Below are 46,496 nucleotides of genomic sequence, written 5' to 3' on the forward strand. Positions count from 1 at the left end.
AACCGCAGCCCAGCGCCGCGGAGACGCGGCGGAAACCGCCGCTTTGGTAAAGGGTGGCCGCACCAGTTTCGTTGGCTATCTGTTGCGGTTGGCGGCGCGCTTTCCCTTCCTGTTCATCGCTGGCCGGCTGTACGGCGCCGAAGCGCTGGGCCGCTTTGCCTATGCCACCATGGTTGTCGAACTGGTGGCGATGCTGGCCACGCTGGGCCTGAAGCGCGGCCTTGCCGAAGACATGACGCGCCGCCCGCACGACGAAGCCGGTGCGTTGATCGATGCGCTGCTGGCCGGGCTGATCGCCTCCCTGATCGGCACGGCGCTGCTGGTGGCGCTGCCGCAGCTGGTGTTTCCGGCCACCCAGCTGCATTCGCTCGATCGCTGGTTTGCGCTGATCATCCCGTTCATCGCACTGGCCGATATCGCGCTGGCCGGCCTGGCGTTCCACCATGATATTGGCGCGCAGGTGCGGGCGCGATCGATCATCGAGCCTTGGGTGCTGTCGATCGCCGCGCTGGCGCTGGCCTTCACCGCCTGGAAAAGCGACGGCATGTTGATCGCCTATCTGTTGTCGATGGCGGCCGCCTTTTTTGCGGCCTTGCCTCCGGCATTTCGGCGCTTTGGCTGGCCTCGCGGCTGGCGTTTCGATCCGCTGCGGGTGTGGCGGCTGGTGAAAATCAACGTGCCGCTGGCCGGCGCCGATATCGCCGAGTGGGGCGCGCGCCGGCTGGACATCTTCATTCTTGGCCGTTTTGCCTCGGCCGAAGTCGTGGGGATCTATTTTGTCGCGCAGCAGATCGCCTCGCTGCCGCAGCGGCTGAAATCCAGCTTCGATCCCATCCTTGGCCCGGTGCTCACCCGCAATATCGCTGCTGGCAACATGGCAAAGGCGGCCGGCCATGTCCGGCAGATCAGTTTCTGGGTCGCGGCGGCGCAATTGGGGGTGGTGCTGGCACTGGGCATCCCCGGCCAGGCCATCATGGGCCTGTTCGGTCCGATCTTTGCCGCCGGGGTGGCAGTGCTGGCGGCGCTGCTCACGGTCGAATTGTTTGCGGCGCAGGCCGCGGTGGCCGAAGGCGGGCTGATCTATGTGGCGCGCGGCGCCAATCTGGTGTGGTCCTTGGTCGGGCTGATTGTGCAGGCGGGGCTCTCTCTGGTGCTGGTGCCGATGGACGGTCCATTTGGCGGGGGCGTTGGTGCGGCGCTGGCGCTGGCAATTGCCGCCCTGCTGCAATCGGTGGGCAAATCGCGGCTGTTGCAGGCGCGGCTGGGCCACAAGGTATCGGGCTGGCGGCCGTCGCTGCTGCTTGCTGGCATCCCGGCCTTTGGCGTGGGCCTGCTGGCGCTGCGCACACCTGAACCCATCCAGCTGTCGATCGGCTTTTTCGCGATCCTGGGCACTTATGGCTTCATCATCTGGCGTTTCGGTTTCAAGGGCGCCGATCGCCTGCTGTTCACGCGCGGCCTGAAAAAGATCGAGGACGAAGCTGCCAGCCTGCCGCTGGCGCCCTCGCTCGACAAGCTTTAGCCGGGCAATTTCACCCAGCCTGGCAGGCTGGGATCGGCATCGGCGGATGTCACCGGCCCTTCGCCGATGATCTGCACGATCACTGTGTCGTCGCTGTTTGAACCATCCCAGTGCACGCCGCCGGCGGGGTGGAACATGTAACTGCCGGCATGCAGCGCGTTGGCCTTGTCGGGCGCGAAATCCGGCCCGGTGCCAGCAAACCAGCGGCCTTGCAGCACCGTCACATGGCGATCACGGCTGTGATAATGCGGCCGATCCATCACGTGCGGCGGGAATTTCACCCGGATAACATAGGTGCCGGGCTGCGATGGATTGCCGGCAATCAGCGCGCTTTGGGCGCCGTGACCGTTTGGCACCGGCCGCCACTGGACCGCTTCGGCTGGCACGGTGCGAAACCCCGCGGCCTGGGCGGCGGCTGCACTGGCGAGCCCCGCCGCCATCAATAATACGCGCATGTATTTCCCCCTACAGGCCCGGCGGCGGGTTGCCGAAGGCGTTTCCGTCGATCGCCGCGCCGGGCGTTCCGGCAACCACGGCGGCATAAAGCGCGGCGCCCAGCGGCGTTCCCGCGATGAGCCAGTCGGCCGCCATCGCCGCCACCGGAGCCGCCATCACCGCAGTGATGCGCGCCTGGGTGCCCAGCCAGTCGTGTGCTGTTGCTGCTCGTGTCGCCATGATCGTCCGTTCCCCCCCCCAGTGAACAGGGAAAATGTTATCACGGATGCGCGCGGCGTCCATCATTTCGCCAGCTAGGCGGGCGGGCAGGGCTGGGCCAGTTTCGCCGGCCACACAGAACGGGAGATTGAGCATGATCGGCGTGATCGCAACACTGAAGATCCAGGACGGCAAGGCCGCGGATTTCGAAGCGGTGTTCCGCACCCTTTCGGCCGCGGTGCGCGCGCAGGAGCCGGGTAATATCTGTTACCAGCTCACCCGCTCCAAGGCGGACCCGCTCCTGTACAAGGTGCTGGAAGTTTATGCCGATGGCGATGCATTGAAAGCCCACGGCGCCAGCGACCATTTCAAGGCTGCCGGCCCGGGCCTTGGTGCCTGCCTGGCCGGCAAGCCCGAGATCGAATATCTGGACGGGGTGGCCTGAACCGCCCCGCCCCATTTAGAGCAACGCCTTAGAGTGCTGCCTTCAAGGCGCCCGTCAGTGCTGGGGCGAGGTCGGTCTTTTCCCAGCTGAAACCGCCATCGGCATCCGGCGCGCGGCCGAAATGGCCATAAGCGGCCGAACGCTGGTAAATCGGGCGGTTGAGGCCCAATTGCGTGCGGATGCCGCGCGGTGTGAGGGCAAAGCCCAACTCGCCGGCATCCGCCAGCACGGCTTCGACAGCAGCTTCGGCCACGGTACCGGTGCCGTGCAGATCGACGTGGATCGACAGCGGCGCGGCCACGCCGATGGCATAGCTCAGCTGGATGGTGCAGCGCTTGGCCAGGCCGGCCGCGACGATGTTCTTGGCGAGATAGCGGCACACGTAGGCGGCCGAACGATCAACCTTGGTCGGGTCCTTGCCGCTGAAGGCGCCGCCGCCGTGGGGGGCCGCGCCGCCATAGGTATCGACGATGATCTTGCGCCCCGTCACGCCGGCATCGCCATCAGGGCCGCCAATTTCGAACTTGCCGGTGGGATTGAGGTGAACCACGGTATCGGCGGTGATGAAACCGGCCGGCAGCACATCATGCAGCACGCCCATCACATAATCTTGCAGCTGCGCGAACTTGGCGTCGTCACCGCCGCTCGCGCCGTCCTTTTCCCATGGCTTGCAATAATCGGCTGCGTGCTGAGTGGAAACCACGATGGCCACGGCGGCCACCGGCAATTCGTTCTCATAACGCAGGGTCACCTGGCTTTTCGCATCAGGCTGAAGGAACGGGGCGACGCCGCTGTGGCGATCGGCGGCCATCCGGGCGAGGATATTGTGCGAATAATACAGCGTGGCCGGCATCAGATCCGGGGTTTCATCGGTGGCGTAACCAAACATGATGCCCTGGTCGCCGGCGCCTTCGTCCTTGTTGCCGCTGGCATCGACGCCTTGCGCGATGTCGGATGATTGCGGGTGCAGGTGGTTTTCAAAGGTCAGGTTCTGCCAGTGGAAGCCTGATTGTTCGTAACCGATGCGCCTTACGGTTTCGCGCACGGCGTGCTGGATTTCTTCCTGCGCGCCCGGCTCCCAATTGCCGTCAACATCGATCATGCCGCGGCCGCGCACTTCACCGGCCAGCACAACCCGGTTGGTGGTGGTGAGTGTTTCGCAGGCGACGCGGGCTTCGGCATCCTTGGTGAGGAACAGATCGACGACGGCATCGGAAATCTGGTCTGCCACCTTGTCGGGATGGCCTTCGGAAACCGATTCCGACGTGAAGATGAAGCTGGTGCGAGTCATGGCAAGGGGGCTCTCGACGTGATGGGACGCATTGTCATACCCACGGCGGCCTGCCCGTGCAAGTCGCATAACGACATCTTTATATCATTAACCGTTCGGTTTCACACCGTGATGGTGCGCATCGGCCGCGGCGGCGGCAGTGGCCGGCGGCGTTCCACCAGCAGCGCGGCCAGCGCGATCAGCGCCGCCAACACTGCCACCGGATACAGGCCCAGCCGCGCGAACAGGCTTTCGGGTTGCGGAGGCGGCAGGCTGGTGACGATGGTGCCGGTTTCGCCTTGGGCCAGCGAGGCGCGCACCCGGCCAAAGCCATCGATCACCGCGCTGATCCCGGTGGGGGTGGCGCGGGCAACGGGCAGGCGTTCCTCGATGGCGCGCAGCCGGGATTGGGCCAGGTGCTGCGGCGGCCCCCACGCGCCGAACCACGCATCGTTCGAAACGTTGGCGATCCAGCCCGGCCGGTTGCCGCGATCGGCCACTGCCTGCGGGAAGGCGATTTCGTAACAGATCATCGGCGACACACTGGAAAAGCCCGGCAGCGCCAGGGTGCGCGGCCCGGGGCCGGCAGCAAAATCGAAATCGCCGGGCACCAGCCGGGCAATGCCCAGTGGTTCCAGCCATTCGCGCCACGGCACATATTCGCCCAGCGGCACCAGATGCGCCTTGTCGAAGCGGGCAACGATGCGGCCCCCGTTTGCGCCACCACTGCCCGAAATGGCAAACAGGCTGTTGGCATAGCGCGTGCTGCCATCGGCCAAGCGGCGCACGCCGGTGCCGCCGGCCAGCAGCAGATCGCCGCTGCCGATGGACTGTGAAATGCGGGCCAGCGCTGCGGGATCGATTTCCACCAGATCGTCGATGGCGCCTTCAGGCCACAGGATCAGCGTGGGCTTGCGCGGCAACAGCGCCGCGCCGCCGCCGGCCTGTTCGGGTGTTGGCGCAGACAATCCGGGGGCGATCTGGTTGCGCATCTCGCCGGTCACGCGTTCGGCGCTGGGCGGCAGCGGCGAGACGACGCCTTCAATTTCGGCGAGGGCGCGGCGCGCCAGTTCGGCATTCTCCAGCACCGGCCGCCCGGCTTGCGCTGCTTCGTTCAGCCCGGCGCGGGTCAGCCTGATATAGGCCGCGAGATGTCGTTCGGCGGCGCCCGCGTCATAGCGCTCGCCCTGCCCGATGCCGGGCTGCACGATCACCAGCGGTGTGCCGATGAAATCGTTTTCGCTGATCATGCTGCTGCCCAACAGGGCGAGTGCGCCGGTGCTGGCCAGCACTCCGGCGCCGGCAATCCGCCACCAGCCGGCCCCGCGCGCCAGCCACAGCAGCGCCGCCGCGCACGCCAGCGCCAGCATCGAAAGCCCGGTGCCGCCCACCACCGATGCCATCTGCGCCACCGGCGTTTCCAGCCAGATCGCCCCCGCCGGATTCCACGCAAACCCGGTGAGCACGGTGCCGCGCAGCCATTCCGCCAGCGGCCACAGCGCCAGCAACCACAGCGCCCTTGCCCCCGGCTTTGTGGCCAGACGCGCCGCCAGCCCGGCCGGCAGCGCCACATACAGCGCCAGAAACAGCGACAGGCCGATCACCGCGGCCCAGCCAAGTTGTGCCGGCATCTTGGCCTGGAAGGTGAAAGCCGTGGCGATCCAGTTCAGCGACACTGCGAACATGCCGGTGCCAAACAGCCAGCCGTGCAGCGCCGCCTGCCGTGCGCGCGCGGCGCCGGTCACCAGATGCACCAGCACCATCAGGCCAACGAGGCCCAGTGGCCACAGGTTCAGCGGCGCAAAGGCCAGTGCGGTAATGGCGCCGGCGGCAAGCGCGGCGATCAGACGGAGAGGACCCTGCATGGTTGCCGCTGGTAGCCGGCCGCAAATGCCATGACCAGTGGCCTTTTGATGACGGCGCGCCAAGCACAAGGGCGCGCCTGCAATTGGGGAGTGGCAGCCATCGCCGCGCCGTGCCACACAGACCGGCGATGGCTGCCCGACCTCCCGCCGGGCCTCCGCCCCCACCGCCGCCAGAACTGGCCCCGGAACTGACCCCGGAACTGGCCCCGGAACTGGCCCCGGAACTGGCCCCGGCCCTCAACATGTATGGCGTCACCTTGGCGCTTGGCGGCCGCCCGGTGCTGGCCGGCATTGATCTGGCCGTGCCGCAGGGGCAATTCGTGGCGCTGGTCGGCGCTTCGGGGGCGGGCAAATCCAGCTTGCTGCGTTTGATCAACCGGATGCTGCAACCCGATGCCGGGCACATCGAGGTGCACGGCGCCGCCATTGCCGGGCTTGATCCGCAGCCGCTGCGGCGCGGTATCGGCTATGCGGTGCAGGGCGGCGGGCTGTTTCCGCACTGGACGGTGGCCGACAACATCGCGGCCGTGCCATGGCTGCTGGGCTGGCCCAAACCACAGCGCATGGCACGGGCTGCCGAACTGATGGCCATGCTGGAATTGCCGCTGCATCTGGCGGGGCGCTTTCCGGGCGAATTGTCGGGCGGGCAGGCCAGCCGGGTAGGGCTGGCGCGGGCGCTGGCGGCCAGCCCGCGGCTGCTGTTGCTCGATGAACCGTTTGGCGCGCTTGATCCCGATACCCGCGACGAGCTTGGGACCCGCCTGCTGGCGCTGCACCGGGCGCAGGGGCTGACCACGCTGCTGGTTACCCACGATCTGGCCGATGCGCTGCTGCGCGCCGATGTGATGGTGGTGCTGGATGCCGGCCGCATCGCGGTGTGCGGGCCGCCGGCCGTGGTGGCAGCCAATCCGCATCCCGCCGTGCAGGCGTTGGTAGCGACTCCGCTGGCGCAGGCGCGGGCGCTGGCGGGTATGGGGCCCGCCGGATGATCGCTGGCTGGGAAACCCTGCCGTCGGCACTGGCGGCGCATCTGGCGATCAGCGCCGCAGCGTTGGCGCTGGCATTGCTGGTGGCGACCCCGCTGGTGCTGCTGATGCCGGGCCGGCCGCTGCTGCGGCGCACGGTGATGGGCCTGGCCAGCGTGGTGCAGACCGTGCCGGCGCTGGCGCTGTTGGCGTTGTTCTTCCCGCTGCTGGTGCTGCTGCGCAACGTCACCGGGCTGCCGGTGCCGTCGCTGGGGCTGCTGCCGTCGCTGCTGGCGCTGGCGCTGTATGCGCTGCTGCCGCTGATGCGCGGCGGGGCGGGCGGGCTGGCCGCTGTGCCCGACAGCGTGCGCGATGCCGCCCGCGCCATCGGCATGAGCGCCAGCCAGCGCCTGTTCCATGTCGAACTGTCGTTTGCGGCGCCGGTGGGGATGGGCGGCGTGCGCACGGCGGCGGTGTGGACCATCGGCGCCGCCACGCTGGCCACCATGGTCGGGCAGGAAAGCCTGGGCGATTTGATCTTTGCCGGGCTGCAATTGCAGGATTGGCGGCAGGTGCTGCTGGGCTGTGTGGCGGCGGCGGCGCTGGCCTTGGTCGTCGATGGCGCGCTGGGGTGGTGCCAGGCCGGCATCGCGCAGCGGCGTTGGGCTCCGGCAGCCAAGGGCCTGGTGCTGCTGGCGCTGCTGGGTGTCGGCGTGGCCGGCTGGTGGCTGCACAGCCGCCCGGCCACCGCCGCGCGCCCGGTTTTGATCGGCACCAAGACGTTTTCCGAACAATATATCCTGGCCGAACTGATCGCGGCCGATCTGCGTGCCGCCGGCCAGCCCACGGGCGTGCGATCCGGCCTCGGTTCGGGCATCGCTTTCCAAAGCCTGGCGGCGGGCGGCATCGATATTGCCATCGATTACAGCGGCACCTTGTGGACCCAGGCGCTTGGGCGCACCGACGTGGTGCCGCGCGCCGAGATGTTGCGGATCATCACGCAGCAGCTCAAGTCGCGGTACGGCGTGACGGTGGCGGCGCGGCTGGGCTTTGAAAATGCCTATGCGCTGGCGATGCGGCGCGCCGACGCCCAGCGGCTGGGGGTGCGGACCATTTCCGACCTGGCGCGCGTGTCGCGCCGGCTGCGGCTGGCCACCGATTTGGAGTTCCAGTCACGCAGCGAATGGGCGGGGCTGCGGCGCAGTTACGGCCTTGAATTCGCTTCGATCCGGCCGTTCACGCCAGTTTTGATGGCGGCCGCCCTTAACGACGGCGCCGCCGACGTGATCACCGCCTACAGCAGCGATGGCGCGCTGGCGGGGGCGGATATTGTGCTGCTCACTGATGATCGCAGCGCGCTGCCGGCCTATGATGCGATGCTGCTGGTGGCACCGGGCCGTGATGATCTGGTGCGCCGGCTGGCACGCTATGAAGGCCGCATTCCGGTGGATGCGATGCGCGTTGCCAACTGGCAGGCCGATCGCCCCACGGGCAAGCGCAGCCCGGCGCAGGCCGCGCGCTGGCTGGCCAGGGAAACAGGGTTGCAACCATGATCAGGCTGCTGGCCCGCTTGGCTGTGCTGCTGGCGCTGCCGGCGGCGGCCCAGCCGGTGCCCACCGCATCCACCGCCGATGCGCCGATCTGCACCGATCGCCCCACCAAATCCAATTTCGCCTGCACCGTGCCCAAGGGCTTGGTGCAGATCGAGGCCGATGCCTTGGCCTGGATCAGCACGCGGGCCGGGGCTGCGCGTACCGATCAACTGTTGTTCAGCAATCCCACCCTCAAATTCGGCCTGACCAGCCGCAGCGACATTCAACTGAACTGGGTGCCCTACACGCGGGTGCGCAGCCGCGATGCCGCCGGAAAGGTGACGACAGCAGCGGGCGTGGGCGATCTCAGGGTGCGGTTCAAGCAGCGGTTGACCGCCAGTGACGGCGCGTTCCAGCTGGCGCTGCTGCCGTTCGTCAAACTGCCCACTGCGCGGGCCGGCGTCGGCAACGCCCGCGTCGAAGGCGGCATCGCCGTGCCGGTGAATATCAGCGTGCCGGGCGGCTGGACGGTCACGCTGGGGCCGCAGCTTGATGTGCTGGCCGATGCCGACGGGCGCGGCCATCACGCCGGGCTGACCGGGCTGGTGAATATCGCCCGCCAGTTCGGAGTCTTCACGCTGTACAACGAAATCTGGGCCAGCCGGGATTTCGATCCCGCCGGCAGCGTGCGCCAGTACAGTTATGATGTGTCGCTGGCCTGGTTGGCGAACCCGGTGCTGCAACTGGACATTGGCGCCAACATCGGTCTCACTCGCGATACGCCGGATCTGGTGGCCTATGTGGGCGTTTCCAGCCGGTTCTGAAGAAGGAAGGCCGCCAATGCTGCGCCTGTTGTTTGCCCTTGTTTTGCTGATGGCAGCGCCGGCGTTTGCCAGCGCCCCGGCCGATCTGCACGCGTTGTTTGCCGATTGGCGGCGCTTTCAGGCCGGGCCGGCCGGTTCGGGAACGGTGGCGCCGGATTACACGCCGCCTGCCGTCGCGGCGCGCGCGCAGGCTTTGCCAGGTTTGCAGGCGCGGCTGATCGCCACCGATACGGCCGGCTGGAGCGCGGCTGACAAGGTGGACTGGCAATTGGTGCAGGCTGAAATGAACGGCCTGAAATTCGATCTGGACGTGGCAAAGCCGTGGCAGCGCGATCCGGCCTGGTATGTTTCGCTTTGGACGGCACAAAGCGACACGCCCGATCACGAAGGCCCCGTTCACGCCGCGCCAATCGAACTTTGGCGCTACAGTTTTCCGCTGTCGAAGCCCGATGCGGCGCGGCTGGCAGGCGAACTGGCGCACATCCCGCCGCTGCTGGCCCAGGCGCGCGGCAATCTCACCGGCAATGCTGCCGATCTGTGGAACGCCGGCCTCATCACGTTGGGCGAACAGGAAGAGGGGCTGGCGGCGCTGGCGGCGCAGGTGAAGGGGCACAGGCTGCTCGAACGCCGTGTTGCCGAAGCGCTGGCCAGCACGCGGGATTTCATCGTCTGGGTGAAAGCGCAGGCACCGCAGAAAACCGGGCCGTCCGGCGTCGGCGTCGAGGCGTACAGCTGGTATCTCAAGCACGTCCAGCTTTCGCCTTACACGTGGGAACAAGAGGTCGCGATCCTCAGCCGCGAACTGGCCCGCGCCCATGCCGGCCTGCGGTTGGAGGAAAACAACCACAAGACACTTCCCGTTCTGACCAGCCCGGCAAATCAGGCCGAATGGGACGCCAAGAGCCTGGCCGCCATCGATCACTTCATCGGCTTCATGGACACCGCCGGGGTGGCGACCATCCAGCCCTACATGAAGCCCGAATTGGCCAAGCGCATCGGCAAGTGGGTGCCGGCGGAAAAGCAGAATTTCTTCGCCATCGCTCAAGGCCGCGCGCCCAACAGCCTGTTCGCGCATTTCTATCATTGGTGGGATCTGGCCGAAACGCAGGTGCGCCCGCACCCGTCACCGATCCGGCGCGGGCCGCTGCTGTACAATATCTGGATCAGCCGCGCCGAAGGCAACGCCACGGCGATGGAAGCAATGATGCTGGATGCCGGCTTGTTCGATATCAACCCGCGGGAACGCGAAGTGGTGTGGATCATGCAGGCCCAGCGCGCCGCGCGCGGGCTGGCGTCGCTGTATGCCCAGGCCAACATGATCGATCTGAAAGCCGCGATGGCGATGCAGGTGGCGCGCACTCCCAACGGCTGGATGAGCCCCGATCTGCCGCTGCTCGGCTTTGAACAATCGCTCTATTTGCGGCAGGCGGGGTACGGCGCCAGCTACATCACCGGCAAGGCGCAGGTGGAACAATTGTTCGCCGAACTCGCCGAAAAGGAAGGCGCGGCGTTTTCGGTGAAGGGCTTTTATGACCGCTTCGGCAGTTTTGGCATGGTCCCGGTGAGCTTGATTCGGCAGGAATGGCTGGGCGTGCCGGTGGGCAAGTAAAAGCTTGCGGCACGCCCCAATTTTACCTTCCCGCCCGCGGGATCAGCAGCAACTGTGTTTGCCGGCCATCGATCCAGCGGAACGAACTGCCGTTCCAGAACCCGTCCACCTCCAGCGGGAAGCGCACTTCGGCATTGCCCCATTCCGGCACGCGTGCCAGCGCGGCGAGTTCAATCGACCAGGCGGTATCGGCATAGATGCGATATTCGCCGCGGCCGGGCGTGGGGTTCTGATTGTCCCACGCGCCAATCCATGGCCCGGCGCCGTGGCCGTGCAGGCCGATGCTGTGGGTGTAGATGATCGGGTTGGTTCCGGCCGCGATGGCCTTTGCCCGCGCCGCCATAAGCGCTTCATTGCCGGTAATGCTGGTCTTGAAGCTGCTGGTCAGCGCATCCTGCACCTTGTTTGCTGCTGCCATGCCGGCCTTCAGGCCAGCCGGCGCGTCGCTTTCGCCGGGGCGCAGCACGTAGGCCAGTTGCTGCGTATCGGTTTTGAGGCCCAGCATGCCGGCACAGAAATCGACGTGCAACAGATCGCCGGGCAGGATCACCGGGTTGTCGGGCAACGTTTGCCGGCCAGGGGTGATGCCGGGGCTGTTGGCGCGCTGCACCGTCACTGAAGGCTGGCACCAGGCATCCTGGCGCAGATCGGCCAGCCGCTCGCGGTACCACCACACCACGTCCTGCGTGGTTGTCACGCCCGGGGTGATCACCTTTTCCGACAGGCCTTCGGGGATCAGCGCGTGGGCCACGCGCATGATGCCGTTGTAAACCGCCATGTCTTCGGGGGTGCGGGTTTCCAGCACGCCAAGTGCAAGCCGTTCCTGGCTTTCCAGCCGGCTGGCGAGCGGGCCGATGGCCTTCACCAGTTGCTGATGCTCGCCGGCGGAAAGCCCGTTGGCCAGCGCGAAATCGGGGCTGATGTTGATGCCGATGCGCTTGGGATTGCGCTCCGCGACCAGCTGCGCCACCCGCGCCCATTGATCGGGCTGGGCTTCCGGGTCCCACGCCGCCGGGAACAGATCGCCCACCGGGTACCGCGACACGGCCAGCCGCTCGACGCCCTTTTCCGGCCCGCGATCGTGGAAAATCAGCACCATGCGCCGCCGGGCCGAAGCCCAGGTGGCGGGCAGCATCGTCTTGACCACCGGGTCTTCGTTATATTCGGATGCGACGAGGATCCACATGTCCACGCCCACTTCGCGCATGATTTTTGGCACTACCTGATCCAGACGCGCCTTCACCAGCCGGTCGTGGGCTGCGGCCCGGTCACGCAAGCCGGGCACGCTGGGGCGCTGATAGTCTTGCGCGGCAGCGGAGGTTGTGACGGCCAGCAAAAGCGCGGTGAGTATCGACTTCATTCCCGTCTCCCTTGATTACCAAGGGTGTAGGACAGACGCATGGGCTTGTCAGCCCAGCAGAACAGGGGAGGGATGGCAGCAGAAGCAGCGCCAATGCCTGGGGCCAATGTTCGGGGCCAAAGTTTGGGGGACGGAATTCTGGGCCAAAGTTCGGGGCCAGAATTCGGGGCCAAAGTTCGGGGGTGGTGCTGCCGGGGAGGATTGAACTCCCGACCTCAGCCTTACCAAGGATGCGCTCTACCACTGAGCTACGGCAGCACGGCCCCGAATGGCCCGCACGGATGCGGGAAGCGGCCCTATGGCCAAGGGCTATCCCCCTGTCAAGCACTGACGCCTGCCGCGGGATCGGCTATGCAGTGAATATGACCAAAGAAACCCAAGCCCAGGCCAAGGCGCGTGCGGACCGGCTGGCCGCAGCCCTGCGTGCCAATCTGCGCAAACGAAAGGGGCTGGGTGACCGCGCTGATCCACTTGCGGATCAGCATCCGCCAGATAATGCAGGCGACCTTTCGCGCAGCCAACCCCAGGGCCCCGCAGCGAAACCCGATTAGGCTCGCCGATCAGCCCTTCTGGGCCAGCGCCTTGGCCACCGCCGCCGTCATTTCAGGCGACGTCGGCGTGGTCTTGCTGCCAAAAGCGGCGATCAGCTTGCCATCCTTGCCAACCAGATATTTGTGGAAATTCCACTGCGGGGTGTTGGCATCGCCCAGCGTGGATGCGGCCCACTTGTACACCGGGATCGCTTTTGGCCCCTTGACCACGGCCTTTTCGGTCATCGGGAACTTGATGCCGAACTTGCTTTCGCAGAACTGCTTCACTTCGGCATTGCTGCCATATTCCTGGCCGCCGAAATCGCCCGACGGCACGCCGACCACGGTGAAACCCTTGGCCTTGTAGCTTTCGTGCAGCGCCTGCAGGCCTTCGTATTGCGGAGTGTATCCGCACATCGACGCCGTGTTGACCAGCAGCACGACCTTGCCCTTGTACTGCGCCATCGGCATCGGCTTGCCGTCGATGGTCTTCAGATTGAATTGATACAGGCTCTGCGGCGCTGGCGAGGCGGCAACGAGGGCTGTCAGTGCGGCGGCGGCGAGGGTGATGTGCTTCAGCATAAATGTGCTCCTGATCGTTAGTTAACCGGCAAATACCACGGTTGGCGGCGCCTGCGAAGGCGAAGGGTGACGCAGGCGATCAGAGCGGCGCGCAGGCCTGTTCCAGCCATGCCTGTTCGCCTGCATCAACGAGCAGCGGGCCGATTTCAGTCGCGACGCGGGCGTGGTAAGCGTTCCACCAGCCGCGCTCGTCGGCGGTGAGCAGGCCCACATCCACCAGCCGGCGGTCGATCGGAGCCAGGGTCAGCTCCTTGAAGCCCATGATCGCGCGCTCGGCGCCGTCGGCATGCAGCGTTTCCACCAGCATGAGATTTTCGATGCGGATGCCGTATTCGCCCCGCTTGTAATAGCCCGGCTCGTTGGACAGGATCATCCCCGGCTGCAGCGGTTCATCGTTGCCGGGCTGGGCCGACCACGCCGCCGCAATACGCTGCGGGCCTTCGTGTACCGAAAGATAGCTGCCCACGCCGTGCCCGGTTCCGTGGTTGTAATCCAGCCCGGCCGCCCACAGATGCTGGCGGGCCAGCGCATCAAGTTGCACGCCCTTGGTGCCCGCCGGGAAGATGGCGCGGGCCAACGCAATATGGCCCTTGAGCACGCGAGTGAACCGGTCCTGCATCTCCGGAGTCGGCGTGCCCACCACCAGCGTGCGGGTTACGTCGGTGGTGCCGTCGCGGTATTGCCCGCCCGAATCGACCAGATAGATGCTGTCATTGCGGATCGGCAGGTTGGTTTCCGTGCTCACCCGGTAATGCGGCAGCGCTGCATTGGGCCCAGCGGCGGAGATGGTGTCGAACGACAAATCTTCCAGGCTGTTGGTCTCGGCGCGGAACTGGCGCAGGCGTTCCGCGGCGGACAGTTCGTCCAGCTCGCCCTTGGGGGCTTCACCGTCGAACCAGGCCAGAAACCGCGTCAGCGCCGCGCCGTCGCGCACGTGGGCGGCGATGGTGCCGGCGATTTCCACCGGGTTCTTGACGGCGCGTGGCAGCACGGTCGGATCACGCGCTTCGATGATGCGGGCGCCGCCGGCAGTGAGTGCTTCGAAAATGGCGGCGACGCAGCTTTGCGGATCGACCACTACCGTCTTGCCCGCCATGGCCTTCAGCGCCGCCTGGAACCCGTCGCGGGGCTGGCAGCGCACATCGGCGCCCAAATGCGCAAGCACCGCCGGGGTGATTTTTTCCAGCGCCGTGAACAGATCGACGCTGCCATCCTTGTGAGCAATCGCGAATGCCAGCGCCACCGGCGTGCGCGCCACATCGCGGCCGCGGATGTTGAGCAGCCAGGCAATCGAATCGAGCGCAGCGATCACCACCACATCGGCGCCTTTTTCCGCCAGCCACGCCGCCACTTCGGCGCGCTTGCCGCAATGGGCGCGGCCGGCGAAGGGCAAATCATGCACCTCCAGCGGCGCCAGCGACGGGGCGGGGCGATCGGCCCACACCGCGTCGATGGGATTGCGGGTCACCGCCACCAATTCGGCTGCGCGCGCGGTCAACTGCGCGGCGGCCTGCTTGGCCCATGCGGCAGTGTGCAGCCACGGATCATAACCGATGCGCTGCCCGGCCTGCGCGTGTTCGCCCAGCCACTGCGCCGGGCTGGTTTTGGGCACGTCTTCGTATGAAAACACATCGCCCGGAACTTGGCTGCGCACCTGCACGGTATAGCGGCCATCGGTAAACATCGCCGCGTGGGTTCCCATTACCACCGCGCTGCCTGCCGATCCGCCAAAGCCGCTGATCCACGCCAGCCGCTGGGCATATTCGCCAACATATTCGCTCATGTGCTCGTCGGTGAGCGGCACGGCAAAGCCGGCAAGTCCTTGCGCGGCCAGTTCGGCGCGCAATGCCGCAAGGCGTGAGGCGATGGTGGACATGGACGTTCTTCCCTTTATCAGTGCCACTTCAGATAGGCGCTCTGCCCCCGCGCCTCAAGCACAGGAACCTGATTGATGCGCTGTCTTGTGGCCGCACTCGCCATTCTCCTTCCCATCACCGGAGCCACCGCCCAGATGCAGCCCCCTATCGCCGCCAAGCGCCCGCACAGTTTCACCCACCACGGCATTACCGTGGAAGACCCGTACAACTGGCTGAAGGATCCCGGTTACCCCAAGGTCGATGATGCCGATGTGCTGGCCTATCTCAAGGCCGAGAATGCGTATTTCGGAACGCAGATGGCCCCCATCGCCGGCTTCAAGGACAGGCTTTACGACGAGCTGAAAGGCCGGGTGCAGCAGGATGACGCCTCGGTGCCGGTACCCGACGGCGCCTATGAATATTGGTGGCAGTTCAAGACGGGCGACCAGTATCGCACCTGGGTGCGGCGGCCCAAAGGCGGCAGCGCCGAACAGCTGGTGCTGTCCGAACCCGAACTGGCCAAGGGCCATGATTATTTCCGGCTCGGCGCGCAGAATGTCAGCCCCGATGGCCGGCTGATCGCCTACAGCGTCGACACCGATGGCAGCGAACGCTTCACCATCCGCATCCGCGATATCGCTACGGGCAAGGATATCGAGACCGTCACCAAGGTGAGTGTCGGCGGCATCGAATGGAGCGCGGATTCCACGGCCATTGTCTGGACCGAGGTCAACGACAACTGGCGGCGCATCAAGGCGCGTCTGCACGTGCTGGGCCAGTCCGGCGAAGACCGGGTGATCTATGAGGAAACCGAAGACAAGGGCTTTGGCGTATCGGTCGACAAGAGCCAGGACGGCAAGTGGCTGATCATCGGCACGTCGGACTATGTGACGAGCGAAGTGCGGCTGGTGCCCGCCGCCAACCCCACCGCACCGCTGCTGCTGGTGCGGCGCCGGCAGGCTGGGGTGACCTATGAGGTGGACGTGCGCGGGGACAAATTGTTCATCCGCACCAACGATGATCACGTCAATTTCCGCGTCGCCGCCGCCAGCATCGCCAAGCCCGCCGCGTGGACGACGGTGATCGCCGGTTCGGACCGCGACTACATCACCGGCATCGCCGCCTTCACCTCGTATCTGGCCATCCAGGGCCGCCGCGAGGGGCTGGACCGGATCGTGTTGCGCAAGGACGACGGCAGCGAGACGGCACTGCCCTTCACCGAAGCTGCCTACACCGCCAGCATCGGCAGCAATGCCGAGCCGGATGCGCCGCTGCTGCGGGTGGGCTATGCTTCCATGGTCACTCCGGCCACCGTTTATGATTACGACGTCAAGGCTGGCAAACTTGTCACCCGCAAGGTGCAGCAGGTGCCATCGGGCTATGATGCCAGCCAGTATGAAAGCCAGCGCATTTTTGTGACGGCGCGTGACGGCGTCAAGGTGCCGGTGGCCATCGTTTATAAAAAGGGCTTCAAGCCCGACGGCGCCGGCAAGCTGCATCTTTATGCCTACGGCGCTTACGGCATCCCGACCATGCCGGGTTTTTCGGCCAACCGGCTGAGCCTGCTCGACCGCGGCATGGCCTTTGCCATCGCCCAGATTCGCGGCGGCGATGATCTGGGCTATCAATGGTATCTGGATGGCAAGCTGGCCAAGCGCACCAACACGTTCAACGATTTCGTCGATGCCGCCAAGGGCTTGGTCAAAGCTGGCTGGGCGGCGCCGGGAATGATCTCGGCCAGCGGCGGTTCGGCCGGCGGCGAATTGATGGGTGCGATCGTCAACCAGGCACCCGAACAGTTCCGCGCCGTGGTGGCGCACGTGCCGTTCGTCGATGTGCTGAACACGATGCTCGATGAAAGCTTGCCGCTCACGCCGGGCGAGTGGCCGGAATGGGGCAACCCGGTCACGTCCAAGGCCGATTTTGAATTGTTGCGGTCGTATTCGCCCTACGATCAAGTCAAGGCCCAGGCCTATCCGCCGCTGATGGTCACTGCCGGATTGAACGATCCGCGCGTCACCTATTGGGAACCGGCAAAGTGGGTGGCCAAGCTGCGCGACGTGAAGACCGACAGCAACATCCTGGTGTTCAAGACCAACATGGGCGCCGGCCACGGCGGCAAATCCGGGCGCTTTGCGGCGCTGGAAGAACTGGCGGAGGAATATGCCTTCATCCTCAACCAGTTCGGGATCGGTGATGCCCCCGCCCGCTGACCGGCGCAGCTTCACGATGGCGGTGACCGCGCAGGCCGCCGACATCGATGAACTGGGGCACGTCAACAACGCGGTTTACCTGCGCTGGATTCAGGATGCGGCGACCGCGCACTGGAGCGCGGTTGCTCCGCCCGAACACCGCGATGCCTACGTGTGGGTCGTGACCCGGCACGAGATCGATTATTTGCGCCAAACACTGAAGGGCGAAACGCTCGGCCTCACCACCTGGGTGGGGGAACCCAAGGGCGCGCGCTTTGATCGCACCGTCGAAATCGCCGGCCCCGGAGGCGGCATCAGGGTGAAGGCCGTCACCACGTGGGCGCTGATCGACAAGGCGACGGGACGGCTGGCCCGGGTCCGCCCCGATATCGCTGCGCCGTTCCTCACACCCGCAGCAGATTGAACAAATGCACCGCAGCAAGCAACGCTCCGGCCACGCCGGCAAAGGCGATGCCGTTCCACGGCAGATGCGCGTGCCACGATAGCGGCGCCCTCGTGCGCGCCAAGCCGCCCAGCGCGCCAGCGAGAGTGAGTGTCAACCCTGCCGCAGCCAAGATGAGTGTTGTCTGCACATCCATGCGCCGCGCTTTGGCAGGCCGTTCACGCCCGCGCAATCTCCCGCCTTGCAGGGTGCAGCACACGGGGTTACCCATCAGCTCATCGTTCCTTTGGGGAGAAACATCATGATCCGTTCATTCGCGCTTGCCGCAATCGTGGCCGCCACTGCCATCGCTGTGCCCGCCGTCGCCGCTGGCCCGATTGATAGCGCCATTGCCGGCGCGTGGCGCAGCGATGCCAACAAGGCTCGTGACCAGTATCGCCACCCGGCGCAAACCCTGAAGTTCCTGGGCGTGAAACCCGGCCAGACCGTGGTGGAAATCTCCCCGGCGGGCGGCTGGTACACCGAAATCCTGGCCCCGGCGATGCGCGGCAACGGCAAATATGTCGCCGGCCTCGCCAACCCGTTGGCATCGGTGAACGCCGCCAAAAGCGTCGAGGCGTTCAAGACCAAATATGCCGACAAGGCGATTTACGGCGACATCGGCATCGGCACGTTTGGCAAGGGCGTCGCCGATATCGTCGAACCGGGCAGCGCCGATGTCGTGCTCACCTTTCGCAACGTCCACAACTGGCACATGAACAGTTGGGATCAGGACGCGTTCAACGCCTTTTTCAAGGCATTGAAGCCGGGCGGCACGCTGGGCGTGGTCGAACACCGCCTGCCCGAAGCCCGCGCTGATGCCGACATGAAGACCAGCGGTTACATGAAAGTTTCGTATGTGAAGATGCTGGCTGAAAAGGCCGGCTTCAAGCTGGCTGCTTCGTCGGAGGTGAACGCCAATGCCAAGGACAAGGCCAATTATCCCAAGGGCGTGTGGACGCTGCCGCCGAACTATGCCGAAGGCGAAGCCGACAAGGCCAAATATGCCGCCATCGGCGAGAGTGACCGCATGACGTTGAAGTTTGTCAAACCGAAGACGTGAGGTGAGCGTTGGCGGGGACGAACTCCGCCAACGAACCTTGCGGAGTGGCTTTGAGCAGCCGTTCGCGTTTTATTTGAACCGCCGTACCGCCGGCTCGGGCGCATCCGGCAGCCGCGCGATCACATCCGCCAGCGGCTCGGTCACAACGCGCATCCAGTACGCGTTGGCGTGGCACAAGCGGTCGTCGTCCAGCAGCAGGCCGACATGGCCGGGGAAAAACAGCAGATCACCGGCCTGTCGGGCGCCAAACGCCGCGGGCTCGCCGTCCTGCCGTTGCAGATCGGTGTCGCGGCGCAGCGTGATGTCCTCCGCCGCCAGCGCCTGTTGCACCAGCCCGGAACAATCGACGCCGTCGGGGCTGCGGCCGCCCCACAGATAGGGCGCATCGGCAAACAGCGCAGCGGCGGCAAAGCGCGTGGTGGGCGCCAGTTCGACATGGCGCTGATGCACGAAGCCGCCGCCATGGAGCGTGAGGAAATCGCCCGCCATTTCACCCGCCACGCGCGCCGCAAACGGCAATTCGTGATGCACCGCGGCCTTGATGCTGGCCGCAGCGAACACCGGCGCCCGCCGCGCGGTGATGCGGTGGGCAGGCTCAGCGCTCGGGACGGCTCCAGGCAAAGCTCCGGGCAGCGCCAGCGCATCGAACGCCGCCCAGCCGATATAGCGATCGTGCAGGCAGCGGCCCAGCGCAAAACCCGCCTTTACATCGACGATTTCAAAACCTTCGCCAAACAACAATTCGCTCACTGCCTCGGCGGCGGCATCGGGGCCCTTGTGCAGCGTCAGGCGCGGCGCGGTGCACACCAGCGCGCGCGGTTCGACATAGCGCACCGAACCGATCTCGCCGGCCAGCCCCAGTTCCACCATGTCCGGCCCGGAAAACCACTCGCGTGGTTCAAACTGCTGCGCTGGTCCCTTCAGCACCCAGCTCATCCGTAACGGCTCCGCAGCAGCGCCCAGCTTGCGCGCAAGCCCAGCGCTTCGCCGCCCTTGGGGCGGCCGGGGCGGGCGGCGTTGTTCCAGGCAAAGGTGTCGAAATGCGCCCAGGGTGTGCCGGTGGGCACGAATTTTTCGAGGAACAGCGCCGCCGTGATGGCGCCGGCAAAGCCGCCATCGGCACTGTTCACCATGTCGGCCAGGCTTGATTTCAGCATGTCGTGATAGGGCGCCCACAGCGGCAGCCGCCACAGCGGATCACCCACAGCCATGCCGGCGGCCGTCAATTCGCTGGCCAGTGCATCGTCATTGGCAAACAGCGCCGGCAATTGCGGCCCCAGCGCCACCCGCGCTGCGCCGGTGAGTGTGGCGAAATCGATGATCAGCGCCGGGTTCTTCTCGGCCGCCAGCGCGATGGCATCGCACAGCACCAGGCGGCCTTCGGCATCGGTGTTGGTGATTTCCACCGTCTTGCCGGCGCGCGTTGCAATGATGTCGCCGGGGCGCATGGCATTGGCACTGATGGCGTTTTCCGCCGCCGGGATGATCAGGTGCAGCCGCACCCGCAAGTTCGCTTCGATCACCAGCCGCGCCAGCGCCAGCGCGTGGGCAGCGCCGCCCATGTCCTTCTTCATCAGCGCCATGCCGCTGCCGGGCTTGATGTTGAGCCCGCCAGAATCGAAGGTGATGCCCTTGCCGATGATCGCCACCACCGGGTGCGCGGCATCGCCCCACATCGCCTCGATCAGGCGCGGGGCCTGGTGTGCGGCACGGCCGACGGCGTGAACGGCGGGAAAATTCTTCTCCAGCAGCGCTTCACCGCTGGTCACCTGCACATCGGCCCCCAGCGGGCGCAGCGTGTCGATCACCACCTGCGCCAGATCGGCGGGCCCCAGATCGCAGGCCGGTGTGTCGATCAGATCACGCACCAGCGCCGTGGCCCGGGCTTCGCTGACGGCAGCAGACAGCGCGCCAAGGCTTGCGGTGGCCAGCACGCGCGCAGCCTTGGGTTCGCCGCGGCGATAGCGGCTGAACACGTGCTGGGCCAGGCACCAGCCCAGCCCCGCTTGGCCCAGCCCCGCTTGGCCCATCTCGCCATGGTGTTCGTCGCCGGCCAATGCATAACGCCCGGCCGGCAGGCGCGCCGCTGCCGCTGCCAGCGCCCACGGGCCCAACTGCGGCGCTTGTGCCACGCCGGCCGCCACAAACCAATCCGCCGGGCCATCGCCGTGCAGGATGGCCACACTGTCGGCCGCCGCCTTGAAGTCTTGCGCCGCCACCGCCACCCGCACCCGCTCGCTTTGTGCCGCCAGCCAGCCGTCCAGCCCGGCCGCCGTGATCGTGATCAAGGGCACCGAAGGCTGGCCATCGGCGGGGCCGAGCAGCGCGGCAAAATCGGTCAAATCATTACTCCGAACAGGTCGGTCTCGTCGGCATCCTCGATCAGGACGCTGACGATGTCGCCCGGCTGCACACCGCTGCAATCGCGCAGATGCACCATGCCGTCGATCTCGGGCGCGTCATATTTGCTCCGCCCCGAAGCTCCGCCTTCTTCGTCCACTTCGTCGATCAGCACGTCGATGGTGCGGCCGATCCTTGCTTGCAGCCGGCTTTCCGAAATGCGCGATTGCAGCGCCATGAAGCGGTGCCAGCGTTCTTCCTTCACGTCTTCCGGCACCGCACCCGGCAGCGCGTTGGCCTGCGCACCGTCCACCGCTTCATATTTGAAGCAGCCGGCGCGGTCGATTTGCGCCTGTTCCAGCCAATCCAGCAGATACTGGAAATCCGCCTCCGTCTCGCCGGGGAAGCCGACGATGAAGGTGGAACGGATGGCGAGATCGGGCACGATGCTGCGCCATTTGTGGATGCGTTCCAGCACCTTGGCCTCGTTGGCCGGGCGCTTCATGGCTTTGAGCACCGATGGGCTGGCATGCTGGAACGGGATATCGAGATAGGGCAGCACGAGGCCTTGCGCCATTAACGGGATCAGGTCGTCCACGTGCGGATAGGGATACACGTAATGCAGCCGCACCCACGCACCGGTTTCGCCCAGCGCGCGCGCCAGATCCTGGATATGCGCGCGGCGCTCGGTGCCGCCCAGCGTCGAGGTCGCATGGCGCAGGTCCACGCCGTAAGCCGACGTGTCCTGGCTGATGACCAGCAATTCCTTGGCGCCGGCTTTCACCAGGGCAACCGCTTCGCGCAGGATTGCCGCCGGCGGCCGGCTGACGAGCCGCCCGCGCAAACTGGGGATGATGCAGAAGGCGCAGGTGTGATTGCAGCCTTCGGAAATCTTCACATACGCATAATGGCGCGGTGTCAGTTTCAGCCCGGCATCGGGCACCAGATCGACGAAGGCCGATCGCACGGGCGGCGCGGCCTCGTGCACCGCGCTCACCACCGCTTCATATTGCTGCGGGCCAGTCACGGCGAGCACGGCGGGGAAGCGCGCGCGAATGGCGTCCGCCTCGTGGCCCATGCAGCCCGTCACGATCACCCTGCCGTTTTCGGCGATGGCTTCACCGATGGCTTCCAGGCTTTCGGCCTTGGCGCTGTCGAGAAAACCGCAGGTGTTGACGATCACCACGTCGGCGCCGGCATAATCGCCCGACAGCGCATAACCATCGGCGCGCAACCGGGTAAGGATGCGTTCGGAATCGACCAGCGCCTTGGGGCAACCCAGGGACACCATCCCGATCTTTGGTGCAGTATCTAGGCTGAGGCTCATGGCGCTGCGCCGTGCGTTGTTTTGCGCCAAGATGCAAGACCTCCAGTCAATCCACCGCCCGCCAACAGGCGTCATCAACTAACGCCCGCCAACGGGCGTCATCAACTAACGCCCGCCGATCACCTTGGCCGGATCCACCGGCGTGCGCCCGCGCCGCAGTTCGAAATGCAACTGGGGTTCGGCTACCGCGCCCGATTGACCAGCGCGGGCGATCGCCTCGCCGGCCTTCACGCGGCTCCCTCGCGCCACCAGTAGCGCTTCATTGTGGGCATAGGCCGAAACCCAGCCGCCGGCATGTTTCACCAGCAGCAGGTTGCCAAAGCCGGCAATCGCATCGCCGGCATAGGCCACAACGCCATCACCGGCGGCGCGCACGGCCTCGCCATTGCTGGCCTTCAGATTGACGCCGTCGTTGAAGCGGCCGCCGGGTTTGGCGCCAAAGCCTGAAATGATCCGGCCTGGCAGCGGCCAGCGGAAGGCAGGTGCGTCGCCGGTGATGGTGGGCAGCGCTGCCGGCGGGGCATTGGCGGCAGCGCCCCTGGTAACCCGGCCCGCAGCGGGCTGGCCGCCGGTCATCACGTCGTCGATGGACAGATCGAAGGCGCGGGCGCGCTGTTCCAGCGTTCGTGCCGGCACCCCCGACACCCCCAACACCCCTGGCAGGCGCAGGCGCGGACCCACGGCGAGCACGAAGGGTTCGCGCAGCTGGTTGAGCGCAATCAGATCGCGCCACACCAAACCGTACGCGCGGGCGATGGCGATGCCGGTCTCGCCGGCCTTCACCGCGTGAAAGCGCCCTTGCGGCGTGACCATAGCTGCCGGCACCACCCGCCGCGCCACCCAATCCGTGCGCGGCGATACCGCCGGGCGCGGCGGTCGTGGTGCGGCGCGCGCGGCGACCGGGTTGGCCGTAGCGGGCTTGGGCGCAGTGCGGGGCGCAGTGCGGGGTATTGGGCGGGGTGTTGGGCGGGCTGCAGTGCGTGCTGTTGGGCGCCCCGCGGGTTGCGGCCGGCCGGACATGCAGCCAGACAGCAGCACAAGCGCCGCCATTGCACCCGCGCCTGCCCGCAGCATCATCTTCAGCCTTGCCATCGCGCCTTGATAGCGGCGGCGTGGCGGCAAGGAAAGCGAAGGCCGCCGCGGCGGCGGGGCAATCCGTCGCCGCTTTTCGTTTCAGGATTCGGCCAGATCGGCCAGCGCCGTCTTCAACCGGGCGATCGACTGGTAATGCGTCATGTCCAGATGCAGCGGCGTCACCGAAATGCAGGCTTCGTGCATCGCCTTCAGATCGGTTTCGTGGCCGGGAGCCGGCTTTTCCTTGCCGAAACCGTGCCAATAATACGGAAAACCGCGCGGATCGATGCGCTTGACCAGGTGGATGTTGCCATAATCGCGGAAGCCCTGCTCGGTAACCCGCACGCCCTTCACGGTATCGGCCAGCACCGGCGGGAAGTTGATGTTGATCAGCACGCCATCGCCCCATTCCGACGCGATCACCCGGCTGATGATCGCGGCACCGTGCGCGGCGGCGCAGGAGAAATCCTCCATCCCGGCGGTGTAATCCATCATCACCTGGCTCAGCGCGATGGAACGGATGCCGGCAAGGCAGCCTTCCATCGCGGCCGAAACCGTGCCCGAATAGGTCACATCCTCGGCCAGATTGCCGCCGCGGTTGACGCCCGACAAGATCAGATCAGGCTTGTGATCTTCCAGCACCGCCCCCAGCGCCAGCATCACGCAATCGGTGGGCGTGCCCTTCACCGCAAATCGGCGCGGGCTGATTTCGCGCAAGCGCACCGGCTGGCTCAGGGTCAGGCTGTGGCCGGCGCCTGATTGTTCCTCGGCCGGCGCAACCACCCAGACATCGTCCGACAATTGCGCGGCAATGGCTTCCATCGCCACCAGGCCGGGGGCGTTGATGCCGTCATCATTGGTCACGAGTATGCGCATGGGATCAGGGCTCCAGCCGGTCGATACCGGCCATGTAGGGCAGCAGCACATCGGGGATGATGACACTGCCATCGGCTTGTTGATAATTTTCGATCACTGCCACCAGCGTGCGGCCCACGGCGAGGCCGGAACCATTGAGCGTGTTTACCGGGCCACGTGAACCCTTCTCGCCTGCCACTTTCCAGCGCGCGTTCATGCGGCGGCCCTGAAACTCGCCGCAATCCGATATCGAGCTGATTTCGCGGTAGGCGCCTTGGCCTGGCAACCACACTTCAAGATCGAACGAACGCCGCGCCGCAAAGCCCATGTCGCCGGCACACAGCAGCATCCGGCGATACGGCAGGTTAAGCGCCTGCAAGATGGCCTCAGCCGATTCCAGCATGTGCGCATGCTCGGCCTGCGCCTGATCGGGCGTGCAGATCGTCACCAGTTCGCATTTTTCGAACTGGTGCTGACGAATCAGCCCGCGCGTGTCGCGCCCGGCGCTGCCGGCTTCGCTGCGGAAACAGGGGGTGAGCGCGGTCATGCGGATCGGCAGCACGCCAGCATCGATGATCTCGCCGGCCACCAGATTGGTCAGGCTCATTTCGGCGGTGGGGATGAGGTAGCGGCCGTCGGTGGTCTGGAACAGATCTTCGGCAAATTTCGGCAATTGTCCGGTGCCGAAAGCAGCTTCGGGCTTCACCAGATACGGCGCGGCGACTTCGGTGAATCCGCCAACGCTGGTCTGCACGTCGATCATGTACTGGCCCAGCGCCCGCTGCAGCCGCGCCAGTGGCCCGCGCAGCACGGCAAAGCGCGCGCCGGCGACGCGGGCGGCGGCTTCGGGATCATAGCCCAGCTTCGCCGCGACAATGTCATGCTCCAGCGGCACAAAGTCGAAATCGCGCCGTGTGCCCCATCGCAGCACTTCGACATTGCCGCGCTCGTCCGCGCCGTCGGGCACATCGGTGGCGGGCAGGTTGGGCAGGCTCGCCAGCAAGGCTTCGGCAGCGGCGCTGGTAGTGCGGGCAGCTTCCTCCAGCGCGGCGATCTCGTCTTTCAGGCCAGCGACTTCGGTTTTCAGTGCGTCGGCTTTGGCGCTGTCCTTCGCGGCCATGGCAGCGCCGATTTCTTTCGATGCGGCGTTGCGGCGAGCAAGGGCCTCCTGTGCCTTTGTCTCGGCGGCGCGGCGTGCCGCATCGGCGGCAAGCAAACCCGAAGCCGCATCACTCACGCCGCGTCGGGCAAGGCCGGCGGCAAAGGCAGCAGGTTCGGCGCGGAGATATTTCAGATCATGCATGGCACGCCAGCCTTTGCCCTGATGCCGCCGTGCTCGCAAGCATTCGGCGTGAGCGCCGCCCGCAAGCGCCCCCTTTCCCCGCCGCGCCTGCCTGTCTATGGTGCAAATGTGATCGTTTCCTGCCCCAATTGCAGTGCACAATATCGGGTGGCGGTGGGCGTGGTGATGCGCCGCCCCAGGCTGAAGTGCGGCACCTGCAGCCACCGCTGGGTGCCCGCCGAAGAGATTGACGAGGATGAAGCGGTTGCTGCCGTGCAGGAAGAGGCGCGCGCCGCCAGCCTGCCGCCGCCGCCCCTGCCTGCACCGGCGCCGGCGCCAGATCCCGAACCTGAACCACCGCCGCCGCGCCGGCCCACCGCCGCCTGGGCAAAATGGCTGGTGGCGGCCGTGCTGGGCGCGGCGCTCACCACGGCATCGGTTGGCTTGTGGGTGGGCCGCGTCGATCCCGAAGCGCTGCCCGAAGCGCTGTCCCGCCTCGCGCCCGCAACGCATCGGCCTGATGTGAAAGCAGAAAGCCGCGTGACGCGCCTGCCCGGCGGCGGCGCGCTGCTGGAAGTGACTGGCACCATCCACAACCCCGGCGCCGCTGCCGTGACCGTCCCGCCGCTCCGCGCCCGCCTGCTCGTGGCCGGCGAACGGGCGGGCGATTGGACCATCCCGCCGCCCGCGACCACTGTGGGCCCCGGCAAAACGCTGGCCTTTGCCAGCAGCCTTACCGATGTGCCGCCCGGCGGGCCAATCACGGTTCAGGTGCGTTTCGGGGGGTAGGACGGGGAGGCGGCGCGGCCGGCGGTCGAAGTACCCGTCAACTGCGCAAGTGTCCCGCCGTCAAATCCCTCGCTTCGGTGCAGCGAAGACCCGGCGGATTTCGGGCTCGAAACTCTCAAGCGTGTCCACATCGTAATCCGGATCGAACGCCGGTGCGTCCCAGCGGTCGACGATCTTTTCGGCCATATCGAACCACGGCTCCCCGCGATATTTCTCACGCGCGGCCGGGTCCTTGCCCAGATGCTCGTAATAATAACGGCCCTGGAAATCCTGATGGTGGACGATGGCGTGATAAATCTCGTCCGACACATAGGGTTTTAGCATCTCACCGGCGATGGCGCCGTGATTGGGGATGCTGAACAATTTGCCGATGTCGTGACACAGCGCGGCCACCACTTCTTCATCATTGGCCCCGTCGCGGCGGGCCAGCGTGGCGGTCATCAGGCTGTGGACGAGCTGGTTGGCGCCGAAGCCGACCTCGATGGCCTCCAGCCGCCTGAGCGAATCGATGATCTGATCGGCGGCGGCAGATTGCTGGTGCTTCATGTGCGCACCAGCAATGTGCATCCAATCGGCCTTGGTGCCTTCCAGCATGGTCGTGAACATTGGTCGTCTCCCGGTTCAGGCTGCTTTTGCAGCCCACACTTCGCGATAATGCTTGCGCAGCGTCACCTTGTCGATCTTTGCCGAACCCAGCTTTGGCAGTTGATCGGTGCTCATCCACAACTTGGCCGGAATCTTGTAGGCGGCCATCCCGCTTTTCAGGAAATCCACCAGCGCATCCGGATCGAGATGCTCGCCCGGCTTGGCATAGACAACGGCGCCGACAATCTCTCCCAGCCGTTCGTCGGGCAGGCCGAACACGCTCACTTCGGCGACCGCCGGGTGGGCATAGATGGCGGATTCGACCTCTTGGCAGCTGATATTCTCGCCGCCGCGGATGATGATATCCTTCTTGCGGTCGACGATGAACAAATAGCCTTCGTCATCCAGATACGCCAGATCGCCGCTGCGGAACCAGCCATCGCCCACAAAGGCGGCGGCGGTGGCTTCGGGCTTGTTCCAGTATCCGCGGCAGTTGGCCACCGAACGGATGCACACCTCGCCCACCACGCTGGCCGGCAGCGCGTCGCCCACCGGGCCATCGCCGGCTGCGATGCGGATTTCGACCAGGGGCGGCGAGGCGCGGCCGGTGCTGGCCGGCTTGGCGCGGTAATTTTCGCGAATATTGCCGGCGCCCACACCGTTGGTTTCAGTCAGGCCATAGCCCTGCACCGGGTGCTTGCCGGTAAATTCATGCGCCAGCCGTTCGACATGTTCGGGCGGGCGCGGGGCGCCGCCGGATGCGATATCCACCAGCGTAGACAGATCATATTTGTGCCGATCGGGATGCTGCATCAGTTCAAGGCTCATCGTCGGCACGCCCACGAAATAGGTGCAGCGCTCCTTCTCGATCAGGCGCAGCGCCTCGCCGGCATCCCATTTGTGCATGATGATCATCTTGCGGCCGATGGCGAAGGACACCAGCAGCACCGGCACTAGCCCGGTGATGTGGAACAGCGGCACGTTGAGCAGCATGACCTGCTGTTCGGCAGGCGCAACGCCCTGCTTGGCCGACAATTCCAGTAGCGCCAGACCCATCACCAGATAATTCATCGACGCCGAAACCTGTGCGCGGTGGCTGGAAACCGCGCCCTTGGGCGTTCCGGTTGAGCCCGAGGTGTACATGATCGTGCAATCATCCTCGGGAGACAATTCGGGCAAATACCACATGGTGGTGGGGCTGGCCGCCAGTTCATCCTCGGCGCACACGAAACCCAACTGGCTTGCGACTTCGTTCGAAGTGCGCACAGTGATCACGATGGCGCTGCACGACAGGGTGGCGAGGCGGCGGGCGCGCTCCTCGTCGGCGATCACGAGGCGGGCGCCCGAATCGCGGATGCCGTAATCCATCTCGTCGGCGGTCCACCAGGCGTTCATCGGGATGCACACCGCGCCCATGTGGACACAGGCGCAATAGGCAATCACCCATTCCGGATAGTTGCGCATGGCAACCCCGATCCGGTCACCCTTGGCGATGCCGTGGCGGTGTTGCAGCATGGCGGCGAAGTGCAGGCTGCGGGCATAGACGTCGGCAAAGGTCAGCCGTTCGTCGCCGAATACAATGAATTCCTTGGAGCCCTGAGCGGCGAAGAAAAACGCCATATATTCGCGCATGGTGGGCGGCGCGGCGGCAAACACCGGCAGGGTGACGCCGTGCACAGCCGCCGCTCCCACGCCCAGCGCGCCGCCGGGGGCGGTGATGCCGGCAACAACATCGTCAATGGCGGCATCAAGTGCGGATTTCATGGCAATCGTCTCCCAAGGCTGGTGCGGCCGCTGTTCGAGGCTCTGTTACATCTTCTTAATGCCACGCCGGGTGTTGCTTGCAAGTGCAAGCGCTCAATACCCCAAGGTTCGCGCAATCCGGTCGCTGTGGAAGGCCGCATCGCCGAACGTCTCCTGCGCGGCGCGGGCGCGTTTCATGAAAAATCCGATATCGTAATCATCGGTCATGCCGATGCCGCCGTGCATCTGCACGCCTTCGTTGCTGGCGAGGATCGCCACCTCGCCGGCCTTGGCCTTGGCCAGGGAGACGAACATCGGCGCGCGGTCACTGCCTTCGTCGAGGGCCTGCAGCGCCTTCAATGTGGCAGATCGTGCCAATTCGATTTCGCAAAACAGATGCGCGGCGCGGTGCTGCAGGGCCTGGAAACTGCCGATCTTCTGGCCGAACTGTTCGCGCTGCTTGAGATAATCCACCGTCATCGCAAAGCTGGTGCCCGACACGCCGAGCATCTCGGCCGCAAGGCAGGCGCGGCCGGCGTCGAGCATCTTTTCAAGGATGGCAAAGCCTTCGCCCACAGCGCCCAGCACGTCGGCGCCGTCGACCTGCACATCGGCCAGCGTGACGCGCGCCGCGCCGCGGCTGTCCACCATCGAGCGCCGGTCGATCTTCACGCCATCGGCTTGCGGATTGACCAGGAACAGCGTGATGCCGGCCTTGTCACCGGTGTCACCGCCGGTGCGCGCCGCCACGATCAGCGTGTCTGCTGCTGCGCCGTCGAGCACGAAACCCTTGATGCCGTTCAGCTTGAAACCGTTGCCCGACGGCGTCGCGGTGGCGGCGATATGGTTGGGCTTGTGGCGCGCGGCTTCATCGGCGGCCAGCGCCAGCAAATGTTCGCCTTTTGCGATCAGCGGCAGATATTTGGCCTGCTGTTCGGGCGTGCCGCATTTAAGCGCGGTCGCACCCAGCACGGCGGTGGACAGCATCGGCGCGGCGCTGAGATTCTTGCCCATCGCCTCCATGATGATGCCGGCGGCCACATGCCCCATGTCGGCCCCGCCGTGGGCTTCGGGCACCAGGACCCCGGCAAAGCCCATCTCGGCCATCTTGGCCCAGGCATCGCGCGAAAAGCCGGCGGCGTCCTTCGCATCACGCAAGGCGCGGTGCTGAGACACGGGCGCTTCGTCCTTGAAGAACCCGTCGGCGCTGTCGCGGATCATCTGCTGGTCGTCGGTGAGGATAAGCGGCATTGATCAGGCTCCCGGCAGTTCGAGCACGCGCTTGGCGATGATGTTCAATTGCACTTCCGATGTGCCGCCTTCGATGGAATTGGCGCGGCTGCGCAGCCACGAGCGGGCCAGATCGCCCTCTCCCTTTTCTTCGCCTTCCCCAAGGCTTTCCCACACCAGGCCGTCCGAACCCCGGATCGACATCAGCAGTTCCATGCGTTCCTTGTTGAGCTCGGTGCCGTAATATTTCAGCATCGAACTCAAGGCACCCGTGCCTTGGCCGGTTTTTGCTTCGGCCAGCACCCGCTCCATTGTCAGCGAAAACGCCAGCGCGTTCATCTCGTGACGAGCGATGTCGGTGCGCAGCGCGGTATCGGCCAGAATCGCGGCATCCAGCCCGATGAGCCGTTTGGCGATGTTCGACACACTGTCCCGCTGGCCGCCACCGGTGGAATCGCTGCCGCCGATCATGTCGCGTTCGTGGGTGAGCAGATATTTGGCGATGTCCCAGCCCTTGCCGGGGGTGCCCATCAGGTTTTCCTTGGGCACCTTCACATTGTCGAAAAACGTCTGGCAAAACGGCGACGAGCCGGAGATCAGCCTGATGGGGCTGGTCGAAACGCCTTCCGATGCCATGTCGAACAACAGGAAACTGATGCCCTGATGCTTGGGCCCGCTGCTGTCGGTGCGCACCAGGCAGAAAATCCAGTCTGCCTTGTCGGCGTAAGACGTCCACACCTTGGAGCCGTTGACGAGATAATGGTCGCCCCCCACTGGATCAGCAACGTCCTCGGCACTGGTCCGCAGCGAGGCGAGGTCAGAGCCCGCGCCCGGTTCCGAATAACCCTGACACCAGCGAATCTCACCGCGCGCGATTCGGGGCAGATGCTCCAGCTTCTGCGCTTCGTTGCCATATTTCAGCAGCGCCGGGCCGAGCATCCACACACCGAAACTGGACAACGGCGAACGCGCCTTGATGCGGCGCAATTCTTCGCTCAGCACCTTGGTTTCGTCGCGGGTCAACCCGCCGCCGCCATATTCGCTGGGCCATTCCGGCACCGTCCAGCCTTTGGCGCCCATCCGCTCCAGCCACAGGCGCTGGGCCTCGTTCTTGAATGTGACCCTGCGGCCGCCCCAGCACACGTCGTCATCTTCGCGGATCGGCTCGCGCATTTCGGGCGGGCAGTTTGCTTCCAGCCAGGCGCGCGTATCGGCGCGGAATGCCTCGAGATCTGACATTATTCGTCTCCCACTGGAAATATCCTTGGGTCACCTTATGCTGCGCCGGGCGTGCCGCGCAAAGCTGGCAGATGATGTAGAGGCAAGATGTTCCCTGATCTGATGACGGCGGCCGTGGATTTCGCTGCGCTGCCGGTGCGGCCCGACGCCTTCACTATTCCCGCGTTCACCATCGCCGGCAGTGAATGGGGGCCGTTTGCGCTGCGCTGGTACAGCCTGGCCTATATTGTCGGCATCGCCGGGGCCTGGTTTTTGCTCAGCCGCATGATCCGCAAGCCCGCCGCTCCGCTCAGCGAAAAACAGCTCGACGATTTCATCACCTGGGCAACGCTTGGCGTGATCGGCGGCGGCCGGCTGGGTTATGTGCTGTTTTACAATCCCGGCAAATACATGGCCGATCCGATGGAAATCCTGCGCCTGTGGGATGGCGGCATGAGCTTTCATGGCGGCTGTTTCGGGGTGGTCGCCGCGTGTTTTCTGCACGGCTGGTTCGCCAAATACAGCGGCCTGCGGTTGCTGGATTTTGTCGCCACCGTCACGCCGCTGGGCCTGGGGCTGGGGCGTGTGGCCAACTTCGTCAATGGTGAGCTGTGGGGCCGCCCCACCGGCACGGATTGGGGCATCATTTTCCCCGACGCCGGCCCGGAGCCGCGGCACCCCAGCCAGCTGTATGAGGCTGGCCTTGAAGGCGGCGTGTTGTTCATTCTGCTCACGCTTTTGTTCTGGTTCACGCCGGCGCGGCTGCGGCCCGGGTTGCTGGCGGGCGTGTTCGGCATCGGTTATGGTCTGTCGCGCTACATCGTTGAAAATTATCGCGAGCCGGATCGGCAATTGGGTATTTTGCAAAGCGGCCTCACAATGGGCCAGACGCTCACGCTGCCGCTGATCGCTGCCGGGCTGCTCCTGCTGGTGATGGCGCTGGTGCGCAAGCCCGTATCGGCGTGAGCTCCACCTCCAACCTCGCGCAAATATTGGCGGCCCGCATCGCAGCCGACGGCCCGCTGCGGCTGGATGCGTGGATGGCCGCGTGCAATGCCGCCTATTACGGCGGTGAAGACCCGTTGGGCCGCGATTTCACCACCGCGCCGGAAATCAGCCAGATGTTCGGCGAGATGATCGGCGGCTGGGTGGGTGATCTGTGGCTGCGCGCGGGCAAGCCGCCGCTGCATCTGGTTGAACTCGGCCCTGGCCACGGCAGCCTGATGGCCGATGCGCTGCGTTTGCTGGGCCGGCTGCCGGGCTTTGTTGCCAGCGCCGGGCTCCATCTGGTCGAAACCAGCCTGGCCCTGCGCGCCGTCCAGCGCGCGCGACTTGCCGGCTGGTCGGCGCAGTGGCACGATCGCGTGGATCAATTGCCCACCGATCGCCCGCTGATCATCGTCGCCAACGAATTTTTCGATGCGCTGCCGATCCGCCAGCGTCGCGCGGGCACTGAATTGCATGTCGGTTTTGAATCTGGCCTGTTTGGCCCCGCGTGGCTGGCCGCCGAAGGCCCCAATTCGGAATGGAGCGAAGCCGCGCAGGCGATTCTGGGGCATTTGGCAGGCCGGCTGGCAGCGCAGGGCGGCGCCATGCTGATTGTCGATTACGGATATGGCGGCCAGGTGATCGAGAGCGTGCCGCTCGACACGTTGCAGGCCGTGCATCGCGGCGGACGGGTCAGCCCGTTCCATGATCCCGGCACCCACGATCTCACCGCGCATGTCGATTTCAGCGCGCTCGCCGCCATCGCGCACGGGCGCGGGCTGGCCGTACATGGCCCGGTGGCGCAAGGCGCGCTGCTCGGGGATCTTGGCATCGCGGCGCGGGCCGAGGCCTTGAAACAGGGCAAGCCCGCGCATGAAGCTGGCGCCGTTACCGCCGCGGTGTTGCGGCTGACAGCGCCGCAACAAATGGGCGCGATTTTCCGCGCCGTGGGCGTAACCGCGCCGGGCTGGCCGGTGCCGGCCGGATTTGGCAATCGGGGCCTTGAAGGGGCAGGTGCATGAACCAGTCGGCGATCAGCTACCGCGATGCTGGCCCGGCCGATGGGCAGGTGTTGGGCGGTATCGCGCGCGCCACCTTCATCGATGCGTTCGGCGCGCTGTACAAACTTGACGATCTGGCGAGCTTCCTCGCGCAGGGCAGCGATACAGCTTATGCCGCCGAACTGGCGGATGCCGATATCCAGGCGCGCTTTGCGCTGACCGGCGGCGCGCCGATCGGGTTTTGCAAGATCAGCCGGCTGATGCTGCCGGCCCCCGATCCCGCCCCCGGCGCGATGGAGCTGCGCCAGCTTTATCTTTACAAGCCGTGGCACGGCCTCAAGATCGCCGACGCGCTGACCGAGTGGGCCAAGGATCAGGCGCGCAAACGCGGCGCGCCCGAAATCTGGCTGAGCGTGTTCACCGAAAACAGCCGTGCGCGGCGTTTCTATGCTCGCCACGGATTTGCGGAAATTGCGCCCTACCACTTCATGGTGGGCACCCAAGCCGACAAGGATATCCTGTGCCGGGCGACACTGTAGAATTCCTCACCGCGCCCGTGCTGGTAGGGGTGCGCCACGGCTTTTGCACGCGCCTGGGCGGCGTGTCGCAGGGTGTGTTCGCCAGCCTGAATGTCGGGCTGGGCAGCAGCGATGATCGCGGCCATGTGCTGGAAAACCGCCGCCGCGCGGTCGGTGCAATTGCTCCGCAGGCGGCGCTGGTGACGCTGCATCAGGTGCATTCGGCCACGGTCATCCCCGTCACCGCCGCCTTCCCCGATGACGCGCGCCCGCCCGCCGATGCGATGGTCACCGCCACGCCCGGCCTCGCGCTCGGCATCCTCACCGCCGATTGCGCGCCGATCCTTTTTGCCGACGCCGCCGCCGGCGTCATCGGCGCGGCGCATTCGGGGTGGAAAGGCGCGCTTGCCGATATTGGCCCAGCGACAGTGGCGGCGATGGAGGCACTCGGCGCCCGGCGCGAGCGCATCGTTGCCGCCATCGGGCCGACCATCGCCCGCGCCAGTTACGAGGTCGATCTGGCTTTTCGCGACCGGTTCTGCGCCGCCGACCCTGAGCATGATGCGTTCTTCATGCCGGGCGCTTTTGGCAGCAAGCCCGGCCACAATGGTCGCAAATATCAGTTCGATCTGGAAGGCTTCATCGCCGCCCGCCTCGCCGCCGCCGGGGTGCGCACCGTGGCAGCATTGGGGGTGGACACCTACAAGGACGGCGCGCGCTGGTTCAGCTTCCGCCGCACCACCCACCGCGGTGAGCCGGATTATGGCCGGCAGCTTTCGATAATTGCCTTGGGGTAAGGACACTTCACTCCGGGATTCCCTTTTCCCCGCCCAGCCCGTAACGTTGCCACTGCATGGACATCTATCTGCCCATTGCCGAAATGTCGGTGAATGCGCTGCTCATCATCCTGCTGGGTGGGGCGGTTGGCTTTCTGTCGGGCATGTTCGGGGTGGGCGGCGGCTTTCTCACCACGCCGCTATTGATCTTTTACGGCATCCCGCCGGCTGTCGCCGTCGCCTCCTCCGCCACGCAGATCACCGGTTCGTCGGTCTCGGGCGCGCTGGCCTATTTTGAACGCGGCCAGGTTGATTTGCGCATGGGCGGCGTGCTGGTTGCCGGCGGGCTGGTCGGAGCCGGCATCGGGCAGGTCGTATTTTCCGTGCTGCAAAAACTCGGCCAGATCGATGTGGTGATCAGCCTGGTTTATGTGATCTTCCTGTCGGCGATCGGCAGCCTGATGCTGCGCGATGCACTGGCGGCGTTGAAGGCGGCTCGGTCTTGCGAAGCGCTGCCAACGCGCCGCGGCCGCCACCTGCCGTGGGTGGCGGCGCTGCCGTGGAAGATGCGCTTTCCCCGTTCCGGCCTGTATATCTCGCCGCTGGCGCCGCTGCTGCTTGGCGCCTGCGTGGGCGTGCTCACTGTTATCATGGGCATCGGCGGCGGTTTCATCATGGTGCCGGCGATGGTCTATATCCTGGGCATGCGCGCGCAGGCGGTGGTGGGCACATCACTGTTCCAGATCATCTTCGTGACGGCGGCAACAACGCTGCTGCACGCCACCGCATCCAAAAGCGTCGATATCGTGCTGGCGCTGCTGCTGCTGGTGGGCGGGGTGACCGGCGCGCAGCTGGGCGTGCGGGCGGCGCAGAAACTCTCGCCCAATCGGTTGCGGCTGGCACTGGCGCTGATCGTGCTCGCCGTCGCCATCCGGCTGTTGGTCGGCCTCACCCTCACGCCGGCCGAACCCTTTGCCTTGTTCGAGGGCGCATGACGGCGCGCGCGTGTCTGGCCATCGGCTTGTGGCTGATGCTGGCCGGTGCTGCGCCGATCCGGCTGATCACCCAGCTTTCCCAGGCACGCATCGACATCAACACAACCTTTCGTGGCTCCGAAATGCTGGTGTTCGGTGCGATTCAATATCCGCAAGGCACAGTGCCCGATGCGCCGCCCGATATTGCCGTGGTGGTGCGCGGGCCGTCGGCGCCGGTAACAGTGCGCCAAAAGGCGCGCATCGCCGGCATTTGGGTGAATGCCAAGGGTGTACGGTTTGAATCGGTGCCGGGTTTCTATGCCGTGGCGACCACCCGGCCCATCGCCGCGCTGGCCGATGAACGCACGACCGCCATCTATGAAATCGGCATCCGCAACCTGCAGTTGTCACCGGCCAGCGGCGAGGAGGACGAGATCAGCCGCGCCTTTGAAGCCGGCCTGATCGCGGCGCGCGAAAAGGCCGGGCTGTTCGCCGAACGACCGGGCGGCGTTCAGATTACCCGCGGCGTGCTTTATGCTGCGCGCATCGCACTGCCAGCGGCGGTGCCGGTGGGCGATTACACCGCCGAAATCCACCTTGTTCGCCAGGGCCGGGTTTTGGCCAGCACCTCGGCGCCGTTCGTGATCGGGAAATCGGGTTTCGAACGCTGGGTTTATGTGATGGCGCAGGAAAACAGCCTGCTCTATGGGCTGGCCGCCGTGATGGCAGCATTGGCGGCCGGCGCGCTGGCGGCACTGGTCACGCGGCGTCGTTGGTAGGGGCGCTGGTAGGGGTTTTCACCCACCAATATTCGACTCGCGTCCAGCCCCTTTTTCGGTTACTTCCGGTAGTGGGGCAATCTGGACCGCATGTTGTGAATAATTCATCGCATCGCCCAGCAAGCGCCGATTTCAGACAGACAGCTACGGATTTGGAAATTAAATGAGCTTTGATCGACGGGGACGTGGTCCCGGACGCGGTGGATTTGATAAGCGCGAAGGTGGCTTCGAGAGCTTTGAGGACAAGGGCCGCAGTGCCGCCGGTGGCGGCGGTGACCGTTTTGGCGGCGGCGGCAGCGGCTTCGGCGGCGGCGGTGACCGTTTCGGTGGCGGCGGCGGTAATCGCGGCGGCTTCGGCGGCGGCGGTGGCGGCGGTGATCGCGGCGGCTTCGGCGGCTGTGGCGGCAGCCGCTTCGGCGGTGGCGGCGGCGGCGGCGGTGGTGGCGGCTTCGGTGGCGCTGGTCCGCGCCGGGAGATGACGCCTGGCATCGTAATCGGCACTGGGCGCGGTACGGTGAAATTCTTCAATGCCCAAAAGGGCTTTGGTTTTGTCGTCCGTGAAGACGGCGGCGAAGACGTGTTCGTGCACATTTCGGCGGTGGAAGCCGCTGGTCTGACCGGGCTTGCTGATGGCCAGCCGATGGAATTCACCCTTTCCGAACGCAATGGCCGGGTTTCGGCCATCGATCTCAAGATCGAAGGCGAGCCGATGCCGGTGGAGAACGGCGCACCCCGTGAGGCGCGTGAACCGCGCGAATCGCGCGATGGCGGCGATATGGAACGCCGTCCGTCGCGTGAACGCACCCCGTCAACGACGGGTGAGCGCGTTGACGGCACGGTGAAGTTTTTCAATGGCGCCAAGGGTTTCGGCTTCATCCAGCGCGACGATGGTGCGCCGGATGCCTTCGTCCACATCTCCGCCGTGGAACGCGCCGGCTTTGCCAATCTGAACGAAGGCCAGCGCGTCTCGTTCGAATTGGAAGAAGATCGCCGCGGCAAGCAGGCGGCTGTGAACCTGCAGTCGATCTGACAAGCGCATTTCGCTCAAAAAGGGGCGGTGGTCAGTTTGGCCGCCGCCCTTTTTCGCGCGCTGCAACAAAATGGCCTGCTGCCAAGCCGCTGGCCGCATCGGACTGGCGCCGCCATTACAGCCTTGTCATTCGCACTGCGAAGGGTGCATGACTGTAGCGTGTTACCTTGATTTCTTTCGGAGCTGAAGCGATGCTGGCCAACAACGCCGTGACCATCCTGATGATCGTGTTCACTTACGCCCTGGTGCTGGTGCCGGTGGTGTGGTTTTTCACGCACGGGCCGCGCCAGCTCGATGCCCGCAAGCAGCGCAAGATTGCCCAGCTGGTTTCGGGCGCCGAGCTGCTGGCCGATGCCCTCACCCGTAACGGCAATGATCCGGTGCACGTCGCTCGCTTGCAGGCCCAGTATGATGCCCACGCCCGCGCGCTGACACAGCTGAACGGCGAAATGCCGTCACTGATCACCGTGCCGGCCCCCCTGAAGCAGGCTGCCTGATTTCAGCGGTGGACAGGGCGGCTGGGTGTGCGCACCGTCCCGCTCATGACCGATAGCATATTCGATTTCCCCGCCGCTCTGGCTGCCAACGCGGCGGCCCGCCCTGACCATCCCGCCGTGATCTGCGGCGACGATCAGCTGAATTGGCGCGATTTCGTCGCCCGTGCTGAAAAGCTTGCCGGCACGCTGGCCGATCGCGGTGTCAAGCCCGGCGACAGCGTTGCCAGCATCGCGCTGTCCAGTGTCGATTATGCCGTGCTGTGGGCCGCCGTGCTGCGCCTGCGCGCCACCATCGCGCCGCTGGCCCCGTCGTCCACGCCCGATCAGATCGCTGCCATGATCGCCGATTCGGGGGCGCGCTTCGTTTTTGTCGATGCGCCTAATCGTGCGGCCTTTGCCCACGTGCTGGGTGCGTTGATTTTGGTCGATCTCGATCGGCTGAACGGCTTTATCGATCCCACGGCACTGGCGCCGCCGCTGGCCCCGCTTGATCCGGATGTCGGCTTCAACATCATCTATTCCAGCGGCACCACCGGCACGCCCAAGGGCATCGTGCAAAGCTGTGCCATGCGGTCATTGCACATCACCGGCGGCCGCCGCATCGGCTATGGGCCGGCATGCGTCACCCTTTGCTCCACCCCGCTTTATTCCAACACCACATTGGTCAGCTTCATTCCCACCTTGGCGTGGGGCGGCACCGCAGTGCTGATGCCGAAATTCGATACCGCCCGGTGGCTGGCCGAAGCCGAAGCCCATGGCGTTACCCACGCCATGCTGGTGCCGGTGCAATACCGCCGCCTGCTTGCCGATCCCGGTTTCGACGCGGCCGATCTGTCGGCGATGCAGATGAAATTCTGCACCTCCGCGCCGTTCGCTGCTGAATTGAAAGCCGAAGTGTTGCGCCGCATGCCCGGCGGGCTGATCGAGTTTTTCGGCATGACCGAAGGCGGGGTTGGCTTCATGCTCGCGGCTCACGAACATCCAGACAAGCTGCACACCGTGGGCCAGCCGCAGCCCGGCCACGACGTGCGGATCATCGACGAAGACGGCAACGATGTGCCCCCCGGCACGCCCGGCGAGATCGTCGGCCGATCCCCGGCCACCATGAACGGCTACAAGAACCGCCCCGATCTCACCGCCATGGCCTATTGGATCGACGAGCAAGGCAAGGAATGGCTGCGCACCGGCGACATCGGCCGGCTCGATGAAGACGGCTTCCTGACGCTGATGGACCGCGCCAAGGACATGATCATTTCGGGCGGGTTCAACATTTATCCATCCGACATCGAAGCCGTGCTGCTCACCGTGCCCGGCGTCATCGAGGCCGCCGTTGTTGGCGTCGCCTCCGATACCTGGGGCGAAACCCCCGTTGCCTTTGTGGTGGCGCCCGGTGCCGATCCGGAAAGCCTGCGCGCCGCCGCCAACGCGCAAGTGGGCAAGACCCAGCGCCTCGCCGCCGTGGTGCTGGTGAACGAATTACCGCGCAGCCATATCGGCAAGGTGCTGAAACGTGAATTGCGTGACAGCTTCACCGGCACGGTTGCCTGAAATCTGGCAAGGGCGAAGCATCCCCCTGCAGATTCCGTGGGGGCAAGGATCTTGAACCAACCGCTGCCCGCCGTCACCGGGCGGCGGGGTCAGCGCAAGCCGCCGAGTGCCTGCGCCGCCGCCGCCACGGTGCGGCGCACATCGTCGGCGCTGGTCTGCCAGTTGCACACGCTGATGCGCATGGTGCGTTCCCCGGCCCAGGTCGTACCGCTGAAAAACGCCTCGCCGCTGGCGTTGATCGCGGCGATCACGGCATCACTGATGTTGCGCCCGGCGGCATCCTGGAAACGCACCATGCCCTGATTCATGATTGGCCGGGCGACGCTGGCGGCGCCATCCAGCGCCGCCAGCCCGTCGTGCAGCGCCAGCGCGTGATCGCAGCAGCGTGCAATCAAATCGGCCAGCCCGCTGCGCCCCAGTTCCAGCAGCGCGGCCAGCACCGGCAGTGCGCGGGCGCGGCGCGACCATTCGGGCGTGGTGTTCATCGGGTCACGCGTATCGCCGTCCTGCGACAGATAGCTGGCAGTCAGCCGCATCGATGCCCGTAGTGCATCGCCGTGCCGGGTGATGGCCATGCCGCAATCATAGGGTGTGTTGAGCCATTTGTGGCCATCGCTGGCGATCGAATCGGCCATCTGGATACCGGCGACCTGATGGGCAAAACGCGGCGACGCCGCCAGCCACAGGCCAAAGGCACCATCGATGTGCACCCACGCGCCTGCGGCTTGCGCGATCGGCACCAGCGCTGCGAAATCATCGCTTTGGCCCAGGTTGAGATCGCCGGCGTTGAGCACCACGATGGTGGGCGCGCCCGCCGCCTCGGCCAGGGCCGTTTTCAGTTCGTCCACCCCGACGCGGCCCGGCTCGGCGCCGGTGATCGGCACCAGACAGGCGGTGCCAAAGCCAAGCAGGCGCAGGGCGCGGTCCACGCTGCCATGGCGGTGTGCGTTGGCCAGCACGCGGATGCGCGGCGCGCCCCACAAGCCGCCGCGTTCGACGTCCCACCCCGCCTTGGCCAGCACGTGGTGGCGCGCGGCGGCCAGCGCAGCGGCGTGACTCATCTGGCAACCGGTGGTGAAGCTGACGGCGCAATCGGCGGGCATGTGCAGCACGTCCAGAAGCATCCGCGCGGCCACTTCCTCCAGCACGGCGGCGGCGGGGCTGGTGGCGGCCAGCACGGCATTCTGGTCCCACAGGCTGGTCAGCACGTCGGCGGCTTGAGCGGCCGGCAGCGCGCCGCCGTTCACCCACGCGAAAAACCGGCCCGACATGTTGGCATTCAATCCCGGCTCGGCGGCGCGGGCGATGGTGCGCACCACGTCTGCCGGGTCCATGCCGTGTGCGGGCAGGTGGGCAGGCAACGCCGCCAAGATGTCGGCGCGACTGCCGGTTGGCCCGACACTGCGCGTGGGCAGGCTGTTGATGAAGCGGCGGCCTTCGGCGATTGCGATGTCGAGGGGGGCAATATCAAGTGGGCTCATGCCGGGGTAATACCGCAGCCCCCGGGCATCGTCGCGCGCAAAACGGCTGCACAAAGCCCAGAATCCGGCTGGCGCCGCTGCGACATTCTGCTTATCTCGCACACGCAACATGAAAGGGAGGCCGGCACATGGCCAACAAGATTTATCCCGATGCCGCCGCTGCACTGGACGGCCTGCTGTTTGATGGGATGACGATCATGTCCGGCGGGTTCGGCCTGTGCGGCATTCCGGAAAATCTGATCGCCGCGCTGCGGGCTGCCGGCACCAAGGGCCTTACGGTCATTTCCAACAATGCCGGGGTTGATGGCTTTGGGCTGGGGCAACTGCTGGAAACCCGGCAGATCGCCCGGATGATTTCAAGCTATGTTGGCGAGAACAAGGAGTTCGAGCGGCAGTATCTGGCTGGCGAACTGCAACTGGAATTCAACCCACAAGGCACGCTGGCCGAACGCATCCGGGCGGGCGGAGCAGGCATTCCGGGCTTTTACACGAAAACCGGCGTTGGCACGCTGGTGGCCGAAGGCAAGGAGCACAAGGATTTTGCCACAGCGTCTGGCACCGAGCAGTATATCCTCGAAACCGGGCTGGTGGCGGATGTGAGCATCGTCAAGGCGTGGAAGGCCGACCCTTACGGCAACCTGATCTTCCGCAAGACGTCGCGCAACTTCAACCCGATGATGGCCACGGCCGGCAAGGTGACCGTGGTTGAAGTGGAGGAATTGGTGGCAGCCGGCGCGCTGGACCCCGATAACATCCACACGCCGGGCATCTTCGTGCAGCGATTGTTTGTTGGCCGCGATTATGAAAAGCGTATCGAGCAGCGCACGGTTCGGGAAAGGGAAGCGGCCTGATGTGGACACGTGACCAGCAAGCCGCCCGCGCCGCGCAAGAGCTGCAAGACGGATTTTACGTCAATCTCGGCATCGGCATGCCAACCCTGGTGGCCAATCACATCCCGGCGGGTGTGGATGTCACGCTGCAAAGCGAGAACGGCATGCTTGGCATGGGGCCGTTTCCGTTTGCCGGTGAGGAAGACGCCGATCTGATCAACGCCGGCAAGCAGACCATCACCGAACTGGACCGCACCAGTTATTTCAGCAGCGCCGACAGTTTTGCCATGATCCGCGGCGGCCATGTCGATCTGTCGATATTGGGCGCGATGGAAGTGGCAGAAAACGGCGACATCGCCAACTGGATGATCCCCGGCAAGATGGTCAAGGGCATGGGCGGTGCCATGGATCTGGTGGCCGGCGTGAAGAAGATCATCGTGCTGATGGAGCATAATGCCAAGGACGGCAGCGCCAAGTTCAAGACCGCCTGCACCCTGCCGCTCACCGGCAAGGGCGTGGTCGATATGGTGGTTTCCGATCTTGCCGTGCTTGCGCGCCCTGCCAAAGGCGCGCCGTTCAAGCTGATCGAGCTGGCACCGGGCATCGATCTGGAAACGCTGCGCGCCCGCACCGAAGGCCATTTCGAAGCCTGACACGAAAAAGCGGCCGGCAGCGTGTGCTGCCGGCCGCTTCGTCTGGTCTGGCGGATCAGAAGCGGAAGTTGACGCCGGTCATCACCGCGTGACGGTGATAATTCAGGGCGGACGGGCCACCGGGGCCCGGCAGCGTGTCGTTGCCATAATCGCTGTAATTATATTCGACGCGGGCCGAAACATTCTGGCTCAGCATCTTCTCGAAACCGGCGCCCACGATATAGCCTTCACGATTTTCCGAAGCGCCGGTGGGATTGGTGATCGTGAAACGCGCGTTGGAATAACCGCCGCGGGCATACAGCAGCGCGTCCGGGGCGACCAGGACACCGGCACGTGCCGTCACGTTGATCGTGCGGCCCGGCTCCAGATCGAAGGTCGGGAAGCGGTTGGTGCCAGTGCGGCCGGTAAGCGAGGTTTCGATACCAATCACACCGCCGCCCAGGTTGAGATCGTAACCGAGCTGGCCGCCGTAGGCGAGGCCGTCACCCTTGGCGCGGGTGGTGGAGGGCGGCACGGTGTTCAGGTCAAGCGACTGGCGGTCTTGCTGCCAGCCGATCTGGCCGCCGACGAACGCGCCGTTGAACGCGGCGGCGTTCCGGGTGTCCTGCGCGGCAGCCGGGCCAGCAATGGCAGCGGCGGCAAGCAGGGCAAAGACGATACGCGACATGTGTGTGTTCCTTGATTGATGCCGGCGATAGGGGTGCCGGCTGCACGAGGAACTAGGGCTTGGTGTCTGGCCGGAGCCTGAACCAACTTGGGCAATTTCAGGGAATTGAGGCAAATCCTGCCCCATGGTTGCCCAGCTTCGTTCAGCCTTTCTTCAGGTGGCGGCGGCCGAGCAGTTCGGCAATCTGCACCGCGTTCAGCGCTGCGCCCTTGCGCAGGTTGTCGGATACGCACCAAAGGGCAAGGCCGTGTTCAACGGTGGGATCCTTGCGTACGCGGCTGACGAAGGTGGCAAAATCGCCGACGCATTCAACCGGGGTGGCGTATCCGCCGTCCTCGCGCTTATCCACCAGCATGATGCCCGGTGCTTCGCGCAGCAGGCTTTGCGCCTTGGCGACCGACAGCGGCATTTCAAATTCGACATTGATGGCTTCGGAATGGCCGACGAACACCGGCACCCGCACGCAGGTCGCGGTCACTTCGATATCCGGGCAGAGAATTTTGCGGGTTTCCGCAGTCAGTTTCCATTCTTCCCTGGTGTAGCCGTCCATGCCGCTTTCGGGGCCCATGAAGCTGTCGATGTGCGGGATCACATTGAAGGCGATGCGCTTGGTGAACTTGTTGCTTACCGGCTCGTCGCCCACGAAGATGGCGCGGCTCTGGGTGAACAGCTCGTCCATGCCGTCCTTGCCGGCGCCGGATACCGATTGATAGGTGCTCACCACGACGCGCTTGATGATGGCGGCGTCGTGCAGCGGCTTGAGCGCCACCACCAATTGCGCGGTGGAGCAATTGGGATTGGCGATGATGAAGCGTTTTTTATAACCGTCGATGGCGTCCGGGTTCACTTCGGGCACGATCAGCGGCACATCATGTTCCATGCGGAACAGGCTGCTGTTGTCGATCACCACGCAGCCTTGGCTGGCGGCCTTGGGGGCATAGACTTTCGCCGGGCCGGAACCGGCAGCAAACAGCGCGATATCCCAGCCGGTGAAATCGAAATGTTCAAGGTTTTGCACCTTGATCTCGCGGCCGGTTTCGCCAAATTCAACCATGTCGCCCACCGAGCGCGACGAGGCGACCGCAGCGATATCATCGAGCGGGAACTGCCGCTCCGCGAGAATGTTGAGCATTTCGCGCCCGACACTGCCGGTGGCGCCAACGACAACAACTTTATAACCCATGCCCATGCTCCTTGGCGTGCGGCTGTTACCGGATTTGGACGCAGAGTCCAGTTTTCAGCCTCGAATTGATTTGGCCCGGTCGCGAGACAAGATGGTGGTGACCGCCAGATCGGCGGTCACATTGCCCAGCGTGCGAAACACATCGGGCACCAGTTCCACCGCCAACAGCACCGGCAGCACGGCAATCGGCACGCCCATGGCATTGGCGATCGGCACGCAGGCCGCCAGAAAGGTGATGGAGCCGGGCAAGCCGCCAGTGGAAACTGCCGCCACCAGCGCCGCCAACAGTGCGCCCAGGAAGGCCAGCGCCGTATGATCCATGCCGTAAAGATGGCCAACATACAGCACCACGGCGATGTTGGCGCAGGGGCTGGTGATGCGGAAGATGCTCACCGCCAGCGGCAGCACCACCCGGGTGGTGGTTTCGGGCAGCCCCAGCCGTTCGGCGCCGTCGTAGATCGCAGGCAGGCTGGCGATGCTGGACTGGGTGGAGACCGCCACCGCCTGTGCCGGCAACACGGCGCGGGCAAAGGCCAGCGGGCCGACCCGGCCAAACACCACCGCCAGCGGATAGACCAGGATGATCAAGCCAACCTGCACCAGCACCAGCACGGCTATATAATGGCCCAGCAAACCAAACGCGCCCAGCCCGGCCTTGATGCCGACACTGACAGCAAGTGCGAACACCCCCACCGGCGCCGCAACGAAAATCCAGCCGACCAGCACCAGCATGGCATCCTTCACCGCATCGAACAGGCCAACCAGGCGCAGGCGGCGTTCGTCCTCGAGCCGGGTTGCCGCCAATGCAAAGACCGCGACGAAGGTGACGACGGGCAGCATGTCGCCCTTGGCCAGCGAATCGAACACGTTGGCCGGCACCAGCGACAGCAGCCATTTGCCGAGATCGATCTTGATGTCGCCGGTTGCCACTGCGGCATCGGCACTGCCGGCAATGATGCTGGCAGCGGCTTGGGCCGGCGCCGGCCACCATTCCAGCAGCAGCGGCACGAAGAACATCGACCACAGCGCCGAAAACACCAGCAGCAGGAAAAACGCCAGCAGCGCCCGCCCGGTCACCTTGCCGCCGCCGGCCTGGCCCACCGATTGCGCGATGCCGGTGAACAGCAGACCGGCAATCAGCGGGATGATCGTCATCTGCAACGCCTGCAGCCACAGATTGCCGATGGCATCGGTGATCGGCAACAAGGGTTTGCCCAGATCGGCCGGCAGCAGTGCGCCCACCACCAGCCCGGCCAGCAGCGCCAGAAAAATGCGCCCCGTCGTATTCATCTGGGTCAGATTCATTTCGCCGTCGCCTCCGAGCCGGGCCCAGGTCCTGGAAGCGTGCCCATGGTGACATAAAGCTTGGCCAGATCGTCGACGCCCATGGAGGCGACCTTCTTCACGTGCGCCGGCTGCACAAACAGCAGCCCGCCGCCCACCGGAACAGGCGCTGTGGGGATCAGGATCAACAGGCGCGGGCCCTGGCCAAAATCATGCAGGCGCGGCGAGGTGAGCAGCGCCAGCGCCTCGACATGCGCGCCAAAGCTGACCGACACCACCGACATGCCGCTCATCTCGCCGCCGGGGCTGCTGCCGATCATCCGCACGAATTGCGCCAGCGGGCGATACAGCGGGCCAAGCACGGGGATGCGGGCGATCAGGCCGTCCAGCCCGCCTTCCAGCCGCTGGCGAAAGCGCGTCTGCACGAACAGGCCGATCACCCACACCAGCACCGCCGCCATGCCCAGCCCGGCCCAGAAGGCAGCAAAGGGCGACGGGGTGAAGAACATCCCCGCTGCGCCAAGCGCCTGGCCCAGCGGTGTGGCCGGGCCAAGGGCCGCGATCAGATAGCCGGACAGCCAGTTGAGCAGGATCAGCGTAAGCAGCACCGGCGCCAGGAACAGCAGCCCGGTGGCAAAAGGGCTGAGAAACTTGCGGATCAAAGGTTGGCCAAAATCGCGTCGCCCATGGCCGTGGTGGTCATGGTGCCGCCCAGATCCGGCGTGCGCGCACCCGCATTCAGCGCGGCTTCCACGGCGGCTTCCACCTTTTGGGCCAGTTTCGGCGCATCCAGGCTGAAGCGCAGCGCCATGGCCAGGCTGAGCACCGCTGCGCACGGATTGGCAACACCGCGGCCGGCAATGTCGGGGGCGGAACCGTGGATGGGTTCGTACAGGCCGGGCATGCCGGCATCGCCGATGGCCGCCGACGGCAACATCCCCAGCGAGCCGGTGAGCATGGCGGCTTCATCCGACAGGATATCGCCGAACAGATTGTCGGTGAGGATCACGTCGAATTGCTTGGGATATTTCACCAGCTGCATCGCCATGTTGTCGGCCAGCATGTGTGACAGCGTGATATCGGGATATTCGGCATCTCGCAGCGCCTGCACATCCTCGCGCCACATCAGGCCGG

The 46,496-nt window shown here is 65.5% G+C and carries 46 protein-coding genes and 1 tRNA gene; 21 read left to right on the forward strand and 26 right to left on the reverse strand.

The features are described from left to right. Nucleotides 1–43 precede the first annotated feature (43 nt). The gene (locus ACESL8_RS05220) at nt 44–1,522 is read left to right on the forward strand and encodes a lipopolysaccharide biosynthesis protein (protein WP_372916625.1); all 1,479 of its coding nucleotides are present in this window, start codon (nt 44–46) and stop codon (nt 1,520–1,522) included. On the opposite strand, the gene ACESL8_RS05225 is transcribed toward ACESL8_RS05220, so the two are convergent. Both ACESL8_RS05225 and ACESL8_RS05230 read right to left on the reverse strand, forming a co-directional pair. Continuing rightward, a complete protein-coding gene (locus tag ACESL8_RS05225; protein ID WP_372916575.1) occupies nt 1,519–1,977 on the reverse strand; it encodes a cupin domain-containing protein in 459 nt (152 codons plus the stop codon). The genes ACESL8_RS05220 and ACESL8_RS05225 overlap by 4 nt on opposite strands. A gap of 10 nt (nt 1,978–1,987) precedes the next feature. Then, the gene (locus tag ACESL8_RS05230) at nt 1,988–2,332 is read right to left on the reverse strand and encodes a hypothetical protein (protein ID WP_372916576.1); all 345 of its coding nucleotides are present in this window, start codon (nt 2,330–2,332) and stop codon (nt 1,988–1,990) included. Between ACESL8_RS05230 and ACESL8_RS05235 the strand changes: the two genes are divergently transcribed. Then, nucleotides 2,331–2,621, forward strand: a complete 291-nt coding sequence (locus tag ACESL8_RS05235; protein ID WP_372916577.1) for a putative quinol monooxygenase — start codon at nt 2,331–2,333, stop codon at nt 2,619–2,621. The genes ACESL8_RS05230 and ACESL8_RS05235 overlap by 2 nt on opposite strands. Nucleotides 2,622–2,649: 28 nt before the next feature. On the opposite strand, the gene metK is transcribed toward ACESL8_RS05235, so the two are convergent. Further along, nucleotides 2,650–3,912: a methionine adenosyltransferase gene (gene metK, locus ACESL8_RS05240; protein WP_372916578.1), complete on the reverse strand. Its 1,263-nt coding sequence runs from the start codon at nt 3,910–3,912 to the stop codon at nt 2,650–2,652. Between the two features lie 101 nt (nt 3,913–4,013). Beyond that, nucleotides 4,014–5,756: an apolipoprotein N-acyltransferase gene (gene lnt / locus ACESL8_RS05245; RefSeq protein WP_372916579.1), complete on the reverse strand. Its 1,743-nt coding sequence runs from the start codon at nt 5,754–5,756 to the stop codon at nt 4,014–4,016. Nucleotides 5,757–5,884: 128 nt separating this feature from the next. Between lnt and ACESL8_RS05250 the strand changes: the two genes are divergently transcribed. From ACESL8_RS05250 to ACESL8_RS05265, 4 genes are read left to right on the forward strand one after another with little or no spacing between them, the layout of a single operon-like run. Beyond that, nucleotides 5,885–6,745 carry an ATP-binding cassette domain-containing protein gene (locus tag ACESL8_RS05250; protein WP_372916580.1) on the forward strand — a complete coding sequence of 287 codons (861 nt, stop codon included), beginning with the start codon at nt 5,885–5,887 and terminating at the stop codon, nt 6,743–6,745. Further along, nucleotides 6,742–8,274 (forward strand): ABC transporter permease/substrate-binding protein, encoded by a 1,533-nt coding sequence (locus ACESL8_RS05255; protein WP_372916581.1) that lies wholly within the window; start codon nt 6,742–6,744, stop codon nt 8,272–8,274. The genes ACESL8_RS05250 and ACESL8_RS05255 overlap by 4 nt, the downstream gene beginning before the upstream one ends. Continuing rightward, nucleotides 8,271–9,077 (forward strand): transporter, encoded by an 807-nt coding sequence (locus ACESL8_RS05260; protein WP_372916582.1) that lies wholly within the window; start codon nt 8,271–8,273, stop codon nt 9,075–9,077. The genes ACESL8_RS05255 and ACESL8_RS05260 overlap by 4 nt, the downstream gene beginning before the upstream one ends. A gap of 16 nt (nt 9,078–9,093) precedes the next feature. Next, nucleotides 9,094–10,686, forward strand: coding sequence for a hypothetical protein (locus tag ACESL8_RS05265; RefSeq protein WP_372916583.1), 1,593 nt, complete (start codon nt 9,094–9,096; stop codon nt 10,684–10,686). 22 nt (nt 10,687–10,708) lie between these two features. On the opposite strand, the gene ACESL8_RS05270 is transcribed toward ACESL8_RS05265, so the two are convergent. The 5 genes from ACESL8_RS05270 to ACESL8_RS05290 all read right to left on the reverse strand — a co-directional run bounded on the left by ACESL8_RS05270 (nt 10,709) and on the right by ACESL8_RS05290 (nt 15,034). Next, a complete protein-coding gene (locus tag ACESL8_RS05270; protein ID WP_372916584.1) occupies nt 10,709–12,046 on the reverse strand; it encodes a Xaa-Pro aminopeptidase in 1,338 nt (445 codons plus the stop codon). A gap of 183 nt (nt 12,047–12,229) precedes the next feature. Then, a tRNA-Thr gene (locus ACESL8_RS05275) sits at nt 12,230–12,304 on the reverse strand. Between the two features lie 62 nt (nt 12,305–12,366). After that, nucleotides 12,367–12,531: a hypothetical protein gene (locus ACESL8_RS05280; RefSeq protein WP_372916585.1), complete on the reverse strand. Its 165-nt coding sequence runs from the start codon at nt 12,529–12,531 to the stop codon at nt 12,367–12,369. Nucleotides 12,532–12,606: 75 nt separating this feature from the next. Beyond that, the gene (locus ACESL8_RS05285) at nt 12,607–13,158 is read right to left on the reverse strand and encodes a glutathione peroxidase (RefSeq protein WP_372916586.1); all 552 of its coding nucleotides are present in this window, start codon (nt 13,156–13,158) and stop codon (nt 12,607–12,609) included. Between the two features lie 79 nt (nt 13,159–13,237). After that, nucleotides 13,238–15,034 (reverse strand): M24 family metallopeptidase, encoded by a 1,797-nt coding sequence (locus ACESL8_RS05290; RefSeq protein ID WP_372916587.1) that lies wholly within the window; start codon nt 15,032–15,034, stop codon nt 13,238–13,240. Between the two features lie 135 nt (nt 15,035–15,169). On the opposite strand from ACESL8_RS05290, the gene ACESL8_RS05295 reads away from it, so the two are divergent. Then, entirely contained in the window at nt 15,170–17,227 is a 2,058-nt protein-coding gene (locus ACESL8_RS05295) for a S9 family peptidase (protein WP_372916627.1), read from the forward strand. Next, nucleotides 17,211–17,630 carry an acyl-CoA thioesterase gene (locus ACESL8_RS05300; RefSeq protein ID WP_372916588.1) on the forward strand — a complete coding sequence of 140 codons (420 nt, stop codon included), beginning with the start codon at nt 17,211–17,213 and terminating at the stop codon, nt 17,628–17,630. The genes ACESL8_RS05295 and ACESL8_RS05300 overlap by 17 nt, the downstream gene beginning before the upstream one ends. On the opposite strand, the gene ACESL8_RS05305 is transcribed toward ACESL8_RS05300, so the two are convergent. Further along, nucleotides 17,611–17,805, reverse strand: coding sequence for a hypothetical protein (locus tag ACESL8_RS05305; protein WP_372916589.1), 195 nt, complete (start codon nt 17,803–17,805; stop codon nt 17,611–17,613). The two genes, ACESL8_RS05300 and ACESL8_RS05305, sit on opposite strands and share 20 nt — an antisense overlap. A gap of 105 nt (nt 17,806–17,910) precedes the next feature. Here ACESL8_RS05305 and ACESL8_RS05310 point away from each other — a divergent pair, with 105 nt between their 5' ends. Next, nucleotides 17,911–18,711 carry a class I SAM-dependent methyltransferase gene (locus ACESL8_RS05310; RefSeq protein WP_372916590.1) on the forward strand — a complete coding sequence of 267 codons (801 nt, stop codon included), beginning with the start codon at nt 17,911–17,913 and terminating at the stop codon, nt 18,709–18,711. Between the two features lie 69 nt (nt 18,712–18,780). On the opposite strand, the gene ACESL8_RS05315 is transcribed toward ACESL8_RS05310, so the two are convergent. The 6 genes from ACESL8_RS05315 to serS all read right to left on the reverse strand — a co-directional run bounded on the left by ACESL8_RS05315 (nt 18,781) and on the right by serS (nt 25,610). Beyond that, a complete protein-coding gene (locus ACESL8_RS05315; protein ID WP_372916591.1) occupies nt 18,781–19,647 on the reverse strand; it encodes an NlpC/P60 family protein in 867 nt (288 codons plus the stop codon). Next, complete coding sequence (locus ACESL8_RS05320) at nt 19,644–21,053, reverse strand: M17 family metallopeptidase (protein ID WP_372916592.1); 1,410 nt, start codon at nt 21,051–21,053, stop codon at nt 19,644–19,646. Before ACESL8_RS05320 ends, ACESL8_RS05315 begins: the two co-directional genes overlap by 4 nt. After that, complete coding sequence (rimO, locus tag ACESL8_RS05325) at nt 21,050–22,378, reverse strand: 30S ribosomal protein S12 methylthiotransferase RimO (RefSeq protein WP_372916593.1); 1,329 nt, start codon at nt 22,376–22,378, stop codon at nt 21,050–21,052. The genes ACESL8_RS05320 and rimO overlap by 4 nt, the downstream gene beginning before the upstream one ends. A 105-nt stretch (nt 22,379–22,483) precedes the next feature. Then, nucleotides 22,484–23,206 carry a peptidoglycan DD-metalloendopeptidase family protein gene (locus ACESL8_RS05330; RefSeq protein ID WP_372916594.1) on the reverse strand — a complete coding sequence of 241 codons (723 nt, stop codon included), beginning with the start codon at nt 23,204–23,206 and terminating at the stop codon, nt 22,484–22,486. 345 nt (nt 23,207–23,551) lie between these two features. Then, on the reverse strand, nt 23,552–24,328 hold the full coding sequence (gene surE, locus ACESL8_RS05335; RefSeq protein WP_372916595.1) for a 5'/3'-nucleotidase SurE: 777 nt from the start codon (nt 24,326–24,328) through the stop codon (nt 23,552–23,554). A 4-nt stretch (nt 24,329–24,332) separates the two neighbouring features. After that, the gene (serS, locus tag ACESL8_RS05340; RefSeq protein ID WP_372916596.1) at nt 24,333–25,610 is read right to left on the reverse strand and encodes a serine--tRNA ligase; all 1,278 of its coding nucleotides are present in this window, start codon (nt 25,608–25,610) and stop codon (nt 24,333–24,335) included. 48 nt (nt 25,611–25,658) lie between these two features. Here serS and ACESL8_RS05345 point away from each other — a divergent pair, with 48 nt between their 5' ends. Next, nucleotides 25,659–26,378: an MJ0042-type zinc finger domain-containing protein gene (locus ACESL8_RS05345; protein ID WP_372916597.1), complete on the forward strand. Its 720-nt coding sequence runs from the start codon at nt 25,659–25,661 to the stop codon at nt 26,376–26,378. A 60-nt stretch (nt 26,379–26,438) separates the two neighbouring features. Here the strand turns inward: ACESL8_RS05345 and ACESL8_RS05350 are convergent, their stop codons facing one another. From ACESL8_RS05350 to ACESL8_RS05365, 4 genes are all read right to left on the reverse strand, one after another. After that, nucleotides 26,439–26,984, reverse strand: a complete 546-nt coding sequence (locus tag ACESL8_RS05350) for an HD domain-containing protein (RefSeq protein WP_372916598.1) — start codon at nt 26,982–26,984, stop codon at nt 26,439–26,441. 15 nt (nt 26,985–26,999) lie between these two features. Beyond that, on the reverse strand, nt 27,000–28,727 hold the full coding sequence (locus ACESL8_RS05355) for a class I adenylate-forming enzyme family protein (RefSeq protein ID WP_372916599.1): 1,728 nt from the start codon (nt 28,725–28,727) through the stop codon (nt 27,000–27,002). 93 nt (nt 28,728–28,820) lie between these two features. Then, nucleotides 28,821–29,957: an acyl-CoA dehydrogenase family protein gene (locus ACESL8_RS05360; protein WP_372916600.1), complete on the reverse strand. Its 1,137-nt coding sequence runs from the start codon at nt 29,955–29,957 to the stop codon at nt 28,821–28,823. A gap of 3 nt (nt 29,958–29,960) precedes the next feature. Next, nucleotides 29,961–31,175, reverse strand: a complete 1,215-nt coding sequence (locus ACESL8_RS05365; protein ID WP_372916601.1) for an acyl-CoA dehydrogenase family protein — start codon at nt 31,173–31,175, stop codon at nt 29,961–29,963. An 87-nt stretch (nt 31,176–31,262) separates the two neighbouring features. On the opposite strand from ACESL8_RS05365, the gene lgt reads away from it, so the two are divergent. The 9 genes from lgt (at nt 31,263) to ACESL8_RS05410 (ending at nt 39,264) form a co-directional block, all read left to right on the forward strand. Beyond that, on the forward strand, nt 31,263–32,120 hold the full coding sequence (gene lgt / locus ACESL8_RS05370) for a prolipoprotein diacylglyceryl transferase (protein ID WP_372916602.1): 858 nt from the start codon (nt 31,263–31,265) through the stop codon (nt 32,118–32,120). Beyond that, nucleotides 32,117–33,163, forward strand: coding sequence for a class I SAM-dependent methyltransferase (locus ACESL8_RS05375; protein WP_372916603.1), 1,047 nt, complete (start codon nt 32,117–32,119; stop codon nt 33,161–33,163). The genes lgt and ACESL8_RS05375 overlap by 4 nt, the downstream gene beginning before the upstream one ends. Beyond that, on the forward strand, nt 33,160–33,681 hold the full coding sequence (locus ACESL8_RS05380; protein ID WP_372916604.1) for a GNAT family N-acetyltransferase: 522 nt from the start codon (nt 33,160–33,162) through the stop codon (nt 33,679–33,681). Before ACESL8_RS05375 ends, ACESL8_RS05380 begins: the two co-directional genes overlap by 4 nt. Continuing rightward, a complete protein-coding gene (gene pgeF / locus ACESL8_RS05385) occupies nt 33,663–34,457 on the forward strand; it encodes a peptidoglycan editing factor PgeF (protein ID WP_372916605.1) in 795 nt (264 codons plus the stop codon). The genes ACESL8_RS05380 and pgeF overlap by 19 nt, the downstream gene beginning before the upstream one ends. Before the next feature lie 56 nt (nt 34,458–34,513). After that, nucleotides 34,514–35,431 carry a sulfite exporter TauE/SafE family protein gene (locus tag ACESL8_RS05390; protein WP_372916606.1) on the forward strand — a complete coding sequence of 306 codons (918 nt, stop codon included), beginning with the start codon at nt 34,514–34,516 and terminating at the stop codon, nt 35,429–35,431. Further along, nucleotides 35,428–36,189, forward strand: a complete 762-nt coding sequence (locus ACESL8_RS05395) for a TIGR02186 family protein (RefSeq protein WP_372916607.1) — start codon at nt 35,428–35,430, stop codon at nt 36,187–36,189. Before ACESL8_RS05390 ends, ACESL8_RS05395 begins: the two co-directional genes overlap by 4 nt. Nucleotides 36,190–36,352: 163 nt before the next feature. Continuing rightward, nucleotides 36,353–37,219, forward strand: a complete 867-nt coding sequence (locus tag ACESL8_RS05400) for a cold-shock protein (RefSeq protein WP_372916608.1) — start codon at nt 36,353–36,355, stop codon at nt 37,217–37,219. A 191-nt stretch (nt 37,220–37,410) separates the two neighbouring features. Next, complete coding sequence (locus tag ACESL8_RS05405; protein WP_372916609.1) at nt 37,411–37,716, forward strand: hypothetical protein; 306 nt, start codon at nt 37,411–37,413, stop codon at nt 37,714–37,716. Between the two features lie 45 nt (nt 37,717–37,761). Next, a complete protein-coding gene (locus ACESL8_RS05410; protein WP_372916610.1) occupies nt 37,762–39,264 on the forward strand; it encodes a class I adenylate-forming enzyme family protein in 1,503 nt (500 codons plus the stop codon). Between the two features lie 89 nt (nt 39,265–39,353). On the opposite strand, the gene ACESL8_RS05415 is transcribed toward ACESL8_RS05410, so the two are convergent. Continuing rightward, complete coding sequence (locus tag ACESL8_RS05415) at nt 39,354–40,745, reverse strand: aspartate aminotransferase family protein (RefSeq protein WP_372916611.1); 1,392 nt, start codon at nt 40,743–40,745, stop codon at nt 39,354–39,356. 128 nt (nt 40,746–40,873) lie between these two features. Here ACESL8_RS05415 and ACESL8_RS05420 point away from each other — a divergent pair, with 128 nt between their 5' ends. Both ACESL8_RS05420 and ACESL8_RS05425 read left to right on the forward strand, forming a co-directional pair. Further along, nucleotides 40,874–41,596, forward strand: coding sequence for a CoA transferase subunit A (locus ACESL8_RS05420; RefSeq protein ID WP_372916613.1), 723 nt, complete (start codon nt 40,874–40,876; stop codon nt 41,594–41,596). Then, nucleotides 41,593–42,228 carry a 3-oxoacid CoA-transferase subunit B gene (locus tag ACESL8_RS05425; protein ID WP_372916629.1) on the forward strand — a complete coding sequence of 212 codons (636 nt, stop codon included), beginning with the start codon at nt 41,593–41,595 and terminating at the stop codon, nt 42,226–42,228. Before ACESL8_RS05420 ends, ACESL8_RS05425 begins: the two co-directional genes overlap by 4 nt. Before the next feature lie 55 nt (nt 42,229–42,283). Here the strand turns inward: ACESL8_RS05425 and ACESL8_RS05430 are convergent, their stop codons facing one another. The 5 genes from ACESL8_RS05430 to ACESL8_RS05450 all read right to left on the reverse strand — a co-directional run. Continuing rightward, nucleotides 42,284–42,895, reverse strand: a complete 612-nt coding sequence (locus ACESL8_RS05430; protein ID WP_372916615.1) for an outer membrane protein — start codon at nt 42,893–42,895, stop codon at nt 42,284–42,286. Between the two features lie 142 nt (nt 42,896–43,037). Continuing rightward, nucleotides 43,038–44,078, reverse strand: coding sequence for an aspartate-semialdehyde dehydrogenase (locus ACESL8_RS05435; RefSeq protein ID WP_372916617.1), 1,041 nt, complete (start codon nt 44,076–44,078; stop codon nt 43,038–43,040). A 54-nt stretch (nt 44,079–44,132) separates the two neighbouring features. Next, entirely contained in the window at nt 44,133–45,383 is a 1,251-nt protein-coding gene (locus tag ACESL8_RS05440) for a dicarboxylate/amino acid:cation symporter (RefSeq protein WP_372916619.1), read from the reverse strand. Next, on the reverse strand, nt 45,380–46,024 hold the full coding sequence (locus ACESL8_RS05445) for a DUF502 domain-containing protein (RefSeq protein ID WP_372916621.1): 645 nt from the start codon (nt 46,022–46,024) through the stop codon (nt 45,380–45,382). Before ACESL8_RS05445 ends, ACESL8_RS05440 begins: the two co-directional genes overlap by 4 nt. Next, a partial coding sequence (locus tag ACESL8_RS05450; protein WP_372916623.1) for an isocitrate/isopropylmalate family dehydrogenase occupies nt 46,021–46,496 on the reverse strand: 476 nt, incomplete at its 5' end. The genes ACESL8_RS05445 and ACESL8_RS05450, both read right to left, overlap by 4 nt.

This window comes from Sandarakinorhabdus sp. (genome assembly GCF_041689835.1).
GTDB lineage: Bacteria > Pseudomonadota > Alphaproteobacteria > Sphingomonadales > Sphingomonadaceae > Sandarakinorhabdus.

Coding starts and splice junctions, on each gene's coding strand:
- ACESL8_RS05395 (WP_372916607.1), top strand. CDS start 35,428: ATGACGGCGCGCGCGTGTCTGGCCATCGGCTTGTGGCTGATGCTGGCC.
- ACESL8_RS05250 (WP_372916580.1), top strand. CDS start 5,885: ATGGCTGCCCGACCTCCCGCCGGGCCTCCGCCCCCACCGCCGCCAGAA.
- ACESL8_RS05280 (WP_372916585.1), bottom strand. CDS start 12,531: ATGCTGATCCGCAAGTGGATCAGCGCGGTCACCCAGCCCCTTTCGTTT.
- ACESL8_RS05305 (WP_372916589.1), bottom strand. CDS start 17,805: ATGGATGTGCAGACAACACTCATCTTGGCTGCGGCAGGGTTGACACTC.
- ACESL8_RS05235 (WP_372916577.1), top strand. CDS start 2,331: ATGATCGGCGTGATCGCAACACTGAAGATCCAGGACGGCAAGGCCGCG.
- ACESL8_RS05365 (WP_372916601.1), bottom strand. CDS start 31,175: ATGTCAGATCTCGAGGCATTCCGCGCCGATACGCGCGCCTGGCTGGAA.
- ACESL8_RS05230 (WP_372916576.1), bottom strand. CDS start 2,332: ATGCTCAATCTCCCGTTCTGTGTGGCCGGCGAAACTGGCCCAGCCCTG.
- lnt (WP_372916579.1), bottom strand. CDS start 5,756: ATGCAGGGTCCTCTCCGTCTGATCGCCGCGCTTGCCGCCGGCGCCATT.
- surE (WP_372916595.1), bottom strand. CDS start 24,328: ATGCGCATACTCGTGACCAATGATGACGGCATCAACGCCCCCGGCCTG.
- ACESL8_RS05270 (WP_372916584.1), bottom strand. CDS start 12,046: ATGAAGTCGATACTCACCGCGCTTTTGCTGGCCGTCACAACCTCCGCT.
- ACESL8_RS05410 (WP_372916610.1), top strand. CDS start 37,762: ATGACCGATAGCATATTCGATTTCCCCGCCGCTCTGGCTGCCAACGCG.
- ACESL8_RS05415 (WP_372916611.1), bottom strand. CDS start 40,745: ATGAGCCCACTTGATATTGCCCCCCTCGACATCGCAATCGCCGAAGGC.
- ACESL8_RS05285 (WP_372916586.1), bottom strand. CDS start 13,158: ATGCTGAAGCACATCACCCTCGCCGCCGCCGCACTGACAGCCCTCGTT.
- ACESL8_RS05440 (WP_372916619.1), bottom strand. CDS start 45,383: ATGAATCTGACCCAGATGAATACGACGGGGCGCATTTTTCTGGCGCTG.
- ACESL8_RS05295 (WP_372916627.1), top strand. CDS start 15,170: ATGCAGCCCCCTATCGCCGCCAAGCGCCCGCACAGTTTCACCCACCAC.
- ACESL8_RS05300 (WP_372916588.1), top strand. CDS start 17,211: ATGCCCCCGCCCGCTGACCGGCGCAGCTTCACGATGGCGGTGACCGCG.
- ACESL8_RS05435 (WP_372916617.1), bottom strand. CDS start 44,078: ATGGGTTATAAAGTTGTTGTCGTTGGCGCCACCGGCAGTGTCGGGCGC.
- ACESL8_RS05360 (WP_372916600.1), bottom strand. CDS start 29,957: ATGCCGCTTATCCTCACCGACGACCAGCAGATGATCCGCGACAGCGCC.
- ACESL8_RS05350 (WP_372916598.1), bottom strand. CDS start 26,984: ATGTTCACGACCATGCTGGAAGGCACCAAGGCCGATTGGATGCACATT.
- ACESL8_RS05405 (WP_372916609.1), top strand. CDS start 37,411: ATGCTGGCCAACAACGCCGTGACCATCCTGATGATCGTGTTCACTTAC.
- ACESL8_RS05265 (WP_372916583.1), top strand. CDS start 9,094: ATGCTGCGCCTGTTGTTTGCCCTTGTTTTGCTGATGGCAGCGCCGGCG.
- ACESL8_RS05380 (WP_372916604.1), top strand. CDS start 33,160: ATGAACCAGTCGGCGATCAGCTACCGCGATGCTGGCCCGGCCGATGGG.
- ACESL8_RS05400 (WP_372916608.1), top strand. CDS start 36,353: ATGAGCTTTGATCGACGGGGACGTGGTCCCGGACGCGGTGGATTTGAT.
- ACESL8_RS05255 (WP_372916581.1), top strand. CDS start 6,742: ATGATCGCTGGCTGGGAAACCCTGCCGTCGGCACTGGCGGCGCATCTG.
- rimO (WP_372916593.1), bottom strand. CDS start 22,378: ATGAGCCTCAGCCTAGATACTGCACCAAAGATCGGGATGGTGTCCCTG.
- ACESL8_RS05390 (WP_372916606.1), top strand. CDS start 34,514: ATGGACATCTATCTGCCCATTGCCGAAATGTCGGTGAATGCGCTGCTC.
- ACESL8_RS05430 (WP_372916615.1), bottom strand. CDS start 42,895: ATGTCGCGTATCGTCTTTGCCCTGCTTGCCGCCGCTGCCATTGCTGGC.
- metK (WP_372916578.1), bottom strand. CDS start 3,912: ATGACTCGCACCAGCTTCATCTTCACGTCGGAATCGGTTTCCGAAGGC.
- lgt (WP_372916602.1), top strand. CDS start 31,263: ATGTTCCCTGATCTGATGACGGCGGCCGTGGATTTCGCTGCGCTGCCG.
- ACESL8_RS05420 (WP_372916613.1), top strand. CDS start 40,874: ATGGCCAACAAGATTTATCCCGATGCCGCCGCTGCACTGGACGGCCTG.
- ACESL8_RS05310 (WP_372916590.1), top strand. CDS start 17,911: ATGATCCGTTCATTCGCGCTTGCCGCAATCGTGGCCGCCACTGCCATC.
- ACESL8_RS05260 (WP_372916582.1), top strand. CDS start 8,271: ATGATCAGGCTGCTGGCCCGCTTGGCTGTGCTGCTGGCGCTGCCGGCG.
- ACESL8_RS05315 (WP_372916591.1), bottom strand. CDS start 19,647: ATGAGCTGGGTGCTGAAGGGACCAGCGCAGCAGTTTGAACCACGCGAG.
- serS (WP_372916596.1), bottom strand. CDS start 25,610: ATGCATGATCTGAAATATCTCCGCGCCGAACCTGCTGCCTTTGCCGCC.
- ACESL8_RS05355 (WP_372916599.1), bottom strand. CDS start 28,727: ATGAAATCCGCACTTGATGCCGCCATTGACGATGTTGTTGCCGGCATC.
- ACESL8_RS05290 (WP_372916587.1), bottom strand. CDS start 15,034: ATGTCCACCATCGCCTCACGCCTTGCGGCATTGCGCGCCGAACTGGCC.
- ACESL8_RS05225 (WP_372916575.1), bottom strand. CDS start 1,977: ATGCGCGTATTATTGATGGCGGCGGGGCTCGCCAGTGCAGCCGCCGCC.